General features: G+C 51.4%; 50 protein-coding genes (2 of these 50 cut by a window edge). 26 read left to right on the plus strand and 24 right to left on the minus strand.

Annotated elements, in window-relative coordinates:
• From D6024_RS05415 to D6024_RS05425, 3 genes are all read left to right on the plus strand, one after another.
• Positions 1–111, plus strand: the final stretch of a protein-coding gene (locus D6024_RS05415; protein ID WP_121353584.1) for an asparaginase domain-containing protein. 399 nt of this gene lie to the left of the window's left edge; the window shows 111 of its 510 coding nt (coding positions 400–510); its start codon lies off the left edge, out of view; its stop codon occupies positions 109–111.
• A 336-nt stretch (positions 112–447) separates the two neighbouring features.
• Positions 448–1,353 carry a prohibitin family protein gene (locus tag D6024_RS05420; RefSeq protein ID WP_121353585.1) on the plus strand — a complete coding sequence of 302 codons (906 nt, stop codon included), beginning with the start codon at positions 448–450 and terminating at the stop codon, positions 1,351–1,353.
• Between the two features lie 81 nt (positions 1,354–1,434).
• The gene (locus D6024_RS05425; protein ID WP_162944566.1) at positions 1,435–3,009 is read left to right on the plus strand and encodes a hypothetical protein; all 1,575 of its coding nucleotides are present in this window, start codon (positions 1,435–1,437) and stop codon (positions 3,007–3,009) included.
• A gap of 243 nt (positions 3,010–3,252) precedes the next feature.
• Here the strand turns inward: D6024_RS05425 and tsf are convergent, their stop codons facing one another.
• The 4 genes from tsf to rplM form a co-directional block, all read right to left on the minus strand.
• Positions 3,253–4,092 (minus strand): translation elongation factor Ts, encoded by an 840-nt coding sequence (tsf, locus tag D6024_RS05430; RefSeq protein WP_121353587.1) that lies wholly within the window; start codon positions 4,090–4,092, stop codon positions 3,253–3,255.
• 252 nt (positions 4,093–4,344) lie between these two features.
• Positions 4,345–5,271, minus strand: a complete 927-nt coding sequence (rpsB, locus tag D6024_RS05435) for a 30S ribosomal protein S2 (RefSeq protein ID WP_121353588.1) — start codon at positions 5,269–5,271, stop codon at positions 4,345–4,347.
• Between the two features lie 108 nt (positions 5,272–5,379).
• Positions 5,380–5,769, minus strand: a complete 390-nt coding sequence (gene rpsI / locus D6024_RS05440; RefSeq protein WP_121353589.1) for a 30S ribosomal protein S9 — start codon at positions 5,767–5,769, stop codon at positions 5,380–5,382.
• 73 nt (positions 5,770–5,842) lie between these two features.
• The gene (rplM, locus tag D6024_RS05445; protein ID WP_121354125.1) at positions 5,843–6,286 is read right to left on the minus strand and encodes a 50S ribosomal protein L13; all 444 of its coding nucleotides are present in this window, start codon (positions 6,284–6,286) and stop codon (positions 5,843–5,845) included.
• Positions 6,287–6,701: 415 nt separating this feature from the next.
• Between rplM and D6024_RS05450 the strand changes: the two genes are divergently transcribed.
• The gene (locus D6024_RS05450; RefSeq protein ID WP_121353590.1) at positions 6,702–10,253 is read left to right on the plus strand and encodes a PAS domain S-box protein; all 3,552 of its coding nucleotides are present in this window, start codon (positions 6,702–6,704) and stop codon (positions 10,251–10,253) included.
• A 118-nt stretch (positions 10,254–10,371) separates the two neighbouring features.
• On the opposite strand, the gene D6024_RS05455 is transcribed toward D6024_RS05450, so the two are convergent.
• Together D6024_RS05455 and D6024_RS05460 are read right to left on the minus strand one after the other, a co-directional pair.
• Positions 10,372–11,736: a SusD/RagB family nutrient-binding outer membrane lipoprotein gene (locus D6024_RS05455; protein WP_121353591.1), complete on the minus strand. Its 1,365-nt coding sequence runs from the start codon at positions 11,734–11,736 to the stop codon at positions 10,372–10,374.
• Between the two features lie 17 nt (positions 11,737–11,753).
• Entirely contained in the window at positions 11,754–15,068 is a 3,315-nt protein-coding gene (locus tag D6024_RS05460; protein WP_162944567.1) for a SusC/RagA family TonB-linked outer membrane protein, read from the minus strand.
• Between the two features lie 318 nt (positions 15,069–15,386).
• On the opposite strand from D6024_RS05460, the gene D6024_RS05465 reads away from it, so the two are divergent.
• Positions 15,387–15,995, plus strand: coding sequence for an HD domain-containing protein (locus D6024_RS05465; protein ID WP_121353593.1), 609 nt, complete (start codon positions 15,387–15,389; stop codon positions 15,993–15,995).
• Between the two features lie 115 nt (positions 15,996–16,110).
• Positions 16,111–17,844, plus strand: a complete 1,734-nt coding sequence (locus tag D6024_RS05470) for a PKD domain-containing protein (RefSeq protein WP_121353594.1) — start codon at positions 16,111–16,113, stop codon at positions 17,842–17,844.
• A 137-nt stretch (positions 17,845–17,981) separates the two neighbouring features.
• Here the strand turns inward: D6024_RS05470 and D6024_RS05475 are convergent, their stop codons facing one another.
• Together D6024_RS05475 and D6024_RS05480 are read right to left on the minus strand one after the other, a co-directional pair.
• Entirely contained in the window at positions 17,982–18,980 is a 999-nt protein-coding gene (locus tag D6024_RS05475) for a tetratricopeptide repeat protein (protein WP_121353595.1), read from the minus strand.
• An 82-nt stretch (positions 18,981–19,062) separates the two neighbouring features.
• Complete coding sequence (locus D6024_RS05480; protein ID WP_121353596.1) at positions 19,063–20,283, minus strand: DUF1015 domain-containing protein; 1,221 nt, start codon at positions 20,281–20,283, stop codon at positions 19,063–19,065.
• A 124-nt stretch (positions 20,284–20,407) separates the two neighbouring features.
• Between D6024_RS05480 and D6024_RS05485 the strand changes: the two genes are divergently transcribed.
• A complete protein-coding gene (locus D6024_RS05485) occupies positions 20,408–21,082 on the plus strand; it encodes a hypothetical protein (RefSeq protein WP_121353597.1) in 675 nt (224 codons plus the stop codon).
• Positions 21,083–21,230: 148 nt separating this feature from the next.
• On the opposite strand, the gene D6024_RS05490 is transcribed toward D6024_RS05485, so the two are convergent.
• The 5 genes from D6024_RS05490 to D6024_RS05510 all read right to left on the minus strand — a co-directional run bounded on the left by D6024_RS05490 (position 21,231) and on the right by D6024_RS05510 (position 25,500).
• Positions 21,231–21,896, minus strand: a complete 666-nt coding sequence (locus tag D6024_RS05490) for a hypothetical protein (protein ID WP_121353598.1) — start codon at positions 21,894–21,896, stop codon at positions 21,231–21,233.
• 135 nt (positions 21,897–22,031) lie between these two features.
• Complete coding sequence (serC, locus tag D6024_RS05495) at positions 22,032–23,165, minus strand: 3-phosphoserine/phosphohydroxythreonine transaminase (protein WP_121353599.1); 1,134 nt, start codon at positions 23,163–23,165, stop codon at positions 22,032–22,034.
• Between the two features lie 234 nt (positions 23,166–23,399).
• Positions 23,400–24,368 (minus strand): zinc dependent phospholipase C family protein, encoded by a 969-nt coding sequence (locus tag D6024_RS05500; protein ID WP_121353600.1) that lies wholly within the window; start codon positions 24,366–24,368, stop codon positions 23,400–23,402.
• 63 nt (positions 24,369–24,431) lie between these two features.
• Positions 24,432–24,797 (minus strand): four helix bundle protein, encoded by a 366-nt coding sequence (locus D6024_RS05505; protein WP_121353601.1) that lies wholly within the window; start codon positions 24,795–24,797, stop codon positions 24,432–24,434.
• Positions 24,798–24,867: 70 nt separating this feature from the next.
• Entirely contained in the window at positions 24,868–25,500 is a 633-nt protein-coding gene (locus D6024_RS05510; RefSeq protein WP_121354126.1) for a DUF502 domain-containing protein, read from the minus strand.
• Between the two features lie 110 nt (positions 25,501–25,610).
• Between D6024_RS05510 and D6024_RS05515 the strand changes: the two genes are divergently transcribed.
• From D6024_RS05515 to D6024_RS05530, 4 genes are all read left to right on the plus strand, one after another.
• Positions 25,611–26,225 carry a TetR/AcrR family transcriptional regulator gene (locus D6024_RS05515; RefSeq protein WP_121353602.1) on the plus strand — a complete coding sequence of 205 codons (615 nt, stop codon included), beginning with the start codon at positions 25,611–25,613 and terminating at the stop codon, positions 26,223–26,225.
• On the plus strand, positions 26,222–27,610 hold the full coding sequence (locus D6024_RS05520) for a TolC family protein (protein WP_121353603.1): 1,389 nt from the start codon (positions 26,222–26,224) through the stop codon (positions 27,608–27,610). The genes D6024_RS05515 and D6024_RS05520 overlap by 4 nt, the downstream gene beginning before the upstream one ends.
• A gap of 69 nt (positions 27,611–27,679) precedes the next feature.
• A complete protein-coding gene (locus D6024_RS05525; protein WP_121353604.1) occupies positions 27,680–28,843 on the plus strand; it encodes an efflux RND transporter periplasmic adaptor subunit in 1,164 nt (387 codons plus the stop codon).
• Positions 28,844–28,968: 125 nt separating this feature from the next.
• Complete coding sequence (locus tag D6024_RS05530; protein ID WP_121353605.1) at positions 28,969–32,580, plus strand: efflux RND transporter permease subunit; 3,612 nt, start codon at positions 28,969–28,971, stop codon at positions 32,578–32,580.
• Between the two features lie 51 nt (positions 32,581–32,631).
• Here the strand turns inward: D6024_RS05530 and D6024_RS05535 are convergent, their stop codons facing one another.
• Positions 32,632–34,467, minus strand: a complete 1,836-nt coding sequence (locus D6024_RS05535; RefSeq protein WP_121353606.1) for a glycoside hydrolase family 2 protein — start codon at positions 34,465–34,467, stop codon at positions 32,632–32,634.
• 92 nt (positions 34,468–34,559) lie between these two features.
• Between D6024_RS05535 and D6024_RS05540 the strand changes: the two genes are divergently transcribed.
• Positions 34,560–34,961 carry a hypothetical protein gene (locus D6024_RS05540; RefSeq protein ID WP_162944568.1) on the plus strand — a complete coding sequence of 134 codons (402 nt, stop codon included), beginning with the start codon at positions 34,560–34,562 and terminating at the stop codon, positions 34,959–34,961.
• 115 nt (positions 34,962–35,076) lie between these two features.
• Positions 35,077–36,948, plus strand: coding sequence for a M1 family metallopeptidase (locus tag D6024_RS05545; RefSeq protein ID WP_121353608.1), 1,872 nt, complete (start codon positions 35,077–35,079; stop codon positions 36,946–36,948).
• Positions 36,949–37,031: 83 nt separating this feature from the next.
• Here the strand turns inward: D6024_RS05545 and D6024_RS05550 are convergent, their stop codons facing one another.
• Positions 37,032–38,234, minus strand: coding sequence for an AI-2E family transporter (locus tag D6024_RS05550; protein WP_121353609.1), 1,203 nt, complete (start codon positions 38,232–38,234; stop codon positions 37,032–37,034).
• Between the two features lie 202 nt (positions 38,235–38,436).
• Between D6024_RS05550 and D6024_RS05555 the strand changes: the two genes are divergently transcribed.
• The 4 genes from D6024_RS05555 (at position 38,437) to D6024_RS05570 (ending at position 41,043) form a co-directional block, all read left to right on the plus strand.
• Positions 38,437–38,835: an Hsp20/alpha crystallin family protein gene (locus D6024_RS05555; protein WP_121353610.1), complete on the plus strand. Its 399-nt coding sequence runs from the start codon at positions 38,437–38,439 to the stop codon at positions 38,833–38,835.
• Between the two features lie 137 nt (positions 38,836–38,972).
• Positions 38,973–39,644 carry a DUF4197 domain-containing protein gene (locus D6024_RS05560; RefSeq protein WP_121353611.1) on the plus strand — a complete coding sequence of 224 codons (672 nt, stop codon included), beginning with the start codon at positions 38,973–38,975 and terminating at the stop codon, positions 39,642–39,644.
• A gap of 220 nt (positions 39,645–39,864) precedes the next feature.
• A complete protein-coding gene (locus D6024_RS05565) occupies positions 39,865–40,353 on the plus strand; it encodes an ankyrin repeat domain-containing protein (protein WP_121354127.1) in 489 nt (162 codons plus the stop codon).
• A 177-nt stretch (positions 40,354–40,530) separates the two neighbouring features.
• On the plus strand, positions 40,531–41,043 hold the full coding sequence (locus tag D6024_RS05570) for a YMGG-like glycine zipper-containing protein (RefSeq protein WP_121353612.1): 513 nt from the start codon (positions 40,531–40,533) through the stop codon (positions 41,041–41,043).
• Between the two features lie 164 nt (positions 41,044–41,207).
• Here the strand turns inward: D6024_RS05570 and D6024_RS05575 are convergent, their stop codons facing one another.
• The 4 genes from D6024_RS05575 to D6024_RS05590 all read right to left on the minus strand — a co-directional run bounded on the left by D6024_RS05575 (position 41,208) and on the right by D6024_RS05590 (position 44,932).
• Entirely contained in the window at positions 41,208–41,969 is a 762-nt protein-coding gene (locus D6024_RS05575) for a hypothetical protein (protein WP_121353613.1), read from the minus strand.
• Entirely contained in the window at positions 41,966–42,697 is a 732-nt protein-coding gene (locus D6024_RS05580; RefSeq protein WP_121353614.1) for an EcsC family protein, read from the minus strand. Before D6024_RS05580 ends, D6024_RS05575 begins: the two co-directional genes overlap by 4 nt.
• Positions 42,672–43,679 (minus strand): ion channel, encoded by a 1,008-nt coding sequence (locus tag D6024_RS05585; RefSeq protein WP_121353615.1) that lies wholly within the window; start codon positions 43,677–43,679, stop codon positions 42,672–42,674. Before D6024_RS05585 ends, D6024_RS05580 begins: the two co-directional genes overlap by 26 nt.
• Positions 43,680–44,125: 446 nt before the next feature.
• Positions 44,126–44,932, minus strand: coding sequence for a TIGR00266 family protein (locus tag D6024_RS05590; protein WP_121353616.1), 807 nt, complete (start codon positions 44,930–44,932; stop codon positions 44,126–44,128).
• A gap of 159 nt (positions 44,933–45,091) precedes the next feature.
• On the opposite strand from D6024_RS05590, the gene D6024_RS05595 reads away from it, so the two are divergent.
• On the plus strand, positions 45,092–45,343 hold the full coding sequence (locus D6024_RS05595; protein ID WP_121353617.1) for a hypothetical protein: 252 nt from the start codon (positions 45,092–45,094) through the stop codon (positions 45,341–45,343).
• 89 nt (positions 45,344–45,432) lie between these two features.
• On the opposite strand, the gene D6024_RS05600 is transcribed toward D6024_RS05595, so the two are convergent.
• Positions 45,433–45,888, minus strand: coding sequence for a DUF1801 domain-containing protein (locus D6024_RS05600; protein ID WP_121353618.1), 456 nt, complete (start codon positions 45,886–45,888; stop codon positions 45,433–45,435).
• Between the two features lie 108 nt (positions 45,889–45,996).
• Positions 45,997–46,479 (minus strand): RNA recognition motif domain-containing protein, encoded by a 483-nt coding sequence (locus D6024_RS05605; RefSeq protein ID WP_121353619.1) that lies wholly within the window; start codon positions 46,477–46,479, stop codon positions 45,997–45,999.
• Between the two features lie 209 nt (positions 46,480–46,688).
• Here D6024_RS05605 and D6024_RS05610 point away from each other — a divergent pair, with 209 nt between their 5' ends.
• The 7 genes from D6024_RS05610 to D6024_RS05640 all read left to right on the plus strand — a co-directional run bounded on the left by D6024_RS05610 (position 46,689) and on the right by D6024_RS05640 (position 53,547).
• Entirely contained in the window at positions 46,689–47,546 is an 858-nt protein-coding gene (locus D6024_RS05610) for an alpha/beta hydrolase family protein (RefSeq protein WP_121353620.1), read from the plus strand.
• 100 nt (positions 47,547–47,646) lie between these two features.
• Positions 47,647–48,354 (plus strand): hypothetical protein, encoded by a 708-nt coding sequence (locus tag D6024_RS05615; protein ID WP_121353621.1) that lies wholly within the window; start codon positions 47,647–47,649, stop codon positions 48,352–48,354.
• Positions 48,351–49,619, plus strand: coding sequence for a glycerophosphodiester phosphodiesterase (locus D6024_RS05620; protein WP_121353622.1), 1,269 nt, complete (start codon positions 48,351–48,353; stop codon positions 49,617–49,619). The genes D6024_RS05615 and D6024_RS05620 overlap by 4 nt, the downstream gene beginning before the upstream one ends.
• Positions 49,606–50,223, plus strand: coding sequence for a hypothetical protein (locus D6024_RS05625; protein ID WP_121353623.1), 618 nt, complete (start codon positions 49,606–49,608; stop codon positions 50,221–50,223). Before D6024_RS05620 ends, D6024_RS05625 begins: the two co-directional genes overlap by 14 nt.
• Positions 50,224–50,238: 15 nt before the next feature.
• Positions 50,239–51,201, plus strand: coding sequence for a metallophosphoesterase family protein (locus tag D6024_RS05630; RefSeq protein ID WP_205573231.1), 963 nt, complete (start codon positions 50,239–50,241; stop codon positions 51,199–51,201).
• A gap of 113 nt (positions 51,202–51,314) precedes the next feature.
• The gene (locus tag D6024_RS05635; RefSeq protein WP_121353624.1) at positions 51,315–52,583 is read left to right on the plus strand and encodes a glycerophosphodiester phosphodiesterase; all 1,269 of its coding nucleotides are present in this window, start codon (positions 51,315–51,317) and stop codon (positions 52,581–52,583) included.
• An 85-nt stretch (positions 52,584–52,668) separates the two neighbouring features.
• Positions 52,669–53,547 carry a metallophosphoesterase family protein gene (locus D6024_RS05640; RefSeq protein WP_121353625.1) on the plus strand — a complete coding sequence of 293 codons (879 nt, stop codon included), beginning with the start codon at positions 52,669–52,671 and terminating at the stop codon, positions 53,545–53,547.
• A gap of 117 nt (positions 53,548–53,664) precedes the next feature.
• On the opposite strand, the gene lptB is transcribed toward D6024_RS05640, so the two are convergent.
• Both lptB and D6024_RS05650 read right to left on the minus strand, forming a co-directional pair.
• The gene (gene lptB / locus D6024_RS05645) at positions 53,665–54,738 is read right to left on the minus strand and encodes an LPS export ABC transporter ATP-binding protein (protein ID WP_240409967.1); all 1,074 of its coding nucleotides are present in this window, start codon (positions 54,736–54,738) and stop codon (positions 53,665–53,667) included.
• 59 nt (positions 54,739–54,797) lie between these two features.
• Positions 54,798–55,166, minus strand: coding sequence for a four helix bundle protein (locus D6024_RS05650; protein ID WP_121353626.1), 369 nt, complete (start codon positions 55,164–55,166; stop codon positions 54,798–54,800).
• A 122-nt stretch (positions 55,167–55,288) separates the two neighbouring features.
• Between D6024_RS05650 and metF the strand changes: the two genes are divergently transcribed.
• Complete coding sequence (gene metF / locus D6024_RS05655; RefSeq protein ID WP_121353627.1) at positions 55,289–56,239, plus strand: methylenetetrahydrofolate reductase [NAD(P)H]; 951 nt, start codon at positions 55,289–55,291, stop codon at positions 56,237–56,239.
• A 122-nt stretch (positions 56,240–56,361) separates the two neighbouring features.
• On the opposite strand, the gene D6024_RS05660 is transcribed toward metF, so the two are convergent.
• Positions 56,362–57,671, minus strand: partial view of a peptidylprolyl isomerase gene (locus D6024_RS05660; RefSeq protein ID WP_121353628.1) — the 3' portion only. 613 nt of this gene lie beyond the right edge of the window; the window shows 1,310 of its 1,923 coding nt (coding positions 614–1,923); its start codon lies beyond the right edge, outside the window; its stop codon occupies positions 56,362–56,364.

The following is a 57,671-nucleotide window of genomic DNA, read 5'->3' on the forward strand; positions in this document are numbered from 1 at the left end:
GGCGTGTATGTGGCCATGAACGGCCGTTATTTCAACGCCAACAATGTGCGCAAGAACAAGGAGACGGGAGTGTTTGAAGAGATAACATCCTCTGTCCCTCTAAAGGGGTGACGTAGGTCTGCAAGACTTCTCTTTTCTTTTTCCAACATTATTGCTATTGGCAGGATGCCAACGGCCTTTTTACAAATCGGCGGTTACTAACAACAAAAGAGAAAATGTGTTTTTAAGGTACCGGCTGTGATACGGCCGGTTCTTCCGGTACACAGTTTACTTACACGAAGGAAGGACACTCGTTCCCCTTCCATCATTCCGGTGGACAAATTTGTTGCTGTTGGCAACACGTGGTTGTCGAAATCGTAGAGTCCAGGAATGCAACAATGGCTCTCCTCAGCCTTTAAGGGAACAGAGGGGGATTCGCCTACATTTGTTTTACCAAATACATCCGCCATGTTCTTACTCTTTATCGGGCTGCTTGTTCTCGTTATTGCCTTTTCCATTCAGCGCACACCCAATCTTGCCGCCGCGGCACGCACCGGGAAACTGGTCGGCGTAGGACTGGTGATCGTTGGCTTTCTCCTCAGTTGTTTTGTGCAGATCGACGCGGGCCAGGTCGGCGTGCAAAAGCTGTTTGGAAAAGTGCAGCCCGCTGTCCTGAACAGTGGGTTGAATTTTGTCAATCCGCTTGTGACCGTGGAGCGCCTCGATGTGCGCACACAGAATTACACCATGAGCGGGACGACCGATGAAGGGCACAAGACCGGCGACGATGCCATCCGTGTACTTACGTCCGACGGGTTGGAAGTCACGATCGACCTGACTGTTTTATACCGGGTCATTCCCGGTGAGGCACCGCGGCTGATCCGCGAAACGGGGGCGGATTATGAAGACAAGATCGTTCGTCCTATTGCCCGGACCCGCATCCGCGACAATGCCGTGTATTATGAAGCAGTATCGCTGTACTCCACCAAGCGGGATGAATTCCAGGGGCGCATTTTCAAGGGCATCGAAAACGACTTCAAAAGCCGCGGCCTTTTGCTGGAGAATTTGCTGGTCCGCAACATCACGCTGCCGGCCAACGTCAAAGCCACCATCGAGCAAAAGATCCAGGCCGAGCAGGAGTCGCAAAAGATGCAATTCATCCTTGCCAAGGAGCGGCAGGAAGCCGACCGCAAACGGGTGGAGGCACAGGGGATTGCCGATTACCAGCGCATCATCTCCGAAAGCCTGACAGACCGCCAATTGCAGTACGAGCAGATCAAAGCCACCATGGAACTGGCCAAATCGCCAAATGCCAAGATCGTGATGATGGGCGGCAAAAGCACACCAGTCATCCTGGATGGAACAAAGCAATAAACAGTTGGCTCTCGTTGAGCGGGTTTGTTTCTGCAGGTTCGCAAAGGTTTCTTTATCTTTTCAGTCGCATATACAAGGCTTATGGGATCTCTCAACGCTGGCCGCCCGTTTTTCCTTTTTTTCCTCCTTTGTTTTTTGCTGCTGCAGGCGACGCCTGGCCGCACCCAGGTTTATGGATGCAAAGACCCGACAGCCGTGAATTACAATGCAGCCGCTACCGTGAACGACGGCAGTTGTACCTATAGCACAACTTCCTACACGCCCCCGGTAAAAGTTGACCCTCTCAGTTCCGTGCTGCAGGAAGGAAGCGGGCTGCAGATGGCGGGTGATTTTTTGTGGAGCTTTAACGATGGCGGCGGTGCCGCTGCCATTTACCGCATCGATACGCTGACGAACGCCATTTTGCAAACGGTGAACCTGGAAGGTGCCACCAATGTCGACTGGGAAGACATTGCTTTTGACGGGACCTACTTTTATGTTGGTGACGTGGGTAATAATGCCAGTGGTAACCGCCAGGATCTGAAGATCTACAAATTCCGTCTTAGCGATATCCCGGATTATGCCACCAACGCTGTTGTCACCATTCCCTCTACACAAATTGACGTAATCAATTTTACCTACAGCGATCAGCCGCAGCCGCCGGTAGCGGCCGCACCCAATAACACCCGGTTCGATTGTGAAGCCCTGATCGTTGATGAGGGGAAAATTCATCTCTTTACCAAAAACTGGGTGGACGTCAACACCGTGCATTACGTGATCAACGGCACGGCGGCCGGCAGCTATGTTGCAAGCCCTGTCGAAACGCTTTCGACCGGCTATCTTGTAACGGCTGCCGACAAGGCGCCTGGAACCAATCTCATTGCCTTGCTGGGCTACCAGGCCAGCGGTACCGGGAACCACTTTTTGCACCTCCTGTCGGACTACAGCGGCGGACTTTATTTCAACGGGAACAAACGCCTGATTAACCTGCCCTCGGCTGCCGAAATGGGACAGGCGGAAGGACTGGCGTTTCGAAACACCAGTTACGGCTACATAAGCAACGAGTATTTTACAAAAACGGTTCTAAGCATCAATATCACTGTCGATCAAAAACTGCGCTCCTTCAACGTGAACAACCTGGTGCCGGGTTATGTTCTGTCACAGGGCCTCAAGCATTTCGCGGCCGTAAAAGGCAACGGGGCCAACGAACTGAGTTGGGACTTTACCAGCCCCGTAAAAGAGCTGAAGCTGCAGTACAGCGCCAACCGGGTTGATTTTTCGACGATACAATCGTTTGCCACCTCGGCAAGCGGTACCTTTTCGCATTCGCTGTCCACGGCAGTAAGCTGCTACCGCCTTTCGTGGAAAGATGCCAACGGCATGGACCGCTACTCGGATGTGGTGTGCCTGAAAAACGACGTAAAAAAAAGCCTGTCACACATCGTGCTTCGAAGCAATGGTGAACTTTCGTTTACATGGAGCGGCGAGCAGCCGGCCCGTTATGTCTTTCGCCTGCTGGCAACAGATGGACGGCTGCTGGCGCAAACAGGGCAGCAGGTTGTTTCTCCCGGTGCCAATACCCTGCGGCTTGCCACCAGGCCGGGACACAATGCCGTGTTGTTGCTGCAGGCAAGCGGCGACGGGGCAAGGCAAAGTAGTTTACTGCGGGTTGACTAAACCTAACCGTCTTCAAGCCATGGAGAAATGTGAGACGTCAGACGTGAATCTACAGAGGCTTTCGAGTTGAAGTTCACGGTGGTCTCACGTTTCACTTCTCCTCATCGATAAACCCATCTTGGCGGCAGTTAGAGTACTTAAAGCCGAACAATACCTGTTGCTTGGTTTGGCAAAATCTTCTTCCGGCAAAAGAAAACGGGACCCTGGGGCCCCGTTTTTTATCGATACAGTTCGATGCCTGCATTATCCCAAAGCAACACGTTTGAATTCTGTCACCTTCAATTCAGGGCTTACAGTCTTCAGGTAATCCTGAACAGATTTAGAGCTGTCTTTTACATACGCCTGGGCCAGCAGCGTGCTTTCTTTGAAGAAAGAATTCAGTTTGCCTTCGGCAATTTTCGACAGCATATCGTCGGTCTTGCCGGCCATTTTCGGATCCTGGCGCATTTGCTCCATCACGATGTCTCTTTCACGGGTCACTGTTTCGGCAGGAACGCTTGACGGATCAACGGCAACCGGGTTCATGGCAGCGATCTGCATCGCTATGTCTTTACCGGCCTCTGGTGCATCCTGGGTCAGGCCAACCAGCACGCCCATACGGTACGCACCGTGGATGTAAGAAGCAACATAAGGCGCTTCGATTCTTTCAAAGCGGCCGATACCGATCTTTTCACCGATAGAAGCCAGCTTGTCGTTGATCAGGTCAGAAACTTTCTGGCCGTTTACAGAAACCTCGTTCAGTTCTTCTGCGCTTTTTACGTTGTTGGCAACAGCGGCATCAGCGATGCTCTGTGCAAAGGCAACGAAATCGGCGTTCTTGGAAACGAAGTCGGTTTCGCAAGTGATGGAAACGATAAAGCCGGTTTTGTTGTCGGCTGTTGTTTTGGCAATCACCACGCCTTCCTTGGCTTCGCGGTCGCTGCGCTTGGCGGCGACTTTTTGTCCTTGCTTGCGCAACCAGTCGATGGCTGCTTCAAAATCACCGTTTGTTTCCGTCAGGGCTTTGCGGCAATCCATCATACCGGCGCCGGTCGCCTGGCGAAGTTTATTGATATCCTGTGCTGTAATTTGTACAGTAGACATGAGTAAACAATTTGAAAATTTGAAAATTTGAAAATTTGAAAATGAGGCTTCAAGTTCAAACCTTCTTTTCGTGTTCGGAGTTGTTTCGAACGTTGAAGAGTGCGACGCAACAGAAGCACAAAGAATGCACTTCTGTTGGTCACATCATCTTTCTATTTATTTAAAGAGCTGAATGTGCTTGTGAATGAATGACTGCAGTCGTCATTTTCACATGTTCATATTATCACATTTGCACATTATCGAATTGGTACATTAACGACGTCCACCGCCAGGACCACGGCCCGGGCCACCTGTTCCGGGTGTGCGACGACGCTGACCACCCTGGCCACCACCGGCACCGGGACCACGACCAGGTCCGCCTTGTCCGCCACGGCCACCACGACCGCGACCACCGGCTTCCTGTTGTGCTTCGGCTTCCAGGCGGGCTGCTCTTCTTTCGTTTTCGGCGTTAGCTTCTGCATCTTCACCTTCGTCATCTTTGGCAGCCTGGCGCTCGGCCAAACCTTCGGCAATTGCCGCTGTGATGTAGTTGGTGATGATGGCGATTGACTTCGTTGCATCGTCGTTACCGGGGATGGCGAAATCAACTTTGTTCGGGTCGCAGTTGGTATCAACCACGCCAAAGGTTGTGATGTTCAAACGCTTGGCTTCTGCCAGGGCGATGTGCTCGTGGCCAATGTCGACGATGAACAGGGCAGCCGGAATCCGTCCCAGGTTGGCAATACCGCCCAGTACTTTTTCCATTTTGTCTTTATCGCGTGTCAGGGTCAAACGCTCTTTCTTGGTGATCGAGTCGAACGAACCGTCGTTCAGCATTTTGTCGATGCTCTGCATCTTCTTCACGCTCTTGCGAACGGTGTTGAAGTTGGTGAGCATACCACCCAGCCAACGCTCGGTCACGTACGGCATCTGCACACGCTGGGCGCATTCCGTTACGATGTCTTTTGCTTGTTTTTTGGTACCAACAAACAGGATCTTCTTCCCGCTGCGGGCAATTTGTTTCAACGCTGCCGCAGCTTCCTGCAGGCTTTCGGTTGTTTTATTGAGGTCAATGATGTGAATGCCCTTCTTCTCGGCGAAGATGAAAGGCAACATCTTGGGGTTCCACTTCTTTTTCAGGTGACCAAAGTGTACACCTGCTTCGAGGAGTTGCTGTTGCAACGAAGTGTTTTGTTCCATTTGAATTATTTGATGTTTGTTTTTGAATTTGTTGCTTTCGGCTGTCAGCTTTCAGCCATCAGCCATCGGAGAAAACCTGATAACTGATAGCTGACGGCTGCTAGCAAATTATCTCTTCGAGAACTGGTAGCTTCTGCGGGCTTTCTTCTTACCAAACTTCTTACGCTCTACAGAACGTGGATCGCGTTTCAGCAAGCCGGCTGCTTTCAGGGCCGGGCGGAAGTCGGCGTTGATTTCCACCAGGGCACGGGCAATGCCCAGCATGGCGGCTTCAGCCTGTCCTTTTACACCACCACCGGTTGCATTGATTTTTACATCAAACTTGTCGGCTGCTTCAATGGTCTTCAGCGGACGCTCTACCTGGTTTTGCAGGTACACCAGTGAAAAATATTGTTTGTAGTCTTTATCGTTTACAGTGATGTTGCCGCTGCCTTTGGAGATGAAGACACGGGTAACGGCTTCTTTCCGGCGACCAACACTATTTTTTTGCTTTTCCATGTTTAAATAAGCTTTTAGCTTTTAGCTGCAGGCTGCAAGCTTGGAACTTGGAGCTTGTGGCTTGTAGCTGATTTTAGAATTTCAGTTCTTTGGGTTGCTGTGCCGTATGCGGATGTTGGTCTCCGGCATACACAAATAATTTCTTGTACATCTTGCGGCCAAGGCGGTTCTTCGGCAGCATGCCTTTTACGCCTCTTTCGATGATGACTTCCGGACGACGCTTCAGCAGGTCTTTGGCCAATTCTTCTTTCCGGCCACCAGGATAACCGGTGAAGTGGTCGTACACTTTTTCTTCCATTTTGTTGCCCGTGAATTTCACTTTGTCGGCGTTGGTAACGATCACGTAGTCGCCACAGTCAACGTGAGGCGTATAGTATGCTTTGTTCTTGCCGCGAAGGATCGCTGCAATACGAGCACACATACGTCCAACGGTTTGATTGGTACCGTCCACAACATACCAGTTGCGCTGCACGGTAGCCGCGTTCGCATGCTTGGTTGTAAAATGTAATTTGCTCATGAGATTGAAATTTGCGCCACGGCCATCCCCGTAGCTGGTTTTTTTAATGAGGCGCAAAAGTACGCGGCCAAGGCCATACAACCCAAGGAATTGAACAGCTATTTTGCAAGGAGCTTTTGTAAGTGGTTGATAAACAATAAAAATTTTGATGGGTTTTAGAAAGACTTAACGAAAGGGCGGGAGAGCGGGGGAAATTTTATAGGGCGACCGGCTGCATGGCCATTATAGAGTAACGTTTGCGCATCCCTGCCGATGCCCTGGTCCGGGAATACGACCTGCACGAATGAAACGGCCTGATCAAACCGGGAAGTAGAAAGAAATTGAAATTGTTAATCATCCTTAGAAATTGCTTTCAGCATAATTTTATTCCTTTTAACTCGGCATTTACACCTTACTTTGTTGTTTACCCCTTTTTATGAATGCAACTGCTGCCAATCAGCCATTGTTTCTCGGTGACAGCGAAATGGCTGGTTTAATCCGGCATTTCGACTGGTCGGCGTCGCCGTTGGGCAGCATTGCATACTGGCCGGACAACCTGCGGTTCACGCTGGATTTACTGCTTCACTCGGCCTTTCCGATGACTCTTTTCTGGGGAAGGGAAAACACCTGTTTTTACAACGATGCGTTCCGGGCTGTATTGGGTGCAGGTGGCAAACACCCGTCTGCACTGGGCCGGGCCGGCGAACAGGTATGGCCGGAAGCCTGGGACATCATCAGGTCCCTGATCGAAGAGGTAAAAGAAGGGAAAAGCACCCGTCTTTACCAGGACCTTTGTGCGCCGATTTACCGCAACGGGAAAACGGAAGAAGCGTATTGGACGTTTAACTATAGCCCGGTCAAAAACAGCGAAGGCACGGTGGAAGGAGTCCTGGTCATCTGCCAGGAGACCACGCAAAAAGTGCTGGAGCAGCAAAGGGCCGAAGAACTGCGCCTGCAACTGCACCATGCCCTGGAGTCCTGCGACCTCGGAACCTGGGACCTGCATCCGCAGACCAGGGTGTTTCGCTGCAACGAAAAGACCAAAGAAATCTTTGGCTTGTCGGGGGTGGCAGACATTAACCTTAAATCGGCGGTCGATGTCATGCATCCCGACGACCGGGAACGGGTGCAACAAGCCATCGAACGATCTTTCGACCCGGCGTCCGGCGGCCGTTATGACGTCGAATATGTCGTGGTTCACCCGGCCTCGGGCCAGCACCACATCATCCGTGCAAAAGGGAAGACCTATTTTGACGCCGATGGAAAGCCGGAAAAGTTTACCGGCACGGTGCAGAATGTAACGGAAGAACGTTTGTCCAGCCAGCGCAAAGAAAAAATGCAGCAGCTTGTCGAACATTCAAAAGACTATATGTCCATGGCCACCCTCGATGGCCAGATGACCTATATGAACGCTGCCGGCCGGATGCTGATCGGTATTGAGCCCGATCGCGACCTGTCTACGCTTACCATCAAGGATTTTTATAGCGACGAGCAGTTTCGGCGGGTTCAGGCGGAAATCATTCCGGCCTTGAACGCAACGGGATTTTGGTCGGGTTTTGTAAGGATAAAACACCAGCAAAGCGGTGAGGAAATACCCTGCCACGGTAATTATATGCTGATCAGGGATTCGGTGAGCGGCAAGGTGATTTCCAGGGGCCTGACCCTTCGTGACCTGCGGCCGGAACTGGTGGTAACAAAAGAACTGGAGGACAGCGAAAAGCGCTTCCGTAACCTGGTGCAGGAAGCCCCCGTCGCCACGGCCATCTACATTGGCGAAGAAATGCGCATCCAGTGGGCCAACGATGCCATGATCAAGCTCTGGGGCAAGGACAAATCGGTCATTGGCAAAACCGTTCGCGAAGCCCTGCCCGAGCTGGAAGGACAGCCGTTCCATGGCCTGCTGCACGATGTGTTTACCACGGGCCAGATGTACCAGGCAACCGAGGACAAAGGGGAACTGATGGTGGAAGGGCAATTGCAAACCTTTTTCTTCAACTTCAGCTACAAGCCCCTGCGGGATACCGACGGTAAGGTGTATGGTATTTTGAACATGGCCATCGATGTAACGGAGCAGGTCAAAACAAAACGCAAACTCGAAGAAAGCGAAAAGAACTTCCGCAGCCTCATCATGCAGGCGCCGGTGGGCATTTGCCTGCTGGCCGGCGAGGACTATGTCGTGGATCTTGCCAATGAGCAATACCTGGCCCTGGTGGGCAGGAAGCGGGAGGGTTTTGTCAGCCACCCGCTTTGGGACGTGCTGCCGGAGGCCAGGGAGCAGGGATTCGACGCCTTGCTCAACGGCGTACGAACGTCGGGCAAACCTTATTTCGGTTATGAGCAGCCTGTGTCCTTGCTGCGCAACGGCGTGGAAGAACAGGTCTATGTCAATTTTGTGTACGAGCCGCTTTTTGATGAAGACAAAAACGTGCACAGCATCCTGGTGATTGCCATCGACATCACGCAGCAGGTCATTGCAAGACGAGCGATCGAAAGCGCGGAGGAAAGAGCCCGCCTGGCGGTGGAATCAGCAAAGCTGGGAACCTACGAACTCAACCTGCTGACCGACGAAATGATCGCGTCGGTCCGCCTCAATGAATTGTTTGATACCGACCCCACTCATACACATCCCAACTATATTTCCAAAATCCATCCCGATGACCTGCCGGTGAGGCAAAAGGCACACGAACAGGCGCTTACCACCGGCAAGCTGCAGTACGAAAGCCGTGTGGTCAGGAGAGACGGCACGATGAACTGGATCGAGGTCTTCGGGCAGTATTATTTCGACGAGCAGCAGAAGCCGTACAAGATCGTCGGGATCGTGTACGACATCACCCAGCAAAAAATGGTGGAAGAAGAGCGGGAGAAGTTCTTGTCGCTGTCGCACTACAGCCGCGACTTCATCGGCATGTGCGACATGAACATGAAAACGCTTTATGTCAACAAAGCCGGCATCGGTATGCTCGGTATCGAAGGCGATGTCATGCAGGCCAGTTTGTGGGATTGTTTCTTCCCGGAAGACCATGCCTACCTGAAGGAGACTTTTTTCCCCGCTGTGCTGAAGGAAGGGCATGGCGAAGTCGAGATCCGCTTCCGACATTTTCAAACCGGTGCGCCGGTGTGGGTGATTTACAGTGTGTTTATGATCCACGACAGCAAAGGCAAACCATCAGTCATGGCCACCGTCAGCCGCGACATTACGGAGCGCAAAAACATGGAGAAGGAACTGGAGAAAAGGGTGGCGGAACGAACAGCGGAACTGGTAAAGCTGAACGATGAACTGCAACAGTTCACCTATGTCTCGAGCCACGACCTGAAAGAACCCTTGCGCAAGATCCAGATGTTTGGGCAACTGGCGCAGCAGCATACCGATCCGTCCAACACCAAAGCGGTGGCAAGCATGGAAAAAGTTGTGCAATCGGCCAGCCGCATGTCAACGCTGATCACGGACCTGCTGAATTATTCCACGCTTTCCAACATCCAGCGATCGTTTACAGCGGTTGACCTGAACATACTCTTGCAGCACACGATCGACGATGCCGAGTTGCTGATCAAAGAAAAAGCGGCCACGATCCATAAAAACGAATTGCCGGTCGTGGAAGGCGTCTCGTTTCAGCTCAGCCAGTTGTTTTTTAACCTGCTGAACAACGCCCTGAAATTCGGCCGGCAGGAAGAACCGCTCGAAATCACGATCGAAGCCTCCCCTCTGCGTGAAGAAGAACGTGCAGCTTATCCTTCGCTCTTGCCGGTTGCTTATCACAAGATCACTTTTGCCGATAACGGCATTGGCTTCAGGCCCGAATATGCCCAAAAGATTTTTGTCGTCTTTCAGCGCCTGAACGATAGAAGCCAGTATGGCGGTAACGGGATTGGCCTGTCGATTTGCAAAAAAATCGTTGAAAACCACCACGGCGAAATCTTCGCCACGGCAGAAGCGGGAAAGGGTGCCGTATTCACTGTACTGTTACCGCAGACGCAAGCGCAAGCATAATTTTTACCAGGTTGTCACTGGTTTAAAATGACAAAAAATCATTTGTCTGTCTTTTTCCTGTCCTCATAAAAGACTGCAACCCGCATGAATTGTTTTCTAAGCAGGCATTCCTGCAGCGCTATTTATCCCAGAAAATTTTTGGTGTGGACAAAGTGGCTTGCGGTGCATGTGCGGCGTTTAGCGAATATTCGTTTGTTGGATACAGAAAACGGCGCGGAACACCCACGCTGCCCGCCACTGGCGTAAGGTTCGGTGAGCCGGTTCTGCGCCAAAGCGTCCAGGCCTCCGGATTCAGGTAGAGGGCTATCCATTCCTGCTGGGCCAATTGTGCAAGAGCGTTGGAAACCGTTGCAGGCAAAGTGCCGTTTGCAGCGAGGTAGGTGGTAATATCCCCGGATGCAACGCCTAATTTTTCCATGTTTGCAGTAATGGCAGCCCGATAATAAGATTGTGCAAGCGCAACATTTCCGGTAGAGCGCAAGGTTGCCTCGGCTTTCACGAACAACATCTCGTCGTACGTGATGAACTCTACATGCCCATTGATATCGCCGTAATACGAACCAATGCCTGCCCCATTCACATCGTTATAATTCGGGTCCATTAGAATGTTCAAACGCGGATCCTGTAGTGTAGTCAGCTTGTCGGCCAACGTGCCGGAGGCATAATCAATGTCTCCTCGCTGTTCGTTGAATTGATACACCGGGTTGGCAAAGGTTTCTGCAGTGCCAAAAACAAATTGTGCATTGTCGTTATTGCTTTCAAAAGCCTGGTTGGCTTCAGCCAAGGCACTGGTTGCCATCGCAGGGTCTCCCTTGCTTTGATGAATGAAAAGCCTGGCTTTGATGGCATGGCCGAATTTGATCCACTTCGAAGCGTCTCCTCCATAAATCAGGTCGTCTGTACCGGGTTTTCGTCCGCCGGCATTGGGGTTGGTGAGTTGTGCAATGCCGGCATTGGTTAAACTTTGAATGGTGTCATAAAGCGCCTTGGCATTGTTGTAAGCCGGATGTGTATTGGCTTCGCCAGCTAAGGCTTCCGAATACGGCACATCCCCCCACATGTCCACCAGGAGCTGAAGACTGTAGGCCATCAGGATTCGCGAAATCCCGCTGTACCGGTTATCGCCGGCCGCATCGGCTTTCTGCATCAGGTCCCTGTCATTGCCCATCACCGACGTGTACAGGTTGCCCCAGGGCGTATCAAAGTCGGTAGAGGTCAGCACGTAATTGTAATAAGCTTCCGCCTGCCGCGAAAAACCAACGGCTTGCTGCACAAAAAGTGATGAAAACCTGGCCACGTCGCCACCTTCTGTGTATGCTAACGCTGTTTCGACAATCGGCAGGATGTTGTCCGGCGTTACGGTTGCCGGAGAGTTGGGATTGATGTTGGCTCTTGTAAATGTTTCCTTTTTACAGGAAACCTGCAATAGCAATACAAGGAGTATAAACGCCAGGGAGGAGTATCTGTTGTTGTGGGATTGCATAACTCGTTTTTTGAGGTTTATAAACCGACATTGAGTCGAATGCCATAATTCCTGGTACCCGGATTGTTGAAGTAATCCAGCCCCTGCCCGTTTGCCGGTCCTGCCAGGCTGGTTTCCGGGTCCACACCAGTATAGCGGGTATGAAGAATGATGTTGTTGGCAAACACTGAAAGAGTCAACGATCGGAATGTTTTTCCCAGGAGCGAAGCCGGCAGGGCATACGTAAGACCTACCTGCCGTAGTTTAACGAAGGAGCCATCCTCCACATCCGGTTCGGAAGGGCCGATAAAGCTGCTTCCCACATTCTGCCAGTAGTATTGGTTCAACGCAACGGTTGCATTGTTGGCACTTCCCGGGCCGGACACCTCGTTGCCGTTTGCATCGAAGTGCACCACTTCCCCGGCCGCATTCAGGTGTCCGGATAGACCACTAAACATTTTTGTGGTGCCCCGGCTCTCTGTTTCTTTCGACGTGCCGAAGTAACTGATAGCGCCCCTGGTGCCATTCCAAATATCACCGCCTCTGCGAACATCGATCTGGACGTTCAGCGAGAGGCCTTTGAATGAAAAGTTGTTGATGACAGCGCCCTGCCAGTCGGGATTGATGTCGCCTATGATGGCGTTCTTTGCTGCAACGATGGGCATGCCGTAGCCCGGACTGCTTTTATCGTCGTTGATCAACAGGTCGCCAGTGGGAATGTTCTTGCCGTTATCCGTTGTTGTGCTGGCCCGTTGGTACACACTGCCGTAGATCTGGCCAAACGGCTTTCCTTCAAACGCATCAATCTCACCGTTTTGGAAACCGGCAATCAGCACTTTGTCAATTCCCGGATATAGCTTTTCGACTTTGTTGCGGTTCAGTGACCAGTTTAAGTTCAAATCCCAGTTGAAGTTCCTTCCCCGGACAGGGTTGGTGTTGAGGCTCAGTTCAACACCCCTGTTGGTAATCACGCCTGCATTCAGCAGTTGCGAAGCAAAGCCTGTGCTGTAGGTGAACGGCACAGTGAAAATCGCATCTGTTGTTTTGGAATAATAATACGTTGCCGAAAGATTGATCCGGCTCCGCAGGAAGCCTAGCTCAAGTCCTGCTTCGTAGGAGGAGGTTCTTTCCGGCTTTAGATTGGGGTTGCCGATCACAGAAATCAGGGATGTGAGCTGGTAGCCGCCAATGGGTGTGCCGTTGTTGATCGGGAACAAAATGCCGGATGTAAAGCCATCGTTGAAAGCACCGGGAACATAATAGGTCTTTGACCCGAAGACCGGGGCGTCTTTTCCGACCTGTGCATACGACAGGCGCAGCTTGCCAAACGACAGCGTGGAACTGTTTGTTTTCAAACCCGGTAATTCGGTAAATACCCAGGTCAGCCCTGCCGAGGGATAAAAGAAGTTGCGGTTATTCTCCGGCAGGGTTGAGGAGGTTTCACGCCGGCCTGTCAGATTTAAAAACAGCATGTTCCGGAAGGATAGATCAGCATTTCCGTAAAATGCCATGGTGCGTTTGAGCTGATCCGCTTCAACGGCCGAATAAGACAGGGCGTTAGAGATATCAAAATACTTTGGCGCAATCAACGCATCGCCAACAGTGGTACGACTGGAGAAGGAACTGTAGAAATAGTTGTGCCCCAAAAGCAAGGATCCATTGAAATCATTGCTGAATGTTTTCTTCACCGTAACCGTGAAATCGGAATTGTACTGGCTGTTGAAATATCCGTTTACGATTCCTTTGCCCGCCCGAAAGGCGTTGGAATTGATATCGTAAAAGTTTTTGGAATCCTGCGAATAGACATCGCCCCCTAGACGGTAGGCAACGGTGATCCAATCGGCAAACTGATAGGTGGTTTGCAGGTTGCCAATCACCCGGTTAACGTTTTCTTTAAACGGGTTGCGGTTCACGGTCCAATACGGGTTGTCGTAACCGGCGCCGCCGCGGTAGTTTCGCTGGTCGCCCGTGGATGCAATCACGTAAGCCCGTTCGTCATCGGCGGCATTTGCCAGGCCGTACGCATTGTCAAAATTGGGTGGTGTACGCAGCAGCCCTAACATCACGCCGGAAACGTTTGACCCTTGCTGCACTTTGTTGTTGTACGAATTAATGTAGTTGAGGCTGCCGGAGATGCTTAGTTGATTCGTGAGCTTTGTTTGGCCATTCAGGGAAAAATTGGTTTTGTTGTATTGCGTTTTCGGCACCACACCGGTCTGGTACACGTTGCCGATAGAGGCCCGAAAACTTGAGCGGTCGGTATTTCCCGACAACGCAATATTGTTGTTTACGGCAAGTCCTGTTTTAAAGAATTCATAGCGGTCATATGGTGTTACGGGGATCTTTGCCAAGGGGCTTGATTTCCCAACAATGTTTCCGTGCGGATCCCATTCGTTAATATTTCCATCCCAGAACAGGGTGTCCAGTGCGGCACCCCAGGTGATGCGCCTGTTGGCGTTTCCCTTCGGCCCGGCGTATATGCCGTTGGAACCCTGCGAATATTTCTCCTGCAGTTCCGGCAACCGGTTGGTTTGGCTCCAGGTGACAGAAGAATTAAAATCAATGCTCATGCGCTGACCCACCGCACCTTTTTTGGTGGTAATGATCAAAGCGCCGCTGGCTGCCCTGATCCCGTACAAGGCCGTGGCTGCAGGACCTTTCAACACCGTAATTGATTCAATGTCATTTGGGTTGATGTCAATGCCTCTGTTTGTTGGAACAGTGCCACCCGTCAGGTTGGCGTTGGCGCCACTGACATTGGGCGTGGCAGAAGTGGGGTCGTAATTGTTGATGGAGTTATCAATGGGAATGCCATCGACCACCATCAGGGGCTGATTTTCTCCCGTGATGGACGTTACACCGCGTAAACGAATATAGGTTCCGCTACCCGGGTCGCCGGAACTGTTGATGACCGTCAGGCCGGCTGCTTTGCCTTCCAGTTCGCTGAGCGGATTTCCGGTGCCGGACCGGTTGAGTTCATTGCTATTGATGGTTTGCGTGGCATAGGTCAGCGAACGCCGCTCCCGGCGTATGCCCAAAGCAGTAACAACAACCTCGTTCATCTGGGCTTCCGTTGCCGGCAGCACAAAATTCAGCGTGCTGGCGTTGGCTGTTAACGTTTGTGTCTGGTGGCCGGAAGCCGACACACTGATTTGTGCTCCGGGTTTGACGGTGATTGAAAAGTTTCCGTTCTGATCTGCCAGTACGGTGTTCCGTGTGCCTACCTCTGTGACTGTCGCAGATGGAACCGCTTCGCCCTTATTGTCCTTCACCTGTCCCGTGATTGTCCGGTTTTGTGCAAAGGCACAATCGCTGCAAAGCAAAAGCATTGTCAGCAAGAATAGTTTACCCATGGTTTGGTGTTTAATATGATTGAATACGCTTCGTAGGCCGATAACCCGCATGGTAATTCAGCTTTGGTTATTGTAAGAACCGTTTTTGTAGGAGTGCGGTGAGGGTACGCTTTTCTTCAATCAGAATGGACAAAAAAAAGCAGTGGAAAGCTGTACATAAAAGGTGCGTTTTTTATCGAAAGATGACAAATGCAATCCGAAGGATGAAAAGTGCCGTGTAAGGCAAGCAAAATGGCTTGCGCCACGAGGCTGCTATTGAATATTTACAGTTTACTGGAAGGAAGAAGTTCAAACACACTGTATCTTGCTGCCCATCTTATGGCAGACGCAATTCAACCCCTTGGCAGAACAACTTTTGGCGATCCCGCAAATGCCGGCACTGTTTTATCCGAAAAGGAAGCACTCGATCTTTTAAACTCCTGGGTGGAGAACGAACGCCTTCGCCTGCACATGAAACAGGTAGCCGCCGTGATGAAAGCCTGGGCTCTCGAAAGGGAACACCTTCCGGAGGAAGAAGCGCACAAGTGGTGGCTCGCGGGCCTGCTGCATGATGCCGACTGGGAAAAGCACCCTACGGAGCACTGCCGCATGATTGTGGAAGAGTTGGAGCGTCGCAAAATCGATTCGTCCATTATCCGCTGCATTGCCTCGCACGGGCCAAAGCATTTTGGTGTGGAACCGGAGTCGAAGATGGACCATATGATCTATGTATTTGACGAGCTGTCGGGCTTTATCCACGCGGCGGCCCTCGTTCGTCCGGCTCGCTACGATGGCATGGATGTAAAAAGCATCCAGAAAAAACTAAAAACGCCTTCGTTTGCCGCGCAGGTAAGCCGGGATGATATTAACGATGCCATTGCCCGCATTTCCAGCCCGTTGGAAGAAACAATCGACTTTGTGATCCAACACCAGCGGGACGTGGCCTAAACTTTCTTTCACGTTTTGTTTGCAATTGATTAAACCTGTCTTTCTTTTCCCTGTCAGTTAGGCGACGCTGTTGTACCTGTGAGGAAACCCGATCTTCTGCACAAGTCAATTCTGTATGAGAAAAACATTGCTTTTGCTTGCTGCCGCCTGTTGCGGTCTTTTGCTTTCTGCGCAAACTGTTCCCTCTGTCAATTTTGGATTTACCATCGACGCTGCGACGTCCAATGCCAACTTTACAAACCAAAGCCGCAATTTGGGCGACGGCGTTAAAAAAGCCTACTGGAGCTTTGGCGACGGTAACCGGGCTGTTACCGGTGCTGCCGACGGCACGCACCATCAGTACGCCAGGGCCGCCTCTTATGAAGTGTGCCTGAAGATTTACCGTTATCCCACCAACTCGCACGACTCGGTTTTGGTTGGCTCAGCCTGCAGGTCGCTGACGATTCAGCAAGTTTGCACGGCAGCCTTTCAGTGGGTTGATTCAATGGAAGGAGCCAAGCCTACCCGTTTCATCAAATTTTATGGCTATGGGCAAAGCAATGCCGGAAGGGTGCTGGAAGTTTGCTGGAAGTTTGGCGACGGCACCGATAGCTGCCGCACCTTCACCAACAGTTCGATCCCCGACCGTTATTTGCTGATGATGCATCGTTACCAGGAAAGCGGTGTCTACACAGCCTGTCTCCGCGTGAAGTTTGACGGTGGCTGCGTGGCCGAAAAATGTTCCACCGTTACGGTGCCAAAGATTGAAGCCGACAAAGATAGCTGCCGCGCCGAAATGGCCGTACAATCCATCACGGCAACGCCGCTGGGCCGTCGGTTCGTTGCAAAACCCTGGAGCAGCCTGCACAAAAAACCCCTCCGCGTTTGTTGGACTTTTGGCGATGGCAAAGACACCTGCGTGGAATACACATCTACCTATACCGGCGATTATTGGGTAGAACACCGTTATGCACAAAACGGACGCTACGAGGCCTGCGTCAGCATCCGGTACGATGGCGGTTGCGAAAGCCGTTCCTGCCAGGCATTCACCATTGAGCAGCCTGCGCCACCACCCACCTCTTGCGAAGCCGGACTAAATGAAGTGGCAACCAACCTGGCCAGCCTCGAACGAAAGTTTTACGTAGGCCTGCAGGCCAATCGCCGGGCGGAAAAAATCTGCTGGAAGTTTGGCGATGGCACTGATAGCTGCGTGGTCCTTTCCAATCCTGTCAATCCGCAGCAACTGTTAGTGGCACACCGCTATGCGGCGCCGGGCAAGTACACGGTCTGCATCCGTGTGCAATATGCCGAAGGTTGCGTGGCAGAACGCTGCCGGCCGGTTGAAATCCGGGTGCCGCACAACAACATCTGCGGTGGGTATATGACGGACTCGCTGGGCGATGGAAATGTTATCCGCTTTACGGCAACCAGCATACACGGTCCGAACGACGAAGCCACGGGTTACCTGTGGTCCTTTGGCGACGGAACCTCGGCCAGCGGCAAAGAAGTAAAGCATGCGTTTGGAACGCCGGGCACCTACACGGTTTGTGTTTCCATCAAAACAAGAGAAGGTTGCGAAACAAAGATCTGCAAACCCATTACCGTGGCCGGCAATGCGCAGCCGCAACTTACTCTGGCGCCCAACCCGGTTGTGAATAATTTGACAGCCGTGTTCCGCTCGCTGGTGCAGCAAACGGTGTCGGTACGGATTTACAACGGCACCGGTGTGCTCATCAGAAGCTATACCCGAAGCGCCGTCGTGGGAGCCAACACGTGGACCTTTGAACTGGGCAGCCTGCAAACCGGCGTGTACTCCATGGTGGTACAATCGGCTAATCAATTTGCCACGGCTATTTTCTTTAAGCAATGAGAACGAAGAATGATGAGTGATCAGTGACCAGTCGCCTTCCTGTCAAATTTCCCTCCTTCATAAAAAAACCTCCTGCGTGTTCAGGAGGTTTTTTTATGGGGAAGTGCGACCGTATCAAACGGCTACTTGCTTTGCTGCTATTTTTCCTTTACGCCATAAAACTGGCCGGCCGGCATTTTGAACACCCGGTTGCGCTGGAAACTGGTAAACTGCTTGTAAGCGTCGCTGTGTGTCCTTGTCCACAGGTCAAATCCTGCGAGATTGTCTACCGGTCCGAAAAGCCATTGGTTGTAGGCTTCAAACATCCCTTCGCGAATCAACTGGCGTTGGTAATCGAAAAGACGGAAAGGAAATTTATCGCCGTATTTGTTGAACCAGTCCAGAATAAATTTGGTGCGGATCATGGTGAGGGTTTCCACCGTCAGGCCTTTTGCCGTGAGAGAGGCCTGCTTTTGCAGTGTTTCATAAACGGCGCTGGCAAACGGCGAAAGATTCTTTGCGGCGTCTGCCTCCCTGTTCAGAAACAGTTTTTCCTTGTAATCCCGCAACAGGATTTTTTTGACTTCGGTTGCCCTTTCGGTGAGGTATTCCATGTTCACGAAAATCTCGCCGTAGATCAGCGACCATACCTTGTCTTTCGTATCGTGGTAGTACGTGGCGGCATGATAGTAATTGCCGGCATAGGCCGGGTCCATCTCAATGCCTTTTTCCCACTGGCGGATGGCGCCGTCGTCGTTCTTGCTCCACAGCATTTCGCCGTACTCGCTGTACAACACGCCGCTGTTGGGATATTTTTTCATGGCCTTTCTGTACACTTTTTCGGCTTCCTTGGTTTCTTCGAGAGCACGGTACACAGTGCCGGCAATCTGGTAGGAAGCCACGTCGGCGTCATCGCGGTCGGCGATCTGCTTGGCGTAGGTTCTTGCCTGGGCAAAATCTTTTTTATAGTAATAGGCCAGTGCCAGGTCCTGGAGCAATTGTTCGTTTTGCGGCTCGGCCTGGATGGCTTTGTTCAGCACCAGGATGGCATTGTCATGGTCGCCGGTTTTCATAAAGCTGTAGGCCGTTTCGTGGGCCGACTGCGCCAACGCAGCTGTAGCGGAGAAAAGAGCCAGGGCAACAAAAAGGTGTTTCATACGTCAAAATAAAGGATAAAGATAAGCCCAACGGCCTTGAAGACTTGTTGGGCTTGGGTTTTAGGAGATTTATAAGACTTTGTCAAATGCGGTGGGTGAGCAGGCCATCCCGCAGCTTGGGCTCAAACCAGGTGCTTTTGGGGGGCATGACCTGCCCGCTGTCGGCAATTGCAAACAGTTGGTCGATGCTCACGGGATACAGGCTGAAGGCTACTTTGGCATCGCCACTGTTTACCCTTTTTTCCAGTTCGGTCAGTCCGCGGATGCCGCCAACGAAATCCACGCGGTTGTCGGTCCGTGGGTCTTTGATGCCGAGGATTTTGTCGAGTACGTTGTTTTGCAAAATGGTCACGTCCAAAATGCCGATGGGGTCTTCACTGTAACTGCCTTCTTTGGCTTTGAGCGTGTACCATTGCTTATCGAGGTACATGCCAAACTGGTGCAGCGATTCGGGATGAACAGCGGCAGTGGCTTTTTCCACGTCGAAGGCCTCGTTCAGCTTTTGCAAAAAGTCCTCTTCGCTCAGGCCGTTCAGGTCTTTGGCGAGGCGGTTGTAATCGAGGATCGCCAACTGGTTGGCGGGGAAGATGGTTGTTAGAAAATACCGGGCGTCTTCACTGTCCGGCAAGGCCTGGCTCACCTTGGCTGCCGAAGCGGCGCGGTGGTGGCCGTCGGCAATATAGGTAGCCGGAACTTTTTCAGCAAAGAGGTGCGTAATGGAGTCGATCGTGGCAAGGGCATCCACCACCCACACGGCATGCGTGACGCCGTCATCGGCTGTAAAGGAATAGGTCGCATTGTTGTGCGCCTTCCAGTGTTCGAAAATGTTGTTCAGTTCCCGGATGTCTTTGCAGGCCAAAAACACATTACCCGTTTGTGCCCGGATGGTGCGCATGTGATCGATGCGGTCCTTCTCTTTTTCGGGGCGTGTGAACTCGTGTTTTTTGATAACATCGTTGAAATAGTCTTCCACCGACGATACGCAGACCAGTCCTGTCTGGGTGCGTCCTTTCCAGGCCAGCTCGTAAATGTAGTAGCAGGGATTCTCATCCTGGAACAGGATCTTGCGGTCGATAAAATGCGCCAGGTTGTCCGCCGCTTTTTGGTACACGGATTCGCTGTGAATATCTACGTCGGCCGGCAAGTCGATTTCGGCCTTGGTAACGTGCAGGAACGAAAGCAGGTTGCCCTCTGTTTCTTTTCTTGCTTCTTCTGAATTCAGCACGTCGTAAGGACGCGAGGCTACCTGTGCCGCGTATTCGTTGTGCGGCCGCAAAGCCCGGAAAGGTTTGATGATTGCCATGGCTGCAAATTTAGGGGGTTCGCTTTCACTGCTAAGGAATTCCTAATTCGAAATCTGTTAACACCAACAGCACGCATTCTTTTCTTGCTTTAAGACATCGATTAAACCACTAAACCAGACGTGTATGAGAACAGTTTTACTTTCTGCCCTCACTCTTTTTCTTTTTTCCTGCGGCACCAACAAAGCCATTTACCGGTCGCCGGAGTTTGCGCAAAAAACAGCCCGCCACCAAACCGTTGCCATCCTGCCGGTGAAAATCGTGCAGTCGGGACATGTAGCCAAAAACACAACCGAGGCCGACGTGAAAGCGGCCAATGAAAAATGGGGTTATGTTTTCCAGGAGTCGCTGCAGTCGTTTATACTGAAGCAGACACAGAAAAACAAAAAAGGCCAACCGGTGCGTTTCCAGGCCACGCAAAAAACCAATGCTATCCTGAAAGAAAAGGGCTTCACCCTTGAAACCCTGTACGACCAGCAACCGGAACAGATTGCCCGCCTGCTTGGTGTGGATGCCGTGATCATGACAACACTGAGCCACAACAAAAACATGAGCGACGGCGTGGCCTACGGGCTTGCCGCTGCCCGAACGGTGGTGAATGTGTTGTCGAAAACGGCAACCATCGGGCCTGGCTTGAATGCGTCGGATGTCAGCATCAACTGCTCGCTCTATGATGCGGCTGACAGCCAGTTGCTCTGGAAAACCTACCGCGATGGCGGCACCGACCTGCCTGCGAACGTAGAGGGGTTGATAGAACATTACAGTAACTGGATCGCCAAAAAGCTTCCGTACAGAAGCTAAAGACGTGAATAGTGAATGGTCAATGGTGAATAGAAACCTGACTGTTTTGGCACTCTTTCGAAATCTATCCGTTACCGGCAGGAATACATCAGTAAGTTTTAAAAGGCTAAGCAGTTGCTTAGCCTTTTTCGTAAAGAGCGGAAGTTTATTAAAACAAAATTTTAATGTAAGGGAACAATGTAATGGATTCTGAATAGCCAGCAGAAATGGTATAATAAAACTGGGTTTTTACGCCAATGTTCACTTTGGGTTGGAATTTATACTCGTAAGCCAATTCTGTAAAAGCGCCCCCTTCATTAAGTCTGCTGTTTTTAAAATCTCTTTCTACATCACCAAAATAGTTTGGATAAAAGATCTCTACTTCTTGTTGTTTAGGTCTTAAATAATATAGACCCAGGCCAAATGCAAAAAGATGACTTTTCTTTTCCAGCTTTTTAGCCAGACTGCCAAACCACATGTAATCTCTGTGATGAATATCGTGGCTGAGGTCAATTTGGACATTGTTAAGGGTGTCCAGTGATTTTATTCTTCTGGTAAAATGTTGAAAATTGATGCCGAATCTTACCTCCCAATTTCTTTTTAAATTCACTCCTATCGCAGCATTTTGCGAAACTCCGATAAAGTTTTTTTTATAAAAAGTCTTGTATCTCTGTATAGGAGAAAATTCCTGATAGCTTCTTACAAAGAAGCTTCCAGCCAACCCATAGCCCGCCGATAGAAAAAACGTTGATTTAGGTGTATTGTTCTCTTGCGAATAAGAGACGTTACTCAATAAAAAGAAAAGCAGAAAAGCAAAAGGAACCTGTTTCCTCATGGATAATTTTTGAAATACGAATTACTGAATTTATACTCGGTAAAATATTCCTTGAAAAGTAAAAGAGACAAGACTCCGCACGTACTACTTCGGAGTCTTGTACGATGGTTGTTTTTTCAATTTAAATGAAATCCTTTAGCCTTTCCGCTGTGCAAAATATTTCATCAGGTCAGTGATAGCCTGTACACTTTCGAGCGGCAGTGCATTGTACATCGAGGCACGGAAACCGCCCACCGAACGATGGCCTTTTACGCCAATCATTCCTTCCTGTTCGCAAAGCGAGAGAAACTCTTTTTCCGTTGCTTCGTCCTGTGCTACAAACACGGCGTTCATCTTGCTGCGGTCTTCTTTGGCAACGGTGCCTTTGAACACCGGCAGGCTGTCCAGCGTATCGTATAAAAGTGTTGCCTTTTCGTTGTTTACCTTTTCGATGGCGCTAACGCCGCCAACGTTTTTCAGCCAGCGCAGCGTGAGCATGCACACATAAATGGCAAAGACCGGCGGCGTATTGAGCAGCGACCCGTTTTCGATGTGGTTGCGGTAATCCATCATCGTCGGTAACGACCGGCTGACCTTACCGAGAATGTCTTTTTTCACGACCACCACATTGACACCGGCAGCGCCGATGTTTTTTTGGGCACCGGCATAAATCAGGTCAAAGCGGTTAAAGTCCAGGTCGCGGCTCAGGATATCCGAGCTCATATCGGCCACCAGCGGTACGCCTTTGTCGTAGAACAGCGACAGGTCCTGCCACTGCGTACCATAAACCGTGTTGTTGGTCGTGAGGTGGAGGTAGGCTGCGTCTTTTTTTACATCAAATTGTTTTGGCAGATAGGTATAGTTGTCGGCTTTGGAACTGCAGACGACGTCCACGTTGCCATAGAGCTTTGCTTCTTTGATGGCCTTGGCGCCCCAGATGCCCGTGTCGGTATAAGCGGCTGTGCGCTTTTCATCCAGCAGGTTCATGGGAACCTGGAAAAACTGCGTGGACGCACCTCCATGGAGAAACAGCACCTCGTGCGATGCGTCGAGGTGCATCAGTTCTTTCAGCGTGCTGATGGCTTCATCGATCACCGCCTGGAAAATCTTCGTGCGGTGGCCGATCTCCAGGATGGATAGACCCGTCTCGTTGTAGTTCATTACGGCACGGCTGGCTTCCTCAAACACTTCCCTGGGAAGGATAGAAGGACCTGCATTGAAATTGTGCTTGTGACCTGTTTTCTTGTTGAAAAGACGCAGGCCGGTGTTTTCCGTTGTATTTGTCAACATGGCTTTGTTTGAATGTCTACAAATATAGTCGTCTTCAACGGAAAGGCGCGGGAGCGGTGGAACAGCGGAGGAAGGCGAGAAATGATTCGAACCGCAGAACAGGTGAACGAGGTGTAGCGAATGTTGACGTGATCTCCTCTGTTCATCTTTCACTTCTAATAAATTTCTTTCTCAAAGCGGAAAGGTGAGATGAGGCTAAACCACCTCTAACTTCATCATGCCTTGCTCGTATGTTCAATTCTCTTCTTTGCGACCGATGATGGTGGCAGAACGCCAGGCGAGATTCAATTCTTCAAATTCTTTACGGTCGGTTTCGGTGAAATTTTGTTGCATGAGTAAAGAAAGGTCGGGCTGCCCGGCATCGACCCAGGCCGTGTACCAAAAAGAAGCAACGGCAAAGATGGCCTGCCGCATACGCCGTTCGATCATGCCGTTGAGCAGGCGGTTGTAGGCAAGCGAATAAGCGGAGGAGTATTGCCGGAGCAAAACGCCGTTACGCGTTTCAAATGCATAACGCTGGCCGGCGGGGAAGGAAGCGGAAAGTTGTTTTTCGGTTTGCAAAACTGTGTCGGCGGCAGCAGCACTTTCCAGCACCCGTTTCCAGATAAAGTCCTGCGTATTCGGAATGTACTGTGCATGACCGATAAAGAAATCCCACTCCTTATCGGCCAGCAATTCCGGCATACGGCTTTCCCAAAAACCGTGGATTCCTTGCTGGCCCGTTTGCTGTCCGTTGTGGTTGCTGTTGGCGTGCAGCGGTACATGTGCATCGGCAATGTAATGGCCGATGTCGGCAGAAAGCTTCAGGATCTTTGCGCCGTCATTTTCTTTAAACGCATTTGTCAGCCTTGCTTTCATCGTTTGCACCCACCAGGGCACGATGCCGTTTGCCTGCACCGTATCGGTGCCGAATTTGGCAATGGCGCTGTCCCACCGGTGTGGCAGTACAGGAAATGGGTAGGTTCCGTAAAGATCGATGTCGATGTAGTGCCGCGATCCTTCTTCGGGGAGAAGGTAGCGCCGCTTGTCGGGGTCTGTGGCGTGTTCGGAAAGAAACTGGATGTTTTGCTTGTAAAAGAGAAGCATCTGCGGCGGCAGCAGGAAGACTGCGTCGTAATTGATTTTCTGGTGGGCAAAGAAGCCCCAGCAGAAGGCTGTTTTGGCAAGGTGACACAGGAAGATAATAGGTAGTATTTTATTCATCAATCGGCAATTGACAATGTGCAATTGACAAGGGGGATTGAACAAAAGGCATAACTTGTTGAGCTAATACTTTTCAGGGTTGCTGATCATGTGTCCCAGAAGTTTGCCTACTTCTATTTGTTGGTTTAGCAGGTCCTGCTGTTTTTCTTTTGTGATATAGCGACACGATGCAGCAAAATCCAGCCATACACTGGTTTCGGAATTTTCCATGTCTGCGTCTGAAATTTTTGAAAGAAAATGGGCCGGATATTGCTTCTTCCTATAAGCTTCTGCAAGGCAGGCGCAAACACTTCGCGACGATCGTCTGACTTGATCGGTAAGGGAAAACTTTTCTTCCGCAGGAAACTTTCGGGTGATTTCAAAAATCTCCATTGCCAAACTAAATGCCTTCTGGTAGACTTTTGTTTGTTTGAAATGTTGTACACTCATGGCAGTTGGTTTATGGGAATCTCAATTTACCTTCTTTTCCGCTTATTATCAACTGCCAACTGCCAATTGCCTATTGGTTCCTCTGCTCCTCCACATCCGTCACGCCACCGCTGATGGCAAACTTCATGGCGTCGGTTGCATTGATATTGGTCACCTGCCGAACCCGTGTTTTGGGCAGGATGTACACATTGCCGGCGATCGAGTACGACATGGGAATATAAACGGCTACGTAGTCGATGAAGCCAAAGTCCTTGGCTTCGTCCTGTGTGATGAAGCCCACCCGCCACACATCGTTGTCGTCGATATTGGCCAGCACCGGTTTGTTGAATTTCTTTTTCTCCCCGGCAAAGGCCTCGAAAAACTCCTTGGTGGTTGAATAAATAAAACGAATGCCCGGCGTCCGTTTCAGCAGGTCATCAAACAGGTTGAACACGCGGTTCTGGATAAAAAACGTGCTGATGTAGCCAATGAAAACAATGCCCACGATCACGGCCAGGAAACCCAGCCCGTAGTTGCGCACATGGAGTCTGCCTTCGCCGTCCCGTGCGGTAAAGATCGGTACCTGGTTATCAATGAACGAGACAATGGAATACACGGCGTAAATGGTGACGGCAATGGGTGCAAGCACCAGCAGGCCCTGCAAAAAATACTGCAGCAGCTTGTTGAACCGAAACGCCTTTCCCTCTGTTGACTCATTGTTCATACCGCAAATGTACTGTCCCGCCATTCATCCCTGAAATGTGAAGGTTCATAAAAAATTAATGGCGGAAACTTTGGCAACGGAAAAAGTTTCCATAGTTTTGTTCCCCGATTATGGAGACAAAAGAACGCATCCTGGTAAAGTCGCACGAGCAGTTCAACCGCTTTGGTATCCGTTCGGTGTCGATGGATGATATTGCCGCTGCCCTTGGTATGTCGAAGAAGACCCTGTACCAGCATTTTGCCGACAAGGAAGAACTGGTGAGCGCCTGCTTTCTGCAGGTGATGGACCACAACCGGCACCAGTGCCTGCTGGACCAGAAACGGGCAGAAAATCCGATCCACGAAATTTTCCTTTCCTATGATATGATGCAGGAGGTTTTTACCAACATGAACCCTGTGGTTTTGTACGAGATGGAAAAATACCACCCGGCGGCGTTTAAGAAATTCCACGAGTTCAAGTACGGTTTTCTATACAAGATGATCGTCAGCAACCTGGAGCGGGGAATGGAAGAAGAGCTCTACCGACCCGATATCGACGTGGACGTCATAGCCCGCTTTCGCATCGAAAGCGTCATGCTACCGTTCAATGTTGATGTTTTTCCCGATAACCGCACCCAATTGATCCACATCGAACAACAACTCTTTGAACACTTTTTATACGGCTTGGCCACTCCCAAAGGGCAAAAGCTGATTCAGAAATACAAAACGCAACGCACGAAAAAATGAAACAACTGAGATGGATGCCGTTCCTGTTTGTGCTTTTTGCCGGCACGGCACAGGCCCAGCAGCGGCACGAATTTTCTGCCAAACAAGCTGTCGAGTATGCACAGAAAAACAGTGCACAGATCAAGAATGCGCTGCTGGATGTGCAAATCCAGGAGCAAACCAACAAAGAAATCACGGCCTCGGCCTTTCCGCAGATCAACGGAAATGCGGGAGTTAACTATTTCCCCAATGTTGCCGTGCAAACACTGCCCAACTTTATTTCACCTGCCGTCTACGGCGTGCTGATCGACGAAGGCGTGAAGAACGGCAGCGGTGCCGACATCAAAATGCCCAATGACATTGGTTATATCCAGGCACAGTTCGGGACCAAGTTCTCCAACTCTGTGGGGGTTAACCTGCAGCAATTGCTTTTCGACGGGCAGGTGTTCATCGGCCTGCAGGCCCGAAATGCCTCCATGCAATGGGCCCGCAAAGCAGCCGAAGTAACCGAAGAGAGCATCAGGGCCAATGTGTACAAGATTTACTACCAACTGGCCGCCAGCAAAAGCCAGATCAGCATTCTCGATGCCAACATTGCACGGGTACAAAAGTTTTCGAGCGACACGAAAAAGCTGTTCGAGAACGGCTTTGCCGAAAAGCTGGACATCAGCAAGCTGGAAGTGCAGCTCTCCAACCTGCAGACGGAACGGGAAAAGGCACTCAACAGCATCAACAACGGTTACATCGGGCTGAAGCTGTTGATCGGTATGCCGATCCAGGATTCGCTGATCCTGACCGACAACATTACCTACGAGGATATCCGCAACGGTGTGCTGGATGCATCGCAATACAATTACAGCGATCGCAAGGAATACCAGTACGCGGAACTGGGCAAACAGTTGGGCGAGTTCAACATCCGGCGCTACGAGTTGAGCAAGCTGCCTACGGTTTCGCTTTCGTCCAACTACAACTATATCCGGCAGGCCAATAAGTTTGGTTTTGGCGGACGCTGGAATCCCAGTTCGCTCATCGGTCTGAACATCAATGTGCCCATCTTCAGCGGCTTTGCCAAAGATGCCCGTATCGACAAGGCCAAGCTGCAGTTGCAGCAAACGGTGAACAACATGGAAGCGCTGAAGCTTTCCATCGACAAGGAAGTGCAGCAGGCCGCCAACAATTACCGCAATGCCCTGGCCACGCTCGACAACCAAAAGCGCAACATGGAACTGGCCCAGCAGGTGTACGACCAAACCCGCCTGAAGTTCCAGAACGGCGTTGGTTCTAACACGGAAATTTCCACTGCGCAAAGCGACCTGCTCGTGGCCCAGAACAATTATATCCTGGCAACCTACGATGCCATCAATGCCAAAATCGATTATTTAAAAGCCACCGGGAAACTGCAATAGAAAAGCTGCGAGCTTTTGTTTCTCGCTAGCAGCTTTAAAAAACATCAACCACTATCTAAACAGACATACATGAAAAAGTATTTGATTGGAGCCGTTTTGATTTCTTCACTGGTCGCCGCTTCCTGTGGTTCCAGCAAAAAAGACAAAGCCGGCGATTTGAACGACAAGAAAGCAAGACTGACTGAACTGAAGACCGAACAGGAAAAGATCACTACTGAGATCGTAACACTGGAAAAAGAGATATCCAAACTGGACACCACGGTTGCGGCCAAGCCAAAGCTGGTGGCTGTCATGCCGGTTGCTCCGGATAATTTTCAACACTACATCGACCTGCAGGGCAAGCTGGATGCGCAGAACATTTCATACGTGGCGCCTCCCAACGGGCAGGGCGGCATTGTAAAAGCTCTGTACGTCACACAGGGACAGACGGTGCGCAAAGGACAGGTGCTGGCCCGCCTCGACGACCAGATGATCCGCCAGCAGATCGAACCGTTGCGTGTGCAACTGGCGACGGCCGAAGACACCTACCGCCGCACCAAGAACCTGTTCGACCAGGGAATTGGTACCTATCAAACTGTGTTGAATGCGCAAACGCAGGTGAACACCCTTCGCCAGCAGATCGGGGTGATCCAGAAGCAGGCTTCCATGATGACGGTGACAGCGCCGGCCTCCGGTGTGGCTGATATCGTCAGCGTTCGTGTAGGTGAGATGTTCGTGGGTGCAACGGCTGCCGGTCCGCAAATCCGCATCGTCAACACCAGCGATCTGAAAGTGGTCGCACAGGTGCCGGAAAATTACCTGAACAAAGTGAAGGTTGGTTCTGATGTGCTGGTATTTCTGCCTGACCTGAACCGCACACTGAACGCAAAAGTGACGGTGGCCGGCCGCACCATCGATCCGACCAACCGTGCGTTCTACATCGAGGCCCGTATTCCTTCCACACCCGAACTGCGGCCCAACCAGATTGCCGTGGTAAAAATCCAGGATTACGCTGCCGGCAACGCTGTTACCATCCCGGTGAATGTGCTGCAGAACGATGAAAAAGGAAAGTATGTGATGGTGGCTGTGAAAGAAGGAAACAAGATGGTTGCCCGCAAACGCACCATCACCGTGGGTGAACTGTACGGCGACAAACTGGAAGTGAAGAGCGGACTGCAATCCGGTGATGTGCTCATCACCGAGGGCTTCCAGGGACTGTACGAAGGACAGGCTATAACAACCGCTGCTGCCTGATGTAAACAGCAGACAGTAAGCAGTCGGCGATAGGCAGTAAAAGGCAATCTCCTTCATGACTGCATACTGCGTACTGCCGACTGCGGACTCAGAAAATGAATCAACAACTGCATTAAACTGACTATATGCTTCAACAAGTCATAAAAAAAATTACCCGGCGGGAAGAGCCCAAACACAAATCGTTCGGGCCAACCAACTGGAGCATCCGCAACAAGACGTCCATCTACCTGCTGATGCTGTTTGTTACCCTGATTGGTGTGTACCAGTTTGTGACGCTGCCGAAAGAACAGTTCCCGGATATTGTGATCCCTACTGTTTACGTGCAAACCATTTACGTGGGCAACTCTCCCCGCGACATTGAAAACCTGGTGACACGCCCCATCGAAAAACAGATCAAGGGCATCACCGGTGCCAAGATCAACAAGGTGACCAGCAATTCCGTGCAGGATTACTCGGCTATCGTAGTGGAGTTCAATACGGATGTAAAAACCGACGTGGCGGTGCAAAAAGTAAAGGATGCCGTGGACAAGGCCAAGCAGGACCTTCCCACCGACCTGACACAACTGCCCACCGTGATGGAAGTGAACCTTTCGGACCAGCCCATCATGTATGTGAACCTGAGTGGCGACTACGATGGCGTGCAACTGAAAAAATACGCCGACAACTTAAAAGACCGGCTGGAAGAACTGCCGCAGCTTAACCGCGTCGACATCGTCGGTGCACCTGAACGCGAATTCCAGATCAACGTGGACAACTACCGCATGCAGGCGGCCGGTGTGACCTATGACGACATTGAACGGGCCGTGAAATACGAGAATATGGATATTTCGGGTGGCCAGCTGGAAGTAGGCAACAGCCGCCGCAACCTGCAACTGAAAGGCCAGTTGAAAACGGCCTTCGATATTCAGAACATCGTGGTGCGCAATACCAGCGGTGCGCCGATCTACCTGCGCGACATCGCCGACGTGCGGGATACCACCAAGGAAAAAGAAAGCTATGCACGCCTGGACGGAAAGAACGTCGTCACACTCAACATCATCAAACGGGCCGGCGAAAACCTAATCGAAACATCGGCGGATGTGCAGAAGACCATTGCGGAACTGCGCAGCAACGGAACCCTTCCGCCCCAGCTGAAATCGGTGATCACCGGTGACCAGAGCATCAAGACGCGAATTTCTTTTAACGACCTGGTGAACTCGATCGTCATCGGCTTTATCCTCGTGCTGCTGATCCTGATGTTCTTCATGGGTGTCACCAATGCCTTCTTCGTGGCCCTGTCTGTACCCCTCAGTATGTTCGTGGCCTTTATGTTTCTCCCGGCTGCCGACATTGTGGTGGGCGGGCATGTGACCCTCAACTTTATTGTACTGTTTGCCCTCTTGTTCGGATTGGGAATTATCGTGGATGATGCCATCGTGGTGATCGAAAACACGCACCGCATCTTCGTGGAGGGCCGCGGAAAATTATCGCCGTCCAAATCGGCTATGATGGCGGCAGGAGAGGTGTTCATCCCGGTACTGGCGGGTACCTTAACCACGCTGGCACCGTTCTTCCCGCTCCTGTTCTGGCCTGGCATCATTGGTAAGTTCATGGTGTACCTGCCGGCGATGCTGATCTTTACCCTGACCGCTTCGCTGATCGTGGCCTTCATCATGAACCCCGTGTTTGCGGTTGATTTCATGAACCATCCCGAAGGCGAGCCGGAAAAGAAAAATGCCATCTTCCGCAAGCCTGCGTTTTGGGTGGCTGTTGCAGCCGGCTTACTGCTCGATGTGATGGGCTATCCTTTCCTGGGTAATCTGTTGCTCTGCATCCTGCTGCTGATCGTGCTGAACCGTTTTGTGCTGAACGATGTGATCCACTCGTTCCAGAACCGTGTGCTGCCGGCCATCATGCGCCGTTACGAATCGGCCCTGCGCTGGGCCCTGAATGGCTGGCGTCCGGTGCAGCTGCTGCTGGGGACATTTGCCTTGCTGGTGTTCACGTTTTTCTTTTTTGGTGCCTCGGTAAAGGCAGGCCGGGTGCCGATCGTATTTTTCCCCCAGGGCGATCCGAACTTTGTGTATGTGTATCTGAAACTGCCGGTGGGCACCGATGTAAAATATACCGACAGTGTCACCAGGACTTTGGAAGCAAGAGTGAACAAGGTACTGGGAACGGAAAACGGGAAAACAAACCCACTGGTGGAAAGCGTGATCTCCAACGTGGCCGTTGGCGCCTCCGACCCGACAAGCGGCGACCGGAGTACAAGGCCGGAACTGGGCCGCATACAGATCTCGTTCGTGGAGTTTGAAAAGCGCCACGGAAAATCTACCCAGCCTTATCTCGACTCGATCCGCAACGCCGTCAAGGGCATTCCCGGCGCGGAACTTTCGGTCGACCAGGAAAAAGGTGGTCCTCCCACCGATCCTCCTGTCAACATCGAAGTGGCCAGCGAAGATTTTGATGCGCTGACAAAAACGGCCGTTTCGCTCAAGAACTATCTTGACTCGATCCACGTGCCGGGTGTTGAAGAACTGAAGATGGATGTTGATTTGCAAAACCCCGAGATCACCTTGTCCGTAGACAGGGAGAGAGCCCTGATTGAAGGCGTGTCTTCGGCACAGATTGGCATGGCGATTCGCACGGCGTTGTTTGGCCGGGAAATTTCGAAGATCAAGGAAGGTGAAGACGAATACAAGATCCAGTTGCGCAACAACGAGATCCAGCGGAAGAACCTTGCCGACCTGCTGAATATGACTATTTCTTTCCGCGACATGGCCAGCGGCGGCCGGGTGAAGAACGTGCCCATTTCCAACCTGGTGAAAGTGGATTATACCAGCACCATGGGCAGCGTGAAGCGCAAGAACCAAAAGCGCCTCATCTCGCTTCGCTCCAATGTGCTCAGCGGCTACACACCCACCGCGGTGAATGCCGTACTGGCGCAGCACATTGCCAACTTTAAAAAGAAGCCGGACACGGTGACTATCGGTCAAACCGGTGAAGGTGCACAGCAGGCCGAAACCGGTGCCTTCCTGGGCAAGGCACTGATGATTGCCCTGATGCTCATCCTGTTCATCCTGGTGCTGCAGTTCAACAGCATCAGCAAGCCGGTGATCATCCTAACGGAAATTGTCTTTAGCGTGATCGGGGTGTTGCTGGGTTTTGCCATCTTTGGCATGACGGTGTCGGTGGTGATGACGGGCATCGGTATCGTGGGCCTGGCGGGTATCGTCGTGAAAAACGGTATCCTCGTGATCGAGTTTGCCGATGAATTGCGTTCGCGGGGCATGAAGACAAGAGAAGCCGTGATCCAGGCCGGTAAAACGCGGATCATCCCGGTGCTGCTGACCGCCCTCGCCGCCATCCTGGGCCTGATCCCGCTGGCGGTTGGTTTCAACATCAACTTCGTGACCCTGTTCTCGGATCTGAACCCGCACATTTTCTTTGGTGGCGACAACGTGGTGTTCTGGAAGCCGCTGTCCTGGACCATCATCTTTGGCCTGGCCTTCGCCTTCTTTATGACGCTGCTGATCGTGCCGAGCATGTACCTGATTGCGGAGCGGCTGAAGCGGCCCATGCGTCGCCAGTTTGGTGGTAACTGGGTGTCTATCCTGGGTATTCCGCCGCTGACGCTGGTCTTTATCCCGATGATGCTCTTCACCATGGTGAAGCAACGCAGGGCTGTGCGCCGCAGAAGAAGAACAATTGCCAACGAAGACACTGTCAACAAAGCATTTTTGGGTAGTTGGTTTTAAGATAGGTTGATAACAACAGATAGGTAGCGGCTCCGAAAGGGGCCGCTTTTGTTACCCCTTTAGGGGGCTTGACCTCAGCAATCCTTCCGGCACGCTCAACTCTCCGGTTTGCGGATCAATTAAACCATTGCGTTCGTCTTCAATATTCGTGGCCTGCGTGTATACGTCGCCGGCGATGGGACGGCTGCGCATTTCTTCTTTGAAGGTTCTGATCAGTGTTGTTCTTTCATCGGCACTTTGCGGTCCGCCATAATCGGAGAAGCCAAAGCCACCCCACTCGCTGACGATCAGGGGTACCTGTTTGCGGTAAAAGAACGGGTCGCCCACGACGAGTGGAAACGCAGCCACACCTTCGAGTTGGCCCGCGACCAGGTCATCCAGCAGGCTTTTCCACCGCGTGGTATCGGGTGTATAAATATGCACTGTGAGCAAATCAGATTTCAAGCGACCGGTATACGACACGTGGTGCCAGCCGTCATTATCCACCACCAAAAACTGCGGATGGGCAATCTGCATAAAATGGTACATATCCATGATGTACTGCCTTGTTTCGGGGTTGGTGGCAATGTCCTGCGCACCCCAGTCTTCGTTGTACAGGCTCCAGATGACGATGGAGGGATGCGTTTCAATGAGGGCCAGCATGCGCAACAGTTCTTCGCGGTGCAACTTGCGGCTTCGCTGTGTGGAGCTGTGCGGGCTGGGCACCTCTACCCAAAGCACCAAACCGAGGGTATCGGCCAGGTTGTAGATCCGCGGGTCCACACCGGCAATGTGGATGCGCACCAGGTTGCAGCCCAGCTTTTTCATGGCGTACATGTGCCGGCTAATTTCCTCGAAGGATGCCGTGCCGGGTTGGTACAATATGCCGTCGAGATAAAGGGCTTCGTTGTTGAGGTAAACGCAGCAGCCCCTTGCCTCAATTTTACGGAGGCCAAAATGCGTTTCAATACTGGCGGTGTAACCCTTTTCATCTACCAGTTCGGCTTTCAGGGCATAGAGGTGCGGCCGGTCCGGCGACCAGTGCACCGCATTGGGCACTTCGATAACCACCCGCTGCTGTTTCTCACCTGCATCAAGCTTGAGCGGAAATTCGTCGGTGGCCACCGGCGCTACATCGGCTTCTTTCCGGTCATAAATATGCAGCCGTAAAATATAGTTGCCAGGATCGTGAATCCGGGTGGTGAGATTGAACCGCACCAGGTTGTCTTCCACGATGCTCACTACGCCAACCCGGGAACGAAGGCGGTTGCGCTCCACGGTTTCGAGCCACACGCTGCGGACGGCACCCGTATAGGTTTGATACCAGATGCCTCCGCGTTTGTAGACATGCGACTCCTGCTTGCCGCGGGGAATATCGGCATCCATCGTGTCTTCGATGCGTACCGTCAGGCGGTTGACCGGTTTTAGCATCTCCGGTTGCAGTTCGTACGAAAACGAGGTGTATTCGCCCACGTGCACGTCTTCGCCTTCGATGGTCTGCAGGAGTTTACCATTGAGCCACACCCTGGTCTCGTAGCCGCAGGCGCCGAATGTCAATTGGATCAACTGGTGCGGACCTCCGTTCCCGTTGCCCAGTTCGGGTGCCGGGAACTCCCGTTCGTACCACGCGATCACCCGGTCCTGCCAGCGGTTTTGCAAACCGCCGTGCGTCATGTGTTCCTCGATCGATCCGGGCCAGTGCGCCATGTCTGTATAGTCGTGCCCCAGGTGCCAGCCTTCCTGCAAGCCCCGGTCGTCGTTGTCCAGGGCAAATTTCCAGTCGCCATCCAGCAGGATAAATGAGTTGGAGCGCAGTACGGCTCGCGGCAGGGGATTCACAAACTGTTCATCTACCTGTCCTTCTTCGGTGCTCTTCGTTAGTCCATAGTTCGGATGTATTGATTCCATGCGATTTCGTTGATGGCAGAAGCGCTGCGAATTTTGGGCCAGCCCGGAGAGAATTAGATATTGTGATATTGGATATTGGGATATTTGCGGGCATGATCAAAACGCAGGAATTCAGGTTGGGAAACTACCTGATGCATAAAACAGGGGTTCGCATTCTCACCGTCCGCTGCACGCTGGAGCATTTTGCCCTGGTGGCCAAAGGCGGTGAGAAAGATTTCTTTCCCGTGGTGCTGTCGGCCGCCATTTTGGAAAAATGCGGCTTTGCGGAGAACAGGAAATATGCGCTGTTGCCCGAAAGCCGCGAGTTCGTCCGTGTTGTGCCGGTGATGGGCAGTGGTGAAATCGAACTTCGTGCTTATGTCAAAAACAATAAAGAATGTTTTGGCCGTGTGATGATGAGCGGTGTGCCGGTGAGCAATAATTTTTTTCACCTGCACCAATTGCAAAATGTCTATGCCGCGCTGACCGGGCAGGAACTGGAACTGCAGTTGTAAAAATGGCCGTTCCCGAAAATTTAGCATAAGCCTGTCATAAATCCCGGGCACCGGTTGTCAAAGTAGCACCTGCTGAAAAAGAGAAACCTTTACCTTCCCAGACGAAACATTGTCTATGAAACAAATACTCTCGTTCGTTACTGTGTTGATGGTCTTCTCTGCTTCGGCACAATCGTTACCCAAACCACCGGAAATCCAAAAGGCATTCACCCTCGGTACCCGTTCCGAAGACGGCCGGCCCGGCAAAAATTACTGGCAGAACCGGGCCCGCTACACGATCACGGTGACCGCCACACCGCCCGACCGCACCATTCGCGGCCACGAAGACATTACCTATATCAACAACAGTCCCGATGCATTGAAGGAACTGGTGTTGAAGCTGTTTTTGAACATCCACAAACAGGGAGCGCCCCGCATGGGACCTGCCGGTAAGGACTATCTTACCAACGGAACGATCATCGACAGTGTGAGCGTGAACGGGAAGGCGGTTGCCTGGACCAACAGCCCCAATACTTTTACCGTGGCTACGCTTCCGCTGCCCGAGCCGCTGGCCGCACACGACAGCCTGCAATTGTCGTTTGCCTGGCACTACGAGATATCGCTGCAAAGCAACCGCGAAGGCATGATCGACAGCACCTCGTACTACCTTGCGTATATCTATCCCCGCATCGCCGTGTACGACGATTACAATGGCTGGGACACCACACCGTTCAACGATGCGCTCGAGTTTTACAGCGACTTCAATGACTACACGCTGAATGTGCAGGTGCCCAAAAACTACCTGGTGTGGGCTACCGGCACACTGACCAATGCACCCGCTGTTTTGCAACCAGCTTTCCTCCAAAAATTCCAGCAGTCGTTCACCACCAACGATGTGATCCGCGTGGTGACTCCGCAGGACCTTGCCGCGAAGAACGTGACAACGCAAAACGATCTCAATACCTGGCAGTTCACGTCGAAAAATATTCCTGATGTGGCCCTGGGCCTGAGTGATCATTATGTGTGGGATGCGGGCAGTGTTGTCGTGGACAAAACCACCGGTCGCCGTGCCACGGTTAATGCGGCCTACAACGATACGGCCTCCGATTATCACTACATGGTAAGCTTTGGAAAGCAGTCACTTGACTTTCTGTCGAACAACTGGCCGGGTGTACCATATCCGTACGAAAAAACGTCGGTGTTCCAGGGCGTGGCGGACATGGAATATCCCATGATGGTGAACGACAACAGTTTTGCCGATACGACGTTTGCCAAATTTGTGGTCATGCACGAGATTGCCCACACCTACATGCCGTTTTACATGGGCATCAACGAAACGCAATACGGCTTTATGGACGAAGGCTGGGCCACCACCTTCGAATATCTTTTCAATACCGACAAGATGGGGAAAGCCAGTGCCAGCGATTTCTACAAACAGTTTCGTGTGCAGGGCTGGCTCAGGGCAATCGCCCAAGGTGCAGAGCAACCCATTCTGACTCCCGGTACGGAGCTGCAGGGTTTTACGCTGGGCGACAATGAATACGGCAAGCCTTCGCTTGGCTACCTGGCTGCAAAGGAGTTGCTGGGCGATGCGCTGTTCAAAAAAGCGCTCCAGGAATACATGGCCCGCTGGAACGGCAAGCATCCTATTCCCTGGGATTTCTTCAACAGCATCAACAATGCGGCGGGCCGAAACCTGAACTGGTTTTGGAACCGCTGGTTCTTTACCAATAATCACATTGACCTCGCCGTAAAACAGGTGAGAACCGCCGGCGGCCTTACGACGGTTGTTGTGCAAAACAACGGCGGCATGCCGGCGCCATTCGATGTGGTGGTGACCTACGCGAATGGCAAAACAGCCAGTTTTCACCAAACACCTGCCGTGTGGCAAAATGCAGAAAAAGAAGCCACTATCAAGGTGAAGACCACCGGTCCTGTACGCAGCGTAAAGCTGGAAGGCGGCATTTTCATGGATGCCAATCCGAAGGATAACGAGTGGAAGAAATAGCCAACAGGCAATCAGCAATGAAAACAGGCAAGGAAAGACCGTTTTTCCTTTCCTGTTTTCATTTACGCCAGCCTGCAGATTGCCTATTGCTCCTTGCTGATTGCCTGTTCATCGTTGTTCTCTGCCTGCTGTACTTCTGCCTCTTCCGCCAGCTTTTCTTCAATTTCTTTTTTCTTCTGCATACGCCGGAAAATGCGGTCCCACCGCTTTTGCCAGACAAGGCCGATGTGTTCGGACGGGACCTCGGTACCGAGCAGGCTTCCCCAGGGTTTGAGTTCGTCGATCCGGTCGAAGACAATTTTCAACACGCCAATAAGCGGGATGGAAAGAAACATGCCCGACACGCCCCACAAGGCCCCGCCCAGCAACACACCCACAATCGAGAGCAGGGCATTGACCTGCACCTTGCTCGATACGACCCGCGGCATCAGGATATTGTTGTCGAAAAACTGGATGACAAGATAGGCGCCGATCACGGCCAACTGCCCCGAGAATCCATTTTGTGTTATGGTCACCATCAGCACCGGCAGCGCAATGGCAATGAGCCCGCCGATGTAAGGAATCAGGTTGAGGATACCGCCGATCACGCCAATGACAATGGCCGACGGAACACCGATCAGCAGCAGGGCAACGGCGTTCAGCACACAGACGATCACGGTTTCAATCATCAGTCCCTGCATGTAGCTCTGCACGGCGCCTTTTGTTTCGCTCAAAATTTCCGCTACCCGCAGCGAGTGTTTTTCCGAAAAGATCTGGAACAGGAAGTCGAGAATCAGGGGTTTGTAATACAGCATCAGGAAAACGTAGGTCGGGATCAGCAGCACCACGCTGGTAAAAGCCAGCACCGGCCCCACGGTGTTTTTCAGCATGTCGCCGCCACCGTTGTTCAAACTCGATGTCAGCGCCGTTACCTGCTTTTGAATGCTGAAGCCCAATTCGTTTTTTGTCCAGTGCTGCAACTGCATCAGCAGCAGGGTTAGTTTTTGCTTGATCAGGGGCAGTCTTTCCAGGAACACGGAGATCTGCGTGGATAAAAAATAAAACAGCCCGGCAATGACCAGGCAGGCGATCAAAAGGGTGAGCAGGATTGCCGGCACCTTGGGCATGATGGTTTCGAACCTGGCGTAGAGTGGGTTGAGCAGAATGGCGATCAGGGCGGCGAACGCCAGCGGGATCAGAATATCGCCGAGTACAAATAAAATATACACCGCCGCGATCAATCCAATCAAAATGGCCGGGAGCTTTATGTAAAAGGGGTATTCGTTTTCTTTTTCGGTTTCTGTCATTGTGGAAGAGATTGAAGAAACCTGTACAAAAGCAGTACCACCCCAACGGCGCTTTCTGCCACACCGGCTTTTCGCTGCGCCATTTGTCAGGCCTATTGACGAACGCAGAACTGTTTCCTGTCAAAAGCGGCGCATTTCCCGGCTGGGCTGGTCTTTGTGGGTTGCTGGGTGTTAATCGATTGTTCATTTTTAAAACAACAACATGTACTACAATCAGTCATGTGCCGCAAAAGGCAAAGAGTACGGAAGCCGGCAAAGGCCGATGCTTATCCGAAGCATGCAGCGTGCTGCTGTGAACATTTACAAAACCGAGAGCAGCTACGAAATGCTTGTTTTTGCGCCCGGTCGCATCAGGGAGCATTTCAGCATTGACGTGGAAGGGCAGGAGCTCAGGATCTCCTACACACCGCCGGAAGGCTTTCCCCGGCCCGAATGGGTGTTGCGGGAGTACAGCCGCGGTGGTTTTGTGAGAGTTTTTACACTTGACGAAACCATCGATTCCGCCGGCATCACCGCCAAATACGAAGATGGTGTGCTGCACGTCAGTCTGCCCCTTTTACCCGGTAAAACGATCACGAAGAAGCAGGTCGTTATCGGCTAAGAACACACGTGGTTGACAAGACAACAGGCGGCGGCGAAGGTGGCCGCCTGTTTTTTTAACATAGCCACAGAAGTTGGTGGCCTTATTTTTTGTACCGTGAGGGTGAAAACCTTTTTTTACACGCAACAAAGAACGCTATGAAAAAACTTTTTTTACCCCTCCTCTTCGCTTTTCTGCTGCCGGTTTCGTTTTCGTGCAGCACACTGAAAAGTTATATGCTGAATGAGCAGGATGCAGCCGCTGCCCTGAAGCAAATGCTTTCGCTGGGCGCCAAAAGCAGCCTGCAGGGCGCTTTCAGCCGGGAATCCGTAATGGCCACACTTTTTCCTGAGCCCTTGCGTAAAACCCTGAACACCCTGCAGCAGATTGGCCTGACCAGCGAGATCGACCGGTTTACCAACACGCTGGGCATAGCGGCAGAAAAAACCGCCACCCGTTCCGTTCCCATCTTCCTGCAGGGCATTAACAACATGAGCATATCGGATGCCATCCGCATCGTGAAAAACGGCGGCACGTCGGCCACCGATTACCTGCGAAGCAATGTTGGTCCCGATTTGCGCAAAGAGATCACACCCGTGATGCAGGAGGCGCTCAACGAATACAAACTCGTGGAGCAATGGAACAACATCATCAAGCCTGCGCAGGCACTCGTGGGCAACAAACTGAACCTGGACCTGCCTACCCTGATGGCCGGCCTGGTGAGCGAAAAAATGTTCCAGAAACTGGAAGAAAAAGAACGCGACATCCGCACCAATGCATCGGCAAGAACAACCTCGCTGTTGCAAAAAGTGTTTTCGCGAAACTGGTAAGGGCAGCTATTGGATAGCGGGTATTGGATATTGCGATATTTTTCATTTATCCTAACCCGGTAAGCCGGGAACAAAACCGTTTACTGCTGATAAACGAAACAACGGCCTTCTAGCAGGAGGCCGTTTCTTTTGTACGAAACAGTCCTTTATCTTCCGTTTTGAAGGGGTGAAAAATTTTACCGGTCACCGCTATCTTTACATCCCTGAAAAAAAGCCTGTCATGCCAGATTCCGAATTTTTTGATGCCTGCCGCCGTGGCGATCTGCCGGTTGTGCAACAATTGCTTGCTGCAAATCCGGGGGTTGTCAATGCCGTCGATGCAAAAGGCTTTACACCGCTGATCCTGGCTGCGTATAACGAGCAGCCGGCCATCGTGGACCTCCTGCTGGCCAACGGCGCCGATGTCGACGCACGGGACGCGGCCGGCAACACGGCCCTGATGGGTGTTTGTTTTAAGGGCTATAAAGACATCGCCAAAAAACTCATGGATGCCGGTGCCGATGTCAATGTCTTCAACAGCAACGGGGCACCCGCTCTCACGTTTGCTGCCACGTTTGGCCACCTGCAAATCGCGGAGTGGTTGCTGCAACACGGTGCCGATCTTTCGCTGCGTGACAGCCGCGGAAAAACGCCTTTCGATCATGCCGTGATCCAGGAAAACGAGGCCATGATCGAGTTGTTTCAGAGGTATATTTCTCCATCAGCCTGAGCTGTTTGTGTATTCTTTTCCCATCTTTTTCCCCCTCTACGGCCGGGCCGGTTTAACCATGCACCAGTTTGCATTAGTTTAACAGCGTTTCGGTACCCATCTACCAGTATGGCACACTTTTGTCTTTAGGTAGAGTGCACAATGAATTTTTGATTTTCAATGAAAAAAATTTGACTTATGAAAAAGGTACTTTTTGCTTTAACAACGGTGGCAGTGATGGCGTCTTGTAGCCAGAATAACCCCCGCACAGCGGCGGAAACGCAGATGCTAAAGCCGGCTGATACCGCAGGCCTGTCACAATTCCAGGCCTGGAAAGCACAAAACGAATTGGCTGTTGCGAACCAAATGGCACAGGCTAACCAACTGGCCGCACAGCAACCGACAAAAGAAATTGTACGCGAACGGGTGGTCTACGTGAACTCACCGCGATCCACCACATCCAGAAGCCGTTCCCGGAGTTCTTCCGGCAGCAGTGGCGTGTATAATTCCACGTCCTCCAACACGGCCCGTAAAAAAGGCTGGAGTAAGGCCGCGAAAGGTGCTGTCATCGGTGGTGCCGGTGGTGCAGTACTGGGTGCCGTGATCAATAAGCGCAACCGTGCAGCCGGTGCTGTAATTGGTGGCGTATTGGGTGGTGCCGTTGGATACGGTATCGGTCGTGGCCAGGATAAAAAGGACGGACGTTACTAGCATCGATGGGCAATCAGCAATTGGCCGGGAAGAAAATTGGATAAGACAATTGACGGTAAAGAAAAATGAATTGAGGCTGTGCCCAGGTCGTCATCCCTCTCCATAAATCGAAAAGCGAAGCATTATGCTTCGCTTTTTTAGTTGGCATTGCCGATTGCATAGGATTACTTGCCAATGCGCCGGCCCAGCAGCAATTTAAAAATCCGCTGGTTGGAATTGTCGGTGAGGCCAAAAAGAAAACCGGCGTTGATCTCCCAGTCCGGGTGCAGGTAAAGGTCCACCGCAGGGCCCAGGAGGTGCTCCTGCATGCCGTAGGGAAGAAGGCGCCTGAAAGAACCCAGGGCGCCGTAATATTCAATGCCAAGGCCGTATTTTTTTCCCAGCGTGTACACGGATTTGACCTGCGGTGTAAGCCCTGCACCTTTTTCACTTCCAGTTAAAGCAAATTCGATGTTGGGGTTGAACGAGAGATAAAAATTGCCCCAGGTTTTGTCAACGATGGGCCGCAGTTCGCCGCCCCAAAGGAAAGCGCTGTCCTTGTGCGGACGGGAAAAACCAATCTCACAGGAAAGGCTGGCCCCGACCGGCCAGTTCCACTCTTGCGGTGCCGTGACCCTTGGCCGGATCCGGTTTCCCAGGTACTGAAAGTCGCCCTGCGGCGAAATACCGCTGAATGTATAGAAGCCCAGTTCGAAATTTTTTCTCACGCCGTGCGTAATTTCCAGCGTTTCGTTTTGCCACCTGGCCGAAGCAGGGTCGGCAAGCATCCGTGTTCCCCGGAAAGTGTAGTTGGAATGCAGTTCGAAAATGGTCCATTTTGGCTGAATGGTGGGGGAGGCGTAAACCTGGATTTCGTCGTCGGCCTGTGCAAATAACGCAGGGCGGAAAAGAATGAAGGATAAGACGAAGGCAAGAAGTTTTCTCATTGCCTCAAATGTAAGGACGAAAACAGGCGCATCCGGTAGGCATTTTTGGCTGTGCTTCCCAGTTGGTTTACCAGTTTGTAATTGGCCACAATGCCCACCACGGCACCGATACCGGGTACCAGTTGGGCCATCTTTGCCAGGTCGATATAGTCGCGGTATTCCTGCTGGAAAGCCCGCCAGTTGAACTGGTGGATGTCGTCGGGCAGAACTTGTTTTTGCTGCTCCCAGTTGTTCATCTTCAGGTACACGTTCCGGCGGTGATCCTGGCCGCTGAAGGCCAGTTCAAAAACATGCAGCAGGTACACCCGTTCCTTGTAATCTTTTATATCAAAGCCGTAGAGGGCCGCAATGTCAAACAGCATTTTCAACTTAATGCCCAGCAGGAGAGGAAAATCGGCAAGGCCCATCAAAAAGCCACCGGCGCCGGTAAGGCCGCCTTCTGCCGCAGCGGTATGCCGGTAAGTTTTAATCAGCCGGTCCACGGCTTCTTCGGTTTTCCGCAGGGTGACGACAGGAGCCGGTTTGCGGGTGGTATATTGGGCGCCAAACAGCACGCCTCGGATCATTTGCTTGATGGCAACGGTGATGGCGTGGTGTACTTTTTCGGGAATGTAGCTGTTGATTTTTGTTTGCACCTGCCGCGACAGCCTGTTCAGCAGCGAGGGCCGTCGCTGCATCTTTTTTTGCCAGCGGGAAAGTTCGTCAAAGGCTGTTTGTTCGTATTGCATCACTATCCTTTTGCAAATTTGGAACCGGCAAGGCTACGCTTTCGTAGCGGCTCAATTTGTCCAGTTCAAGGATGGTGGTTTCGGCATCTTCCGACTGGTGGTACATCTGGCTGAATTTGGCGCCCCATACCACTTCGTTGAAGGTATAGGAGGTGCGCTGCAGCACCTGGTTGGAAAAAACCGGGTCAAAGCCGGTCACCTGAATCATGAGTTCAAAGTCGGCCCTGGCCAGGTCTTCCGGAGTAAGGTTGTAGAGCGGGCTGGTTTCGTTGATGGGATGCACCACCGTCCAATTCATGTTGAACATGTCGACACGGGATCGCTCCAGCGGCAACTGGTAAAATTCGTAATCGGACCGGTCGTTGTCTGTGATTAACAGCGACAGGTTGACCGCCACTTTTGCATCGGTGAGCTGGTGAATGTTCTTGAACGGCACCATGCGAAACATCAGGCCCGTGCTGTCTTTGTAAGGACTGATCAGTGCTTTTTCGCTAAAGGCAATGTAAGCCCTCGGACGGGTAAAACGGCCGTACAGCAAGCCCGTAACGAGGGCAAAGAACAGCCAGCCGGCCATGGTTTCGACAGAAGCGATTGTATCGGCGCCGTCGCCGGCGGGATGAAGGCGGCCATAGCCGACCGTGGTAAAGGTTTGCGTACTAAAGAAAAAGGTTTCCTTGATCCGGCCCCACTGGGTTTTGGCCAGGAAGCCCTGCAACTGCTCGATGCCTGCCAGCAGGTACAGGGCGGAGAAGAAAATGTTTGCCAGGAAATAAAAGACCACGATGACCAGGAGGAACTGCAGCCAGGAGAGTTCAAGGATATACGAGTAAAGGCTGATGCGCTTCCAGAAAGGCCAGCCGGTTTTACGCAGGTTGAACGACCCATCGCGGTTGATGTAACGGCCGCCGATGCTGCCGGCCTGCGTGCCGAAACCCGTGTCGGGGTTGGCTTTGATGCGGCGGTTGATCTTGCTCGATGCCATGGTGTTGTCAGTGGGGAATGGTCAATGGTGAATAGTGAATTCGATCAGTCCTGAAAGGATTTCGAAGGTTTGAATCATGGTCTCTCCCAGGGTTTTAGATTTAGGCTTTCCAGCTAAAGCAATACTTTGGCAATGTTCAAGGCCGCATCGATTTCAATCACAGCTCCTCCCGCCACCTCGTCACAACATTTCCGTTCCTGTTCAGATTTTCTGGAAGCGTCTACAGCAATGTTTCCCTGTACAGCGAAGGCAGTTCTTCAGATTTTTGAACTCATTCCGGATTTCTCTTCTACAGGAAGTAGCCTGCTTCGTCGATCGCATTCAAAAACAAATTTTTTTGAGAGCTGTAAACATCCGCCTCCGGTGATTAAGCGTTCAAAACATTGTGGTTGGTATTCGTGAATAGGAGAAGTCGAAACAACAGGCTAGATTGCCCATTCACCACCTTACCATCCGTCGCCGTCGATCATGTTGCCCAGGCCGCCAAGGATGCTGCCTTCTTCTTTGCGTGGCCCAACGCCGTACTGCAAAATACGGGCAGCCAGGCGGCTAACCGGTAAAGACTGGATCCACACGTGCCCCGGGCCGCGCAGGGTGGCAAAGAACAATCCTTCGCCGCCGAAGATGGTATTTTTGATGCCGCCGATAAACTGGATGTCATAATCCACTCCCGCCTCAAAGGCCACGATACAGCCGGTATCGACTTTCAGCAGTTCACCCGGCTGCAGGTTTTTTTCCAGCACAAAACCGCCCGCATGGCAAAACGCAAAGCCGTCGCCTTCCAGTTTTTGCATGATGAATCCTTCGCCGCCAAACAGGCCCGTGCCCAGCCTTCTTTGAAATTCGATGCCGATGCTCACGCCTTTTGCAGCGCATAAAAACGCATCTTTCTGGCAGATGACTCTTCCGCCAAAGCGGCTGAGATCGAGCGTTACAACCTTGCCGGCGTACGGAGCGGCGAAATACACTTTCTTTTTACCACTGCCCATGTTGGTAAACGCCGTCATGAAAAGGCTTTCGCCGGTGAGAATGCGTTTGCCTGCCGACATCAGCTTGCCCAGGAAACCACCGGACTGCTGGCGGCTGCCATCGCCGAAAATGGTTTCCATCTGGATGCCATCATCCATCATCATAAAGGCACCGCTTTCGGCAATGGCGGTTTCCTGCGGGTCCAGTTCGATCTCTACGCACTGCATTTCTTCGCCAAAAATGCGGTAGTCAATTTCGTGGGAGGTTCTATTGAAGGTTTCCATTTGTAAATCTTTGCCCTAAGGTAACAAAGAAGTCAAAAGTCAAAAATCAAAATTCAAAGGGTGGCTGCACGTTCGGGGTTGCATATTTTCCTTTGGAATTTTGCCTTTGCTGCAGTCTCTGGCAATATATCTGCAATGCAGTTGAAGTAAAGACCCTTTATGAGTTTAGGCGATGCATTGCTGAAGAAGATCAATCAAAAGTTTGAGCCCTCTGCGAAGGTATTGCTGCGCTACCGGAGCCAGGACCTCGTGTTGGTAACCGATAAAGAAGGAAATGCCGTCCAGCTTTTTATGGGCAGGGCCAATGACGAAGGTGTGATTAAAGGCGACCGGTATGCACGAACAATCAAGTACGATCGCGATGGCCGTCTCCTGAAAGATTACTGGGAGCGAAAAGGAAAAGCCTCCTAAAGGGAAACGTGGAGAGGGGCGCGGGTGCAGCAGCAAAACGGGTTGGAGAAAATAAGCGCATGTACAAAAGAAAGCACTGCTTCCCTTTGCTATTTTTTAAGTTTGCTTTCGTAGCAGGCGATCCATTCATCCGGCGATACTTTTTTCATTAGCTCGCCAATTAGGTCATAAGGGATATCGTCTGCCTTTTTAAAACGGATGCAGCTTTTACCCATATCCAGCTTCTTTTTACTATGCTTCGAATACTCTTCCTGAAACCAGTGCAGCAATGATGGCATCATATAAAGCCCCATGTGGTACAACGCAATAAAATTTTTCTGCGATGCAAGGCTTACAAATGGTAAAGGCTGTTTGGGGTCACAGTGATAACCGGCCGGGTAACGGCTGTGTGGGACTACATATCCCAGCATGCCATATCCCATTCCTTCTTCGAAACCCTTGGGTAAATTTTTCAGAATAGTTTGACGCAATTTTCGCATGGCCTCTTCGCGTTCAGGGGGCAATGCATCCAAATATTCTTGCGGAGAATCAGCTGTAGACGTCATATGCAGATGTGTATAAAAATACAAATGTAAAAAGTCAAAAGCAGCTCTTACAAAAAGAGACTTCTTTTGACTTTTACCCGTTGCCGTATTTATGAGTCGGAAAGATTCTTAGTAACGGCGATCTTTGTCATTGCCATAACCACCGCCATAGCCGCCACCGCCTTTGTTGCCGCCGTAGCCACTGCCGCCACCTTTATTGTAACCGCCGCCGCCGCCGCTGCCGTAGCCGCCACCACGGTTGCCACCGCCGCCATAACCACCGCCACCGCGATTGCCACCATAGCCGCCGCCGCTGCCGCCTTTGTTATAACCGCCGCCTCCACCATAGCCGGACGAACCGCCGCCGCGATGATTTTCTTCGGCTTTTTTCACGATCAGTTGTTTTTTGCCAAAGGCAATGTCTTTGAGGTGCTCAATGGCATCCAGTGCGTCTTGTTCGTTTTGCATTTCCACAAAACCAAACCCACGGCTTTTGCCGGTTTCTCTATCCAGCGTCACTTTAGCGGAAACCAGGGGACCAAATTTTTCAAAAATCTCCACTAATTCATCGTCAAACAAATCATAGGGAAGACCAGCAACAAAAAGTTTCATACGAAATCAAATATTATCCGATAAATGTACAAAACTTATTCCGGCCTCAAAGTGAAGCGCCAAACCTTTTAACGCTGCCTTTGGATCGGCCGGGAGAACTTAACCCAAATCACGAAGAAAAGCAACGTGTGCCGTAGGCTGCAGTGGGATTTGTTCGAATTCCGGCAGGGGGTTTACCTTGCACGACCAATCAGCAAACAACCGATTCCATGAAAAAAATAAAAAACTTTCTTCTCGCCGGTGCAGGCGGAAAGCCAATCCTGGCGGATATTTTTTATGGCGAAGGCAAGCCAAAACCGGTCGTGCTTTATGCCCATGGCTTCAACGGTTTTAAAGACTGGGCCAGCTTTGACCTGATTGCAGAACAGTTTGTCGCTGCCGGTTTTTGTTTTGTCAAGTTTAATTTTTCGCACGGCGGCACGGCTCCCCATGCACCCGAAGAATTTGTGGATCTTACTGCCTATGGCAACAACAATTACACAAAAGAACTTTTCGATTTGCAGCAGGTGATTGACTGGGCACTGGCTGAAAACAATCCACATGCAGCGGCAATCGACAAAGAGCGACTTTACCTGCTTGGTCACAGTCGTGGCGGTGGCGTGGTGCTGTTGAAGGCAGCCGAAGAACCGCGGGTGAAAGCGGTGGTGACATGGGCCGCTGTTTCGCAGAGCAAAACACCCTGGGGATCGTGGCCGGAAGACCGGATCCGGAAATGGAAGGAGAGTGGGGTAGAGCACTATACCAACAGCCGTACAGGGCAGCAAATGCCGTTGTATTACCAGCTTTACGAAGACTACCAGGCCAACAAGGAACGCCTTGATATAGGAAAGGCCGTGCAGGGGCTAACGATCCCGGTGCTGATTTGCCATGGAACACGTGACGAAGCCGTGCCGGTGGAAAATGCGTACAAGCTAAAAGAAGCAGCGAAACAGGGAGACCTGTTTTTGGTGGATTCGGATCATGTGTTTGGACGGAAGCACCCGTGGACCAGCGACGAACTTCCTGCACCGATGCAGCAAGTTGTTGAAAAGACGATTCAGTTTTTCCGGGAAAAAATAAACACCTGATCGTTTTCGACATCCGATAGATCGCGGTTCTTGCGGCGGCTCATTTATTGCATAAAGTCCTGTGGACTCGATCTGCGATCTTTTATTATACCAACCAAACATGAAACGATTATCCGTATGCTGCCTTCTTTTTCTGCACGTCTATTCCTTTGCACAGGACAGTCTTACGCATCACCTGAAAGGTGTTTTTTTTCCTTATCCGATGGAGCAATCAACCAAGTTTTCCATAGGGGTTACCAGCACGACGTTGCCATATGATATTACGGCCGATGTGCATTACCGTGTGCCGGCGCTTGACGTGCATTGGCTTAAGAAGATTTCACCCAAACTGGCGCTGAACATTCGGGGTAGTTTGCAAGTGCTGCAAAACCTGGTTACCGTAGGGCCGCGATGGTCAACGATCCTAAGCGACCGCTACTCAATGGCCATTGGCGATGATGCGGGTTTCTGGTTTGGCTATATCAATGTCTCGGGAATAAAAACAAGAGGTTACGGTTTTCAAAACCTTCCCAATTTTTCGGTTGGCCGAAGGTTCAATAAAAAAGTATTGCTTACGTTCAGGGCCGATGCGCAGATTAATTACGGCATTAAGACCTACGCAAAAAACACGGCACTAAAATCCGGCAACCGCGTTTTGAGCGGCTCTTCCTATGCATTGATTTTAGAACAGCCATTTTACGGTAAAAAAGTTTTGTCGCTGGGCTTCCGTGCACTTTACACTGATTTCTTCTGGCAGACATGGACCTTCTACGCGCCTTACGACCGAAACATCTTTTACCCTCAAATCATCATTGGCCTTAACTTATGAAAAAGACTTTTTTCTTTTTTCTTATCCTGCTTGGTTTTTTTTCCTGCCGCAAACGCTACGAGGCGCCAGTTCCCGATCGTAGCTGGGACCAGTTTGATTCTCCATCGGCAATACCCCTGCAAAACAATAGCGGTAAAAAAATGGAAGGCATCTACAATTTTACGACCGGCAGCGACAGGTTTGGCACCGATGCAGCGCTAAAATGGAGCTATACGGCCAATGGAAACGATACGGTTTACCATCTTTCCTTTTTTTGTCAAAAAGACATTACCTATATTATTTGCGAAGGCAAACGGGTGGACAGCACCATTTTGCTCAACGGCTATTGGCGGCGGATGATCGGTACTGAAACAGGAAGGGCCAGGTTCACCATTTCGCCTGCCAGCGGCGCACTCAATCTACTTCGAACCGATTCTCTGCTGGCCGGCGACAGCATTCGTATGAATGGCGTTTATGGAAATGGCGATGCGATCCCCGATATCCCGGTTACACTGCAATATGCAAGACCTTTGTACAACAAAACACCATTCGAGATCGTATCGCATCACGGCGGTCAAAATGCAGATTTGTTACCCGCTTCAGAGAACTCGGTAGAGGCTATTAAGCTGGCAGCCGGCTTTGGTTCTACGGGAATTGAAATTGACGTACGGATGACGGCCGATGGCGTGCCTGTTTTGTTTCACGACCCTACGCTGAACGAGCGGCTGATTCAAAAAAACGGCTTGGTAGGTCCTATCGAAAATTACAGTTTTGCGCAGCTTTCTTCTCTTGTGCGATTGATTAAGGGCGAACGCATTCCCAGCCTTGATGAAGCCTTGGCCGCTGTGTTGTACAGTACGCCGATGCGCTATGTCTGGCTCGATATGAAAGTGCCTGGCCCCATGCTGAAAGTGCGTGAACTGCAGGCAAAATACCTGCAATTGGCTGCTGCGATGGGTCGCGACCTTACGATAACCATCGGCATTCCCGACCAGGCGGTACTGGATAAATTCAAAACGCTGCCCGACTACACCCGTGTGCCCTCGGTGAATGAAATGACCACTGCCGATGTGGAGTCGGTGAATTCTTCCATCTGGGGTCCGCGGTTTACGCTGGGACTTCAGGACAACGAAGTGGCCACCATGCACGCACAAGGCCGCCGGGTATTTGTGTGGACGATTGATATTGAAGAAAACATCAAGGAATTTTTAGTCAATGGCAATTTCGATGGCATTATTTCCAGCTATCCGTCTGCCGTAGCTTATTACTATTATGCGCAACAGTAAATACATCATTCTGCTCTTTGCCGCTTTCTTTTTTGTTCTGATTGTTCGTGCACAGGACGATGAAAAATTTTCTTCCCGGCCTACCGGCCGCGGCGAGTATTCATTGGTGCTCTACCTGGGCGGCGGCATGGGTTATTACGCGTCCACTAACGGGGCGCCAGCCTATTTGCAGCCTGTCGTTGCCAGGTGGAATCCTGTAGGAACGGTACGGGTAATGTGGCATCCCGACCATTTGCTGAAAGCGGGCCTGGAAACCGGCAACATTAGTTTTTATTCTTACTCACTAAAAGACTCGGCTGGAAATGCGGGGAAAATTTCCCTGCAAGCAACACCTATCCTTCTGGAATGGAGCATGTCGCTGAAAAAGCACATTAACATTTTTGCTGGCTCGGGACTGTATATTCTTAAGACAAAGTTAGATTATGCCGGAAACGTCAATTCTAACAAACTGAGTGTAGGCTGGATGGCGGCAGCTTCCTACATTTATCCTATCGGAAAAGAAGTAGGGCTGGGTACAGAGATCAAGTGGCTTTACGCCGCTGAAACATCGAACGGATCTGTTTGCGGGCAGCTTCAATTGGTATGGCGCTTTTTAAAATGGTAAACTCCATCTTCCTATATGCAGCACAAATTCATCCTCGGTGTTTTCTGTCTTCTTCTCTTAGGCAAAGCAAAGGCGCAAGCCACTGCCGGCGACTCTACCTTGCTTGCCTTTGCGTCCGACACGCAAAAACCCATGTGGGTGGAAACGCTTTTTCTGAAAGCCAACCACAATCAGCAGGCGACGAAGCAAATCTTTTCAACCTTTGCGGCTATCCGTCCAAAGGCTTTGTTCCTGCTGGGCGATGTGGTGAACCTGGGCTACAGCAACCGGCAATGGAAGGCCATGAGCGGTTACCTGGAAAATTTGCGCAGTGAAGGCATTGCCGTTCATGCCGCGCTGGGCAACCACGAAGTGATGGGAAAGGCCCGGAAGGGCGAAGAAAAATTCCAGACCTATTTTCCCGATCATGTGCGCACCGGTTATGTGAACGTGGTGGATTCTGTTGCTGTTATTTTACTCAACTCCAATTTTGGCAAGCTCTCGGCAGACGAAAACGAGGCGCAGGTGTCGTGGTATAAGAAAACCTTGCAGTCGCTTGATGCCGATCCGGCCATCCAGTACATCATCACCGGCTGCCATCATTCGCCGTATACCAACAGCCGCATCGTGGGTTGCTCCAAAGACGTGGAGCAAAAATTTGTACAGCCGTTTTTGCAATCACGCAAAAGCCAGTTGTTTCTCTCCGGTCACTCGCACAATTTTGAACACTACCAGGTGAAGGGCAAAGATTTTTTCGTGATCGGGGGCGGTGGCGGCCTGCACCAGCCGCTGAATACCGGAACCGATTGCCTGCCCGACATGTGTGCCGATTACAAGCCCGAGTTTCATTACCTCACGGTAAAACGCTGTGCCGAGGGTTTGCTGATCAAATCCATTGAGCTGAAAAAAGATTTTTCCTCTTTTGATGAAGGCCGCAGCTTCGTGATACGGAGGGCCGCATCGCCGCTTAGTGACTATGCCGCGGCGGGGAACCACTAAATTGAATCGACGGCAGAAAAAAGGGCGACAATGCGTTGCCCTTTTTTCTTTTCCGCCCGGCGGTCTGCTTATTGCTTTTGCAACAGGAGAACCCTTCATTGCAAAAGCAAACAATGAAAAAATTTTACCCTCTCCTTCTTCTTTTTCTTTTTGTGTCCTGCCAGGAACTGATTGATGCCCCGGTCCCCAGCCTTTACTGGGAACGCTTTGAAGCGGCCGGTGCCAGGCCGCTTTCCGCTTCGGCACTGCAACAGTTGGAAGGCCGTTACCAGGTCCAGGTGGCTGATGATGATTTTGGTGATTCCGCCATTGTAAAATGGACGTACGACATCCAGGGCAAAGACACCAGTCACTACCTGTCTTTTTTTTGCAAGGAAGACGTGCGTTATTTTATCCTGCAGGGCAAGTCGCTGGGCGACTCCATCCTGCTCAACGGGTACTGGCGCAATGTAGAGAACACCAAAACCGGCAAGGCGCATTTTGTGATCAGCAGCCGCGATGGTGCGTTTGCCGTGCACAGCGGTGCCGGTGCTTCACCCGGCTCTTTTTACATCAAAGGCCGGTATGGAATGTTTGATGATGAGCCGCAGAAAGAAATCAATTTCCGGTACGACCGGCCACTGTATAGCGGTGTGCCGTTCCAGATCGTGGCCCACCGTGGCGGCGGACGAAACAACGACCTGCTGCCGGCTTCGGAAAATTCGCTGGAGATGATCCATCTCGCCTCCCGCTTTGGCGCCACGGGGATCGAGATCGATGTGCAACTGACAAAAGACAGTATGCCGGTTTTGTTTCACGACGCCAATCTCAACGACCGGCTGACACACAAAACGGGTATTCACGGCACCATCGACAGTTATACGTTCGATGAATTACAGCGCGATGTTGTGTTGAAAAGAGGCGGAAAAATTCCTACCCTGCAGGATGCGTTGCACACGGTCGTGTACAATACGCCCCTGCAATTTGTGTGGCTCGATTGCAAGCTGGAAGGTGCCCTGCCCATCATTCGCGGCTTGCAGAAACGCTTCATGCAGGAAGCAATGGCAATCGGACGAAACGTTGAGATCGTCATTGGGGTACCGGATAAAGAGATGCTGCGACAGTTTTTGGCCCTGCCCGGTTTTGCCGGCATTCCGTCGCTTTGCGAACTGGAACCGGACAGTGCAAAAAAAATGAATGCAAAGATCTGGGCACCGGCCTGGGCGAAGGGACTGCAAACAGAAGACGTGCAGGCCGCACAGGCAATGGGCATGCGGGCCATTACCTGGACACTCGACGCTCCCCGCAAAATTAAAGAGTATATGCGGCACGGACGGTTCAACGGTCTTACCACGAACAGGTCTACGGCCGTGGCCTACGAGTATTACAGCCGGCCGCTGTAGGTAGCCGATATTGGATATCGGATATTGGGATATTGCTCTTTGCCTTTACCGGGTTGGTACGAAATTATCTTGTAGAAGATTTTGAATGGAAAACCTGTCTGAACTGCAAACAACGTCGCAAAATGTTCTGGCCTTTGTTTCCGATACGCAGGCACCCATGCTGGTGGAAACCATCCTGCTGAAGTCGCACAACAACCGCAAGGCAACCGAGCGGCTCTTCACCGATGTGCTGGAGCGGACGCCAGCCGCTATTTTTCATTTGGGCGATGTAGTGAACCTGGGGTACAGCGGCCGGCAGTGGCGGCCGATCGACCGTTATCTCGAAGCCCTGCGCCTGGCGAAGATCCCGGTCCATGGCATTCTGGGAAACCACGAGGTGATGGGCCGGCCGGTGGAGGGACAGCGCAAATTTCAACAGCGGTTTCCCGACCATGATTGTACAGGTTATCTGGTGCGTTACGACACGGTAGCCGTTGTGCTGCTAAACTCCAATTTCAAGGTGATGACACCGCAACAGGACAGGAAACAGCAAGAATGGCTGCAGGCAACCCTGCACGAACTGGACGGTGATGCCACTGTTATGGCGATCATCGTTTGCTGTCATCATTCGCCGTTTACCAACAGCCGCATCGTTAGGCCGTCGAAAGAAGTGGAGCAAAAATTTGTCCCGGCCTACCTGTCGTCCCGCAAGGCTGTCCTGTTTCTTTCGGGACACTGTCATGCATTTGAGCATTATAAGGTCAAGGGCAAGGATTTCCTGGTAATTGGCGGCGGTGGCGGTCTGCGGCAGCCGTTGCGACAGGGACTTGGCACGCTGGCCGATCTTTCGCCGGCCTACAAACCCATGTTTCACTATATAACGGTAACGAGCCTTGGCGAAAGTTTATCCGTTACGTCTTACCACATCAAAAAAGATTTTACCGGTTTTGAAGAAGGCATTAAGCTGGAGATGAAAAAAGGCTGAGTGAAGAAATGGTTTGTTACGACGAAAAACATAACTCGCCTCTGTACAGTCATTGGTCATCTGCCATCGAATAATGTCCAGGCCTGCATTTGCCGATTGCCCGGGTACAAATTGGTCTTATTCCGCGTGGACGAGGCGATGCTTTTTAAAGGCGTGCAGCAGGGCATCCACCTGGGCCAGTTTCTCTTGTTCTTCGCCAAAAATCTGTTCCACTTCGGCTTTCAGTTCGTCGTCGTTTTCCTGCGCCAGGTAAACTTCAATTTTGTTGACCGCCTGCGTGGTTGCCCTTTCCAGCAAAGCTTCCGTGTCGGTCATCCCGGACAGTTCGGACGATGTGTGGGCTTGTTCTTCGCGCTGTGCGGCCGTGTGGAGAATCTGCACCCGCAGATCCTCGAGGCTGCGGATGACGCTTTCGAGCGGCGGGGCACCCGGCATTTCCAGTCCTTCCAGCAGGTAATCCTTTCGCCGTAATTCAAAGTTTCGTCCGAGGTAGAGCCGCTTCACTTCGTCATCTGCCGCCAGTTCTTCGGCCGTCCCATGCTTGAAGATCTTTCCTTCGATGAGCAGGTAGGCACGGTCGCAAATGGAAAGGGTTTCGGTTACGTTGTGATCGGTGATGAGGATCCCGATGTTTTTGTATTTGAGTTTGGCCACAATGGCCTGGATGTCTTCCACCGCGATCGGGTCGATACCGGCAAACGGTTCGTCGAGCAGGATGAACTTTGGGTCTACGGCCAGTGCCCTGGCTATCTCGGTACGTCGTCTTTCACCGCCGCTCAGCACATCGCCCGGGCTTTTCCGCACATGGTGCAGCCGGAATTCATCGAGCAGGCTTTCGAGCTTTGCCTTTTGTTCCTTGCGGGAAAGTTTGGTCATCTCGAGCACGGCGCTGATATTGTCTTCCACGCTCAGTTTGCGAAACACGGACGCTTCCTGCGGCAGGTAGCCGATGCCCAGTTGTGCACGGCGGTACATGGCCAGCTTGGTGATGTCTTCGCCGTCGAGGTACACGGCGCCTTCGTCGGGTTTGATCAGTCCAACGACCATGTAAAACGTGGTTGTTTTTCCGGCACCGTTGGGCCCCAGCAGTCCCACGATCTCTCCCTGCTTTACTTCAACGGAAGCATGGTTGACCACTGTGCGTTTGCCGTAGCGTTTTACCAAATCCTGCGTATGTATCCGGATGCTCATGGGGTAAAAATAAGGAAGGGTGCATATTGGATAGCCGATATTGGGTATTGGGGAATCGTTTATTGTGAAGTCGTTTTGAGTTTTTTGATATAGCCGTTTAACTTGTGATGCAGGGTACGAAGTTTTTCTAACAGCAAATCGTATTCATCTTGCTGGATAAGAGATCGGTTTCGTGCCTTTGTCGCCCAATTCTTTGTTTCCAAAAGCGATCCCCGGCTGTAATAGCAGAATGATTTTCTATCCTTATAAAAATAGCGGCCATAACCCTCCGCGATGTTAGCAGAAATAGAGTCTGACGCTTCTACAAATTGCTTTCCTATAGTTGCCTTTGAAAAATATTCCCACTTGATCACAATACTCCAAACATCTTCTCCAATTGCCAGTGCTAACTGATAGATGTCTAAATCTTCAAGCTTGAGGGTGTCCATTGGCTTAATTTGCATAGCAAACTATAAAAAAAAATCTTCACGTAATAAAAATATCCACTATCTAATCCCTCAATATCTAATATCCTAATATCCCAATCTCACCCTATGTTTGCACCCTTATTATGACAGTCATCGAGCAAATAAAAGAGGCGAAAGACACCCTGGTTTCCTTTGAGATCCTTCCCCCGCTGAAAGGCAAAAGCATCAATGCACTTTGGGAACACCTGGATCCGCTGATGGAATTTAAACCGGCGTTTATCAACGTGACCTACCATCGCAGCGAAAGCATGTTTAAGAAAAAACCGGACGGCACCTTCGAAAAAGTGGAAGTGCGCAAACGTCCCGGCACGGTGGGTATTTGTGCGGCGCTGATGAACCGCTACAAGGTGGATGCGGTGGCGCACCTGATTTGTGGCGGCTTTAACAAGCAGGAAACGGAAGATGCCCTGATTGACCTGCACTTCCTGGGAGTGAACAATGTGCTGGTGCTGCGTGGCGATGCGCCCAAAAACGAAAGCTCCTTCGAGCCGGACCCGGGCGGACACCGGTACGCCATCGAACTGCTGCAGCAGGTAACCAACATGAACAACGCGATATACCTGGAAGAGGACCTGAAAAATGCCGTGCGCACCAATTTTTGCATCGGTGTGGCCGGGTATCCCGAGAAACATTTCGAGGCGCCCAACATGCAAACCGACCTGGCTTTTTTGAAAGCAAAAGTGGATGCGGGTGCCGAGTACGTGGTGACACAAATGTTCTTCGACAACCAGAAATATTTTTCCTTTGTGCAGTCGTGCAAAGACGCCGGCATTCATGTTCCCATCATACCCGGACTAAAGCCGATCACGTCGAAAAAGCAACTCACCATCATTCCCCGCACCTTTCATGTAGACATTCCCGAAGAACTGTCTTCCGAGATCACGAAATGCAAGACCGATGCAGACGTGGAAATCGTGGGGCAGGAGTGGTTGTTAAAACAATCGAAAGAATTAAAAGCCGCCGGCGTGCCGGTGTTGCACTACTATACCCTGGGCAAGCCGCAGGTGATTGCCAATGTGGTGAAGAATCTTTGAGGAAGAGTATGTAGCAAGTAGAGCGCCTAAATCAGGCAAACATTATAACGAAAAAACCTCCTGGACATCCAGGAGGTTTTTTTTATTGCATATTGTTCGTAGCAAAAACGACCGGCCGCCTGCTATTTACGACTCGCTTTCCTGACTACTTCGCTCCAGGTTTTCTGGTTCACGCTGACGGGATATTTTTTCTTCAGCCTCTCCAGCCATTCTTTTTCCAACTGCGTCTGGTAGTCGTTGATCACAAGACCTTTTGCTTCGGCAAAGCTGCGCGGCTCTGTGCCTTTGTGAAGGTGGGTCACGTAGGCGAAGGAGGCAGTGTTATCGGCTTTGTTTACCACAGGCGGGATCACGCGGCCCTCGGTCAGCGGGGCATTTTCATTTTTGGGAAGCTGATCGAGTTCAAACCGGTTCGAGTCGGCCGTAATCTGGTCTGCATAATTGGTCAGAACAGTTTTCCACTCGGCAGGCTTTGGTGACACGGCATTGTAAAAATCCTTCGCCGCCTGCTCGTTGGCCGCGTAGAACAAAACGGCATCGGCGCTTTCTTTCCAGTTGTAGTTTGCCCGGTGTTTCCGGTAATACGCGGCCAGTGCCGCACTGTCGGACTGTGCCGGAGTCCATACACGGCGCTGCATGATCTCGAAAAACAGGTTGCCTTCGGCAAACTCGGTGATCTGCTGGCGAAACTCTTCGTTGAAATCTTCGAGGTGATCCTGGTAATAATTGAGTGCGGTTTGTTGCAGGAAGTCTGCCCACAACTGCGGGTAAGGCCGGGTGCCGGTGCCATCGGGTTTGTACAGGTGAGCTTGCGCATAGGTAGTCCAGTCATTCACGGCAAACGTCCGGTTGCCGATCTTCAGCAGGGGAGTAGACGGCTTCAGGCTGATCTTCGTTTTCGGCACCATGTATTTGAGGGCACTGTCGCTGTAAGCCCACAATTCCGCATCGGTCACGGAGAATTTCTGGTAGTTCGCCTGGCGCAGCACTTTTTCGGCCAGCACTTTTTGCGCATAGGCAGCCCGGTCGCTTTGCTCGATGCGCTTTCGCAGGGATTCCTGTGTTTCGTCATCCAGTTTTGCAGACACCGGTGAAATCTTCAGGCGCTTCACAATGTGGTAGCCGTAAGCTGTCGCAAACGGCCGGCTGATGTCTCCGTCCTTAAGCGACAGAACGGTCGTTTCGAAAAGCGGGTCGTACTCGCCAACGCTAAACTCCGTCATTTGCCCGTTGGATGCTGCAGAAATAATGTCATTGCTGAAAGCAGCTGCCAGCTTTCCAAAATCATCGCCCTGCTGCAGGCGGTTATAGAGAGAGTCGGCCCTGTGCTTCACTTCCTGTCTTGCCGCCTCATCGGCGCGGGGCGGGATGGCCAAGAGAATCTGCGCCGCCTTGATGCGACCCAGCGCTTTGCGTTCGCCCAAGTTTTTAA

Origin of the sequence: Flavisolibacter nicotianae, assembly GCF_003628535.1 — a bacterium.
Lineage (GTDB): Bacteria > Bacteroidota > Bacteroidia > Chitinophagales > Chitinophagaceae > Flavisolibacter > Flavisolibacter nicotianae.

Bases quoted from the DNA above. Each gene is read 5' to 3' on its own strand.
- D6024_RS05530 (WP_121353605.1), top strand. From the start codon at position 28,969: ATGCTTCAACAAGTCATAAAAAAAATTACCCGGCGGGAAGAGCCCAAA.
- D6024_RS05615 (WP_121353621.1), top strand. From the start codon at position 47,647: ATGAAACGATTATCCGTATGCTGCCTTCTTTTTCTGCACGTCTATTCC.
- D6024_RS05510 (WP_121354126.1), bottom strand. From the start codon at position 25,500: ATGAACAATGAGTCAACAGAGGGAAAGGCGTTTCGGTTCAACAAGCTG.
- D6024_RS05500 (WP_121353600.1), bottom strand. From the start codon at position 24,368: ATGAATAAAATACTACCTATTATCTTCCTGTGTCACCTTGCCAAAACA.
- D6024_RS05520 (WP_121353603.1), top strand. From the start codon at position 26,222: ATGAAACAACTGAGATGGATGCCGTTCCTGTTTGTGCTTTTTGCCGGC.
- D6024_RS05650 (WP_121353626.1), bottom strand. From the start codon at position 55,166: ATGGACACCCTCAAGCTTGAAGATTTAGACATCTATCAGTTAGCACTG.
- D6024_RS05575 (WP_121353613.1), bottom strand. From the start codon at position 41,969: ATGAGAAAACTTCTTGCCTTCGTCTTATCCTTCATTCTTTTCCGCCCT.
- D6024_RS05605 (WP_121353619.1), bottom strand. From the start codon at position 46,479: ATGAAACTTTTTGTTGCTGGTCTTCCCTATGATTTGTTTGACGATGAA.
- D6024_RS05475 (WP_121353595.1), bottom strand. From the start codon at position 18,980: ATGAAACACCTTTTTGTTGCCCTGGCTCTTTTCTCCGCTACAGCTGCG.
- D6024_RS05485 (WP_121353597.1), top strand. From the start codon at position 20,408: ATGAGAACAGTTTTACTTTCTGCCCTCACTCTTTTTCTTTTTTCCTGC.
- D6024_RS05595 (WP_121353617.1), top strand. From the start codon at position 45,092: ATGAGTTTAGGCGATGCATTGCTGAAGAAGATCAATCAAAAGTTTGAG.
- rpsI (WP_121353589.1), bottom strand. From the start codon at position 5,769: ATGGAAAAGCAAAAAAATAGTGTTGGTCGCCGGAAAGAAGCCGTTACC.
- D6024_RS05640 (WP_121353625.1), top strand. From the start codon at position 52,669: ATGGAAAACCTGTCTGAACTGCAAACAACGTCGCAAAATGTTCTGGCC.
- D6024_RS05460 (WP_162944567.1), bottom strand. From the start codon at position 15,068: ATGGGTAAACTATTCTTGCTGACAATGCTTTTGCTTTGCAGCGATTGT.
- D6024_RS05480 (WP_121353596.1), bottom strand. From the start codon at position 20,283: ATGGCAATCATCAAACCTTTCCGGGCTTTGCGGCCGCACAACGAATAC.
- D6024_RS05570 (WP_121353612.1), top strand. From the start codon at position 40,531: ATGAAAAAGGTACTTTTTGCTTTAACAACGGTGGCAGTGATGGCGTCT.
- D6024_RS05565 (WP_121354127.1), top strand. From the start codon at position 39,865: ATGCCAGATTCCGAATTTTTTGATGCCTGCCGCCGTGGCGATCTGCCG.
- metF (WP_121353627.1), top strand. From the start codon at position 55,289: ATGACAGTCATCGAGCAAATAAAAGAGGCGAAAGACACCCTGGTTTCC.
- D6024_RS05630 (WP_205573231.1), top strand. From the start codon at position 50,239: ATGCAGCACAAATTCATCCTCGGTGTTTTCTGTCTTCTTCTCTTAGGC.
- D6024_RS05625 (WP_121353623.1), top strand. From the start codon at position 49,606: ATGCGCAACAGTAAATACATCATTCTGCTCTTTGCCGCTTTCTTTTTT.
- D6024_RS05580 (WP_121353614.1), bottom strand. From the start codon at position 42,697: ATGCAATACGAACAAACAGCCTTTGACGAACTTTCCCGCTGGCAAAAA.
- D6024_RS05555 (WP_121353610.1), top strand. From the start codon at position 38,437: ATGTACTACAATCAGTCATGTGCCGCAAAAGGCAAAGAGTACGGAAGC.
- rplM (WP_121354125.1), bottom strand. From the start codon at position 6,286: ATGAGCAAATTACATTTTACAACCAAGCATGCGAACGCGGCTACCGTG.
- serC (WP_121353599.1), bottom strand. From the start codon at position 23,165: ATGTTGACAAATACAACGGAAAACACCGGCCTGCGTCTTTTCAACAAG.
- D6024_RS05535 (WP_121353606.1), bottom strand. From the start codon at position 34,467: ATGGAATCAATACATCCGAACTATGGACTAACGAAGAGCACCGAAGAA.
- D6024_RS05560 (WP_121353611.1), top strand. From the start codon at position 38,973: ATGAAAAAACTTTTTTTACCCCTCCTCTTCGCTTTTCTGCTGCCGGTT.
- D6024_RS05550 (WP_121353609.1), bottom strand. From the start codon at position 38,234: ATGACAGAAACCGAAAAAGAAAACGAATACCCCTTTTACATAAAGCTC.
- D6024_RS05490 (WP_121353598.1), bottom strand. From the start codon at position 21,896: ATGAGGAAACAGGTTCCTTTTGCTTTTCTGCTTTTCTTTTTATTGAGT.
- D6024_RS05450 (WP_121353590.1), top strand. From the start codon at position 6,702: ATGAATGCAACTGCTGCCAATCAGCCATTGTTTCTCGGTGACAGCGAA.
- D6024_RS05635 (WP_121353624.1), top strand. From the start codon at position 51,315: ATGAAAAAATTTTACCCTCTCCTTCTTCTTTTTCTTTTTGTGTCCTGC.
- D6024_RS05600 (WP_121353618.1), bottom strand. From the start codon at position 45,888: ATGACGTCTACAGCTGATTCTCCGCAAGAATATTTGGATGCATTGCCC.
- rpsB (WP_121353588.1), bottom strand. From the start codon at position 5,271: ATGGAACAAAACACTTCGTTGCAACAGCAACTCCTCGAAGCAGGTGTA.
- D6024_RS05465 (WP_121353593.1), top strand. From the start codon at position 15,387: ATGGCAGACGCAATTCAACCCCTTGGCAGAACAACTTTTGGCGATCCC.
- D6024_RS05525 (WP_121353604.1), top strand. From the start codon at position 27,680: ATGAAAAAGTATTTGATTGGAGCCGTTTTGATTTCTTCACTGGTCGCC.
- tsf (WP_121353587.1), bottom strand. From the start codon at position 4,092: ATGTCTACTGTACAAATTACAGCACAGGATATCAATAAACTTCGCCAG.
- D6024_RS05515 (WP_121353602.1), top strand. From the start codon at position 25,611: ATGGAGACAAAAGAACGCATCCTGGTAAAGTCGCACGAGCAGTTCAAC.
- lptB (WP_240409967.1), bottom strand. From the start codon at position 54,738: ATGAGCATCCGGATACATACGCAGGATTTGGTAAAACGCTACGGCAAA.
- D6024_RS05620 (WP_121353622.1), top strand. From the start codon at position 48,351: ATGAAAAAGACTTTTTTCTTTTTTCTTATCCTGCTTGGTTTTTTTTCC.
- D6024_RS05585 (WP_121353615.1), bottom strand. From the start codon at position 43,679: ATGGCATCGAGCAAGATCAACCGCCGCATCAAAGCCAACCCCGACACG.
- D6024_RS05590 (WP_121353616.1), bottom strand. From the start codon at position 44,932: ATGGAAACCTTCAATAGAACCTCCCACGAAATTGACTACCGCATTTTT.
- D6024_RS05610 (WP_121353620.1), top strand. From the start codon at position 46,689: ATGAAAAAAATAAAAAACTTTCTTCTCGCCGGTGCAGGCGGAAAGCCA.
- D6024_RS05425 (WP_162944566.1), top strand. From the start codon at position 1,435: ATGGGATCTCTCAACGCTGGCCGCCCGTTTTTCCTTTTTTTCCTCCTT.
- D6024_RS05545 (WP_121353608.1), top strand. From the start codon at position 35,077: ATGAAACAAATACTCTCGTTCGTTACTGTGTTGATGGTCTTCTCTGCT.
- D6024_RS05540 (WP_162944568.1), top strand. From the start codon at position 34,560: ATGATCAAAACGCAGGAATTCAGGTTGGGAAACTACCTGATGCATAAA.
- D6024_RS05455 (WP_121353591.1), bottom strand. From the start codon at position 11,736: ATGCAATCCCACAACAACAGATACTCCTCCCTGGCGTTTATACTCCTT.
- D6024_RS05420 (WP_121353585.1), top strand. From the start codon at position 448: ATGTTCTTACTCTTTATCGGGCTGCTTGTTCTCGTTATTGCCTTTTCC.
- D6024_RS05470 (WP_121353594.1), top strand. From the start codon at position 16,111: ATGAGAAAAACATTGCTTTTGCTTGCTGCCGCCTGTTGCGGTCTTTTG.
- D6024_RS05505 (WP_121353601.1), bottom strand. From the start codon at position 24,797: ATGAGTGTACAACATTTCAAACAAACAAAAGTCTACCAGAAGGCATTT.